Raw genomic sequence first — 55,138 nt, 5'->3', positions numbered from 1 at the left:
AGAACTGGGCGGGCCCGTTGTGATCAAGGCCCAGGTCAAGACCGGGGGCCGCGGTAAGGCCGGTGGCGTGAAGCTGGCCGAGAACCCGGATGAGGCCGAGACCAAGGCCGGGGCGATCCTCGGCCTGGACATCAAGGGCCACATCACCCGCAAGGTGCTGGTCACCACCGCCTCCGACATCGCCGACGAGTACTACTTCTCGTTCCTCCTCGACCGCGCCAACCGCAACTTCCTCGCGATGGCATCCGTCGAGGGTGGCATGGAGATCGAAGAGGTCGCGGCGACCAAGCCCGAGGCGCTGGCGAAGATCGCGATCGACCCGATCGAGGGCGTCGACCAGGACAAGGCGCGGGAGATCGTCACCGCCGCCAAGTTCCCGGCCGAGGTCGCCGACCAGGTCGCCGACGTGATCGTCCAGCTGTGGGAGACCTTCGTTTCCGAAGACGCCACGCTGGTTGAGGTCAACCCGCTGGTCAAGGACCCGCAGGGCAAGATCATCGCGCTGGACGGCAAGGTCACCCTCGACGAGAACGCCGCGTTCCGCCAGGCCCAGCAGGCCGAGTTGGTGGACAAGGAAGCGGAGAACCCGCTCGAGGCCAAGGCCAAGGAGAAGGGCCTCAACTACGTCAAGCTGGACGGCGAGGTCGGCATCATCGGTAACGGTGCCGGGCTGGTCATGTCCACCCTGGACGTGGTCGCCTACGCCGGCGAGAAGCACAGCGGTGTGAAGCCGGCGAACTTCCTGGACATCGGTGGCGGAGCCTCCGCCGAGGTCATGGCCGCCGGCCTGGACGTCATCCTCGGTGACCCGGCCGTGAAGTCGGTGTTCGTCAACGTCTTCGGCGGAATCACCGCCTGCGACGCGGTTGCCAACGGCATCGTGCAGGCGCTGAAGATCCTGGGCGACGAGGCCACCAAGCCGCTGGTCGTCCGGCTCGACGGCAACAACGTCGAAGAGGGTCGCCGCATCCTGGCCGAGGCCAACCACCCGGTCGTGACGATGGTGGACACCATGGACGGTGCGGCCGACAAGGCCGCCGAGCTGGCTGCGGGGGCATGAGGCCATGGCTATCTTCCTCAACGAGAACAGCAAGGTCATCGTTCAGGGCATCACCGGCTCTGAAGGCACCAAGCACACCGCTCGGATGCTGCGCTCCGGCACCAACATCGTCGGCGGTGTGAACGCCCGCAAGGCCGGGCAGACCGTCGAGATCGAGGGCAAGCAGCTCACGGTCTTCGGCACGGTCAAGGAGGCCATGAAGGAGACCGGCGCCGACGTGTCGGTCGTCTTCGTGCCGCCGAAGTTCGCCAAGGACGCCGTGATCGAGGCCATCGACGCCGAGATCGGCCTGGCCGTGGTCATCACCGAGGGCATCCCGGTGCACGACTCGGCCTACTTCTGGGCGCACGCCAACGCCACCGGCAACAAGACCCGGATCATCGGGCCGAACTGCCCGGGCATCATCTCGCCCGGCAAGTCCAACGCCGGCATCATCCCGGCCAACATCACCGGCCACGGCAAGATCGGTCTGGTGTCCAAGTCGGGCACGCTGACCTACCAGATGATGTACGAGCTGCGGGACATCGGTTTCTCCAGCTGCGTCGGCATCGGCGGTGACCCGATCATCGGCACCACCCACATCGACGCGCTGCAGGCCTTCGAGGACGACCCGGAGACCGAGGCGATCGTCATGATCGGCGAGATCGGTGGGGACGCCGAGGAGCGGGCGGCCGACTACATCAAGGCCAACATCACCAAGCCGGTGGTGGGCTACGTGGCCGGTTTCACCGCGCCGGAGGGCAAGACCATGGGCCACGCGGGCGCCATCGTCTCCGGTTCGTCCGGCACCGCCGCGGCGAAGAAGGAGGCCCTGGAGGCCGCTGGGGTCAAGGTCGGCAAGACGCCGAGCGAGACCGCCAAGCTGATGCGCGAGATCGTCAAGGGCTGAGCCCGATCTCGACACGTCCTTTTCGGGGCCGGACGCCTTCGGGCGTCCGGCCCCGGTGGCTGTCTGCATGCTTTCGTGCGGGGCCGACGGAATCGCGAGCGCTTCGCCGGAGCCCGCAGACAAGTCGCGGTTGCGCGGTCTTCCGGTACACCGAAGCCGGTTGATTCGATACCGTCAGCAAGCTCCGCCCCCGAGTGTTGAAGCGAGGAGTCCGTCCAGCCATGTCCGCGCCCTTCCCCCAATCGCCGCCGCCGGCCGCCCCTGGACGTTCCGGCGTTCCGCTCGGTCTCAACGAGATCCTGGCCCTGGTGGCGGCAGGCGCCGGTCTGATCGGCTACCTGATCGGTTTCTTCGACGGCGTCGCCGGCGTGGCGATCGGCAGCCTCGTAGGGTTCTCCCTGATCGTCTCCGCGGCGCTGGCGGGTCTGCGGTTCGTGCCGAAGACGCCGGACGCGCTGTTCGCGGCCGCGCCGCTGTCCGCCTACGCGACCCTCAGCTTGCTGCAGGACCTGGTCGGCGGTGGCTCCGGCGGCATCGTCGTGGTGCTCCTGCTGCTGTCCATCGTCCAGCTGGGAGCCGTGGCCGGCATCCTGCTGATGGAGGGCGGCATCATCAACGCGCCGTCGAAGCCCGCGCAGCCCCGGAAGCCGTCCTTCGGCCAGTCCGCCCCGTTCCAGTCGGGCAAGCCCGGCGGCCCGGCCGGTCCCGGTGGGCCGGGTGGCCCGGGCGGCCCCGGTGGTCAGGGCGGCCCTGGTGGTCAGGGTGGCCCTGGTGGTCAGGGTGGGCCTGGCGGTCCCAGCGGCCCCGGTGCGCCGGCTTGGAACCAGCCCGGCCAGTTCGGTCAGCCGAGTGGTGGCTGGAGCCCGGCGTCCGGCCCGCAGTCCCAGCAGCCTGGCAACTGGGAGCCAGCCTCCGGCGGCTTCCAGTCCCCGAACCAGCCTGGTCAGCCCGGCCCGTCGGGCCAGCCGCCGCAGTCGGCCCCGTCTGCGCCGCAGTCAAGCCCGTCCGGTCAGCCGAGCCAGCCGCCGCAGCCCGGCCAGTCCGCGCCGACGTCGAACCCTTCCGGCCAGCCGGCGCAGCCGAGCCAGAGTGCGGGTCCGCAGGGCACCCAGCAGATGCCGCACCCCGGCGCCAATCCGCCCAGTTTCTGATCTGTTCGATCCGCTCGTCGCGCGGGCGGCCTTGCCACCAGTTCGTGCTGGTCGGCGGGCCGCCCGCGCGATGTTCGTAGGGGCGACCGCGGAATCGAGAGGGTGCTTTCGACGCGGAGCTCGTGACGGCGACCCGCCGCCGCCATCTTTGTCTAATGTGGACAGACCATGTCGCACGATGGGCGGAAGCAACGGCGTGTTGTGACCCGTTCGGCGTAACTTCGGTGCGACATTCAGCTGCGTGTCAGTGCTCGACTCGATCCCCCACGCCATCGCCGACGGTCCCCGCGAACGCCGGCACGGGATCCGCTGGTGGTTGCTCGCCGCGGCCGTTGGTGCCGTCCTGCTCGCCGGTTACCTGATCGCCGCGGGACTGATAGCGCTGGTGATGGCGACCGCGGGCGGTGCGCAGTTCGACCCGGTCGTGGTTCTGGTGGCAGCCCTGCCCGGGTGGCTCGCGTTGCACCAGACCGCGCTCAAGATCACCGATGCGCCGCTGAGCGTCCTGCCGCTGCTGCCCACCGCGCTGATGATGTTGCTGATCGCCGCCGCGTCTGCCTGGGTCGCGCGGCGGTCCCGACTGCGCCGCCCGGATCAGGCGTGGCCGTTGATCACGGCGATGGGGCTGGTGCACGCCTTCGTCGGCACCGCTATCGCCGTGGTGCTGGACGGGCCGGTGAGCGCGGTTCCGGCCGATGCGTTCCTGAGCTGCGGGCTGTTGGCCACGATCGCCTCTGCGGCGGGCGTGGCGAACCGGTGCGGGTTGATCTACCTGGTTTGGGAACGGGTCGAGGCCGAGGTCTGGTCGGGCCTGCGCCTCGGTCTGCTGGCGCTGGCCGCGCTCGTCGCGGCCGGTGGCGTGGTGCTGCTGGCCGGGATCTGCCTGTCGGCTCCGGAGATGGTCGCCGCGCTCGCTCGGCTCGGTAGCACGGCCGGCGATGCGATCGGCGGCACGCTGTTGTCGCTGCTCTACCTCCCGAATGCGGTCGTGGCGGGCTGGTCCTTCGCCGCCGGAACGGGCCTGTCGGTCGGTCGGCTCGAGGTTCAGCCACTGCACGTTGCGCCCGGTCCGGTGCCGGACCTGCCGTTGCTCGCCGTCCTGCCGACGCACGATTCGGCGGCCTGGTGGGCGATCGTGCTGGGGCTACCTCTGGTCGTCGGCCTCGTAGTCGGGACCGCCGTGCGTCGGGTGCCCGGATCCCTGACGCGTAGGCTGCTCGCGGTCGGCGTGGCGGCAGCGGTCGCGGCGATGGGAACGCTGCTGCTCGCGCACGTCGCCGGGGGCGACCTGGGCAATGGTCCATTCGGCCAGGTGACGCTGCGCCCGGTCGCGCTGGCCGCGGCGACGTTGTGCTGGGTCGCCATCCCGGCCGCCGCCGTCACATGGCTGGCCGGGCCGGACCTCGACGACGAGCTCGGCGCCGATCAGGCGGAGGCCGGAGAGTCCGCCGGTTCGACCGCTGCCGACGCCGACCCCGCGGACGAGCACACGACCGGCAATCCGTCTGATGCCGCCGCCTCGGGCACCGCCGACGACACCGAAACCGGCGCTGGCGACACCGCCGATGTCGATGGCGATCGAGCCGATGCCCCGGCGAGCGACAACGCATCCGAGGCGGAGGCAACCGGCGCGGATGCCCTGGACTCGGACGACCTGGCGCCGGAGATTCCGCACGCCCGCGAGGCCGCGGAGTCCGAACCGCCCCGGAGCAAGCCCGCCGAGATCGACCCCACCGAATTCGACGGCGACCTCACCGGGGACGACCGGAGGTGAGGGCTGCGCCACTCGCCCGGGCCCTGGCGACGTCGGCGCCGCAATCAGCGCTTACGCTGCTTCGGGAGATCGTGCCGAGGCATGTCAGGAGCGAACGCTGAATCCGAGTACGCCCGACCAGCCGAGCGCCGCCGAGCACTCGAAGTCAACCCGGTTCGCCACCGCCGGCCCCGCACGGGTCGTCGTGCTGGTGTCCGGATCCGGAACCCTGCTGCAAGCACTGCTCGACTCGACCAGTTCGCCGGACTTCCCGGTGCAGGTCGTCGCGGTGGGCGCCGATCGCGACGGCATCGAGGGGCTGGCCCGCGCCGAGCGCGCCGGGGTGCCGACCTTCGTGCGCCGGGTCAAGGACCACGCCGACCGCGCCGAGTGGGACCGCGCACTGACCGAGGCCTGCGCCGAGCACGAGCCGGACCTGGTGGTCTCCGCCGGGTTCATGAAGCTCGTCGGCGCCGATTTCCTGGCCCGCTTCGCCGGCCGGTACCTCAACAGCCACCCCGCGCTGCTCCCGTCGTTCCCCGGCATGCACGGGGTGCGGGATGCGCTGGAGTATGGAGTCCGGGTCACCGGCTGCACCCTGTTCGTGGTCGATGCCGGCGTGGACACCGGGCCGATTCTCGCGCAGGAGGCCGTCGAGGTGCGGCCCGACGACGACGAGGCGAGTCTCCACGAGCGGATCAAGGCCGTCGAGCGGCGGCTGCTGGTCGACACCCTGGAACAGCTGGCACTGCACGGCTGGACCGTGCAGGGACGGAAGGTGAGTATCCCGTGACCGCGAACTTGCAGGAGCGGCGAGCGGTTCGCCGCGCGCTGATCGGCGTGTCCGACAAGTCGGGCCTGCTGGAGCTGGCCACCGGGCTGCACGCCGCCGGCGTGGAGATCGTGTCCACCGGCGGTACGGCCCGCACGATCGCCGCGGCGGGCGTGCCCGTCACCCCGGTCGAGGAGCTCACCGGGTTCCCGGAGGCGCTCGACGGCCGGGTCAAGACCCTGCACCCGCGGGTGCACGCGGGGCTGCTCGCCGACCTGCGCCGCCAGGAGCACGCGGACCAGCTGCGCGACCTGGACATCACGCCGTTCGACCTGCTGATCGTGAACCTGTACCCGTTCGTCCAGACGGTCGCCTCGGGTGCCGCGCCGGACGAGGTGATCGAGCAGATCGACATCGGCGGGCCGGCGATGGTCCGGGCGTCCGCCAAGAACCACGCGAACGTCGCCGTCGTGGTCGACCCCAGCCGCTACGAGTGGGTGCTGGAGCAGATCCGCGAGGGCGGCTTCACGATGGCCGACCGGGTCGAGCTGGCCGCGGCCGCGTTCCGGCACACCGCGTCGTACGACGTCGCCGTGGCGTCCTGGATGAGCAAGGTGCCGACCGGGGACGACTCGGTGTTCCCCGGCTGGATCGGGGAGACCTGGGAGCGGCGCTCCGCGCTGCGCTACGGCGAGAACCCGCACCAGCCCGCCGCGCTGTACGTCTCCGGCGGCGAAGCGACCGGGCTCGCGGCCGCTGCGCAGCTGCACGGCAAGGAGATGTCGTACAACAACTACGTCGACGCCGACTCCGCCTGGCGCGCTGCGCACGACCACAGCGAGCCGTGCGTGGCGATCATCAAGCACGCCAACCCGTGCGGCATCGCGGTGGCCGACGACATCGCCGCGGCGCACCGCAAGGCGCACGAGTGCGACTCGGTGAGCGCGTACGGCGGCGTCATCGCGACGAACCGCGAGGTGTCGGTGGCGATGGCCGAGCAGGTCGCCGAGATCTTCACCGAGGTGATCGTGGCGCCGGGCTACGCCGACGGCGCCGTGGACGTGCTGAGCAAGAAGAAGAACATCCGGATCCTGACCGCGCAGCCGCCCAAGAGCGGCCGGATCGAGATGCGGGCGATCTCCGGCGGCATGCTGGTGCAGGGCTCCGACGCGATCGACGCCGAGGGCGACGACCCGGCGAACTGGACGCTGGCGGCCGGCTCGCCGGTGGACGCGGCGACGCTGGCGGACCTGAAGTTCGCGTGGCGGGCCTGCCGCGCGGTGAAGTCCAACGCGATCCTGCTCGCCGACGACGGGGCGACCGTGGGTGTCGGCATGGGCCAGGTGAACCGGGTCGACTCGGCGCGCCTCGCGGTGTCGCGGGCGGGCGACCGGGCGAAGGGCTCGGTGGCCGCCTCGGACGCGTTCTTCCCGTTCGCGGACGGCCCGCAGGTGCTGCTGGACGCCGGGGTTCGCGCGATCGTGCAGCCCGGCGGCTCGGTCCGGGACGCGGAGACCATCGCGGCGGCCGAGGCCGCCGGCGTGCCGATGTACTTCACCGGGACGCGCCACTTCGCGCACTGAATCCGGTGCACTGTGGACGGTGCGGTCGACTTCGGTCGGCCGCACCGTTTTCGTTTCGCCGGTCGCTCCGGCCAGGCGGTGATCGGTGTGCGTTTCGTCCGTGCGCATGGTGTCTCGCCTCCTCGGGCTGCGTGCCGCAGCCGTCGGCGCAAGGCCGGTGGCTACGGGTGGTGTCGTTCGACGTTCGCGGGCTCGCCGTGGGCCGGCCCGGCTGCTCGGGCGGCCGCCGGAACTGCTCGGACGGCGGCTTCCCCGCGAGGTGGAAACGCGGTCATGAGTCAAGTTGTAGCGGACATTTCCGCCAAGATCAGATGATCGAACAAATGTTCACTCGATCTGGTCGGAGCCCTTGACGCGGGTCGCTGTGCAGGGTTTACTTGACTTGTTCGAACTGAGGTTCGAGATAACGGAAGTGGCCGATGTCGGGGTCGGCTACTCCGATGGAACCGGCGCTGTGTTCGGGTGCAGGCGCCGCGCCGGGTCCACCGCTGCCTTCCCCGCGGCGGCTGAATGGGTGCCCGCGCCGGGGTCGGGCACCCATGAGGTCACGATGTGGGGAGGCGGCGATGTCCGCGATGGCGTCCTTGACGGCGCTGGGCGCGTCCACGGCTGACGGGGTGTCCCTGGGCGTGCAGGCCGTCGAGGCCGGCGGCATTCCGGGAGCGGGCCGGGTGCTGCCCACGCGGACGGAGCTCGCCGCCGTGCTGCCATGGCCAGGTTTGCGCCGTGGCAGCACGGTGGCGGTGCACGGATCGGTCTCGCTGCTGTTCGCGCTGCTGTCGGAGGCGACGGCGAACGGATCTTGGGCGGCGGTGGTGGGGCTGCCCGGAATCAGCTTGGTGGCGGCGGCCGAAGCCGGCGTGGAGCTCGCCAGGCTCGCGGTGGTGCCGCGGCCGGGCGGAGACCCGGTGGGCGTGATCGCCGCGCTGCTCGACGGGGTCGACCTAGTGGCGGTGGGCGGTACCCGGCAGGTGGCCGATTCGGATGCCCGACGGCTGTCGGCGCGGGCGCGCAACCGCGGCTCGGTGCTGCTGCCGTTCGGCGCGTGGGTGGGTGCCGAGGTGCAGCTGCGCTGCGTCGGTGCCGACTGGCGAGGACTTGGACAGGGCCATGGCTACCTGCGGGAACGTGCCGTCACGGTGCGAGCGGGAGGGCGTGGAGCGGCGTCCAGGCCGCGCTCGTGCCGACTGCTGCTCCCGGCGTGCGACGGAGCGATCGGGGTGCCCGCGGACGAGCCGGGCGAGAACACCCGGCCGCAGCTACGTCCGGTGGCGGGGTGAGCGTGGTGCCGCCTCGTCGACTCGTCATCTGGTGCCCGGATTGGCCGGTGGTCGCCGCCTCCCGTGCGGCCGAACTCGGCTCGCTGGTGCCCGCCGCGGTGTTCGCGGCGAACAGGGTGGTGGCCTGCTCCGAAACGGCGCGCGGCAGCGGGGTGCGCCGCGGGATGCGCCGCCGTGAAGCGCAGGGCCGGTGCCCGGAACTCGTTGTGTGCGAGCACGATCCGGCCCGGGACGCGCGGTTGTTCGAGCCGGTGCTGGCGGCGGTCGAGGAGTTGATGCCGGGCGTGGAGGTCGTGCGTCCGGGCCTGGTGGCGGTCCCCGCGCGGGGTCCGGTCCGGTACTTCGGTTCGGAGGAGGCCGTCGCCGAACGCGTGCTGGACCAACTGGACGCGCAGGTCGGCGTCGAGTGCCGGATCGGCATCGCGGACGGGCTGTTCGCGGCGGTGCTGGCGGCCCGGCGCAACGAACTCGTGGCCCCGGGCCGAAGTCGGGAGTTCCTCGCTCCCCTGCTGATCGAGGAGATCGATCAGCTCACCGGCCGGCTGCCCGGGCAGCGCGCCGCCGATCAGGCGGAGCTGGTGGATCTGTTGCGGCGGCTGGGGATTCGCACGCTGGGCGAGTTCGCGGCGCTGTCCTCGTCGGACGTGTCCACACGGTTCGGCCAGGCCGCGCTGCTGGTGCACCGCGCGGCCGGCGGCCGGGAAGAGCGGCCGGTCCTGCGGCGCCAGCCGCCACCGGACCTGGTGGTGTCCGAGGAGCTCGACCCGCCGGTGGAGCGGGTGGACGAGGCCGCGTTCGCGGCCAAGGTCCTGGCGGACCAACTGCACGCCAGGCTGGGCGAACTCGGGCTGGCCTGCACTCGGCTGGGGATTTCGGCCCGCACCGAGCACGGCGAGGAGCTGCACCGGGTCTGGCGCTGCGCGGAGCCGCTGACGCCGGCGGCCACTGCGGATCGGGTGCGCTGGCAGCTCGACGGCTGGCTGCACGGCCGCAGCGGTCGGCAACGCCCGACGGCCGGGGTGAGCGTGCTGAGCCTGCGGCCGGAAGAAGTGGTCGGGGCGGGTGGTCTGCAGCTCGACTTGCTCAACGCCGCGACCGGGGAGGCGGATGCCCGCGCCGGGCGCGCGTTCGCGCGGGTGCAGGGCTTGCTCGGGCCGGAGGCGGTCCTGACCGGGGTGTTCGGCGGCGGACGGGACCTGCGCGATCAGGTGCGGTTCGTGCCGTGGGGCGACGAACGCCGTCCTGCGCTGCCCGCCGACCGGCCGTGGCCGGGGCGCATCCCGTCGCCGTCGCCCTCGGTGGTGCCGGATTCACCGTGGCCCGCGGCGGTGTTCGACGACGAGGGCCGCCCGGTGGGCGTCACCGACCGGCATCGGCTCACCGCGGCGCCGTCCCGCGTGGAGGTGTCGGGCGGGCGATCGCGGGCGGTGTCCGGCTGGGCCGGGCCGTGGCCGGTGGCCGAGCGCTGGTGGGCGGAGCTGCTGGCGGGCGGATCCGGCCGGACTGCGCCGGCGGCGCAGGTGCCGGCGCGGGAGCTGGTGCGGATCCAGGTCGTGCTCGAGCCGGAAGCGGATCCGGCCGGGGACGGCGATGCCGAGGTGGGCGAGGTGGCGCTGCTCCTGGTGCACGAAGGGGGCCGCTGGTGGGTGCAGGGTGCCTATCGATGATGGCGAACACTCGTTCGAGTGGAGTGCGGCTTATTCGGTGGCAGCGGTGAATCGAACAGGAGTTCACTGGATTTCATGAGTTGGTTCAACCCTCCCCAGACCTGGTCGGACCTGGAGAAAGTGCTCTCCGGCCGACTGCCTCCGGCCGACGGGTCCGGCCCGCGCGACGAGAGACATCCCGGCGACGGGAACGACAGCCCCGCGTGGACCCGGCGGCGCGCCAGGTACGAGGCCGACGCCGTTGCCGCGGTGGCGGAGGTGCCCTATGCGGAGCTGCACGCGCACTCCAACTTCAGCTTCCTCGACGGCGCGAGCCATCCGGAGGAGCTGGCGGCGGAGGCGGCTCGCCTCGGCCTGGATGCGATCGCGCTGACCGACCACGACGGGCTGTACGGGGTGGTCCGCTTCGCGGAGGCCGCGGCCGAGCACGGAGTGCGCACCGTGTTCGGTGCCGAGCTGAGCCTGGGGCTTTCGGTGCCGCAGAACGGGATCCCCGACCCCGAAGGACGCCACCTGCTGGTGCTGGCCCGCGATCCGGCCGGCTACGCGAGCTTGTGCCGGGCGATCAGCGAGGCGCACTTGGAGGGCAAGGAGAAGGGCCGTCCGGTGTACGACCTGGAGAAGCTCGCGGGTGCGGCGGCGGGGCACTGGCAGGTGCTCACCGGGTGCCGCAAAGGGGCGGTCCCGGCGGCGCTGGCCGAAAGCGGCCCGGCGGCGGCCGCCGCCGAGTTGGACCGGCTGATCGCGTTGTTCGGGCGGGACCACGTCACCGTGGAGCTGACCGACCACGGGCTGCCCGCGGACTCGGCGCGCAACGACGCCATGGCCGAGCTCGCCGATAGAGCGGGAGTGTCCACGGTGGCCGCAACCGGCGCACACCTCGCCCGGCCGGATCGCGCTCGGTTGGCCGCGGTGGTGGCGGCGATCCGGGCCCGCCGCAGCCTGGACGACATGGACGGCTGGCTGCCCGGCTGGGCGGGCAACTACCTGCGCTCCGGCGCGGAGATGGCCGAGATGTTCGCCCGCTACCCGGGGGCCGTGCAGCGGGCCGCCGAGCTGGGCCGGGAGTTCGCCTTCGACCTGAAGCTGGTGGCCCCGAAGCTGCCGCCGTTCGACGTGCCGATGGGGCGCACCGAGGCGAGCTGGCTGCGCGAACTCGTCCTCCGAGGCGCGCTCGACCGGTACGGACTGCCGCAGGAGAATCCCGCCGCCTACCGGCAGATCGAGCACGAGCTGGCGCTGATCGAGCAGCTGGAGTTCCCCGGCTACTTCCTGGTGGTGTCCGACATCGTCGAGTTCTGCCGGGAGCAGCGGATCCTGTGCCAGGGGAGGGGTTCGGCGGCGAACTCGGCGGTGTGCTTCGCGCTGCGGATCACCAACGCCGACCCGGTCCGCTACCAGCTGCTCTTCGAGCGCTTCCTGGCCCCGGAGCGGGACGGGCCGCCCGACATCGACCTGGACATCGAGTCCGATCGCCGAGAGGAGGTGATCCAGTACGTCTACCGCAAGTACGGCCGGATGCACGCCGCGCAGGTCGCGAACGTGATCAGCTACCGACCGCGCTCGGCGGTGCGGGACGTCGCGCGGGCCCTCGGCTACTCGCCCGGGCAGCAGGACGCCTGGAGCAAGGAGATCGAGCACTGGGGGCCGCTGCCGGAGGACTCCGAGATTCCCGAACCGGTGCGGGAGCTCGCCGGTGAGCTGCTGGGCTTCCCCCGGCACCTGGGCATCCACTCCGGCGGGATGGTGATCTGCCACCGGCCGGTCGGCGAGGTCTGCCCGGTGGAGTGGGCGAGGATGCCCGGCCGCACGGTTCTGCAGTGGGACAAGGACGACTGCGCGGAGGTCGGCCTCGTCAAGTTCGACCTGCTGGGGCTCGGCATGCTCTCGGCGCTGCACTACGCGATCGACATGACCCTCGAACACCACGGGATCGAGGTCGACCTCGGCGAGCTCGACCTGAACGACGACGCGGTGTACGAGATGCTGCGGCGGGCCGACGCGGTCGGGGTGTTCCAGGTGGAGAGCCGCGCGCAGCTGGCCACGCTGCCGAGGCTGAAACCGCGGGAGTTCTACGACCTCGTGGTGGAGGTGGCGCTGATCCGGCCGGGCCCGATCCAGGGCGGTTCGGTGCACCCGTACATCCGGCGCCGGAACGGCTTGGAGGACTGGGACTTCGAGCACCCGTCGATGGCCGGTGCCCTGAAGAAGACCCTCGGCGTCCCGCTGTTCCAGGAACAGCTGATGCAGTTGGCGGTCGACGTCGCGGGGTTCTCCGCGGCCGAGGCGGACCAGCTGCGGCGGGCGATGGGGGCCAAGCGTTCCGAGGAGCGGATGGAGCGGCTCCGGGGGCGGTTGTTCGAGGGGATGGCGGCCAAGGGCATTTCCGGGGAACTGGCGGAGCGGATCTACCAGCGGATGCTGGCTTTCGCGAACTACGGCTTCCCGGAGAGCCATGCCCTGAGCTTCGCGCTGCTGGTGTTCGCCAGCGCGTGGTTCAAGCACTACTACCCGGCGGTGTTCTGCGCCGCGCTGCTCAAGGCCCAGCCGATGGGCTTCTACTCGCCGCAGTCGCTGGTCGCCGACGCCCGCCGGCATGGGGTGCGGGTGCGCGGGCCGGATGTCAACGCGAGTCGAGCCCAGGCCGATCTGGAGCCGGACGCCGACAGCGAGGGCAAGCGAGCGGTGCGCCTGGGGTTGGCTTCCGTGCGCAAGCTCGGCGAGAGCGCCGGCGAGCGATTAGTCATGGAGCGCGCGGAGAACGGTCCGTACGTCGACATGGCCGATGTGGCGCGCCGAACGCAGCTGACTGCTGCGCAGATGGAGGCACTGGCGACGGCGGGCGCGTTCGGTTGCTTCGGCTTGTCCCGACGGGAGGCGTTGTGGAACGCCGCCGCCGCTGCCGGTGATCGGCCGGATCGGTTGCCGGGTACTACCGCATCGGCCGCCGCCCCGGCGCTGCCGGGGATGGACGGCGTCGAGGTGGCCGCCGCGGACGTGTGGGCCACCGGGGTGTCGCCGGACAGCTTCCCGCTGCAGTTCGTCCGAGCCAGATTGGACGAGCTGGGCGCGATCCCGGCGGATCGACTGTCCGAAGTGGAGCACGGCTCCCGGGTGCTGGTGGGTGGCGCGGTGACCCACCGGCAGCGACCGGCCACGGCGGGCGGCGTCACGTTCCTGAACCTGGAGGACGAGACCGGCATGGTCAACGTCATGTGCTCACCGGGTTTGTGGGCGCGCTACCGAAAAGTCGGGCGTACCAGCGCCGCGTTGCTGGTGCGCGGAATCGTCGAACGAGCGGAAGGAGTGATCAATTTGAGAGCTGACCGGCTGCAGAAACTGGAAGTGCGCATCCCCTCGACTTCGCGCGACTTCCACTAGCTGCGGCGAGCCTCGCATCTCGCTGATGACTGCGGCCACCGAACCGGGGCGTCGACCATGCTCGACCGGCAGCGGAAGGACACTTCTCCCTCCCAGAGTGTTGTTCCCTCGTCTGGCCGGCGGACACTGGAAACGCCAAGAGCCCGGGCACGACGTGCGTGCCGGCATACCGTGCCCGGGCCAGTTCGGCCCTCGCAGCGTCCCGCGAGAAGAAATCGGGCCTGTGCTGTGGAGGAATTAGGAGCCGTCGCCGCGCTATGCCGGAGACCGGGGTCGTCACCGGAACCTCAACACGTTGATGGAACGGGGAATCAGCCTCGCCGTCGGTGTGGCGATGCCCGGCAGCGGAATGAGCACACGCGGAGCGGATCTCGCGATACCGATAGCCGCCAATGGCATTCGGGGAGTGCTGCTCGGCTTTTGGGCCTTTGGCGGCCGAGTCGCAGTGTTCGCCGGCCCCGAATTCGCGAGCAATATCAGGAGAAGTCGAGCCTCGCGGCACCGATCGCGTCGCAGGCCTCCAGATCGTCGACACCTGCTGACACCTCGCGATCAAGTGGTTCATGCCCACGGTGGTGAACTCGGCCCTCGTCGGGCAGGCGTCCGATCTGGACGCGCGGAACTACCCCGGTGACCTGGGCACCATGGAGATGAGCCTGAACGCGCTCGAGCACATCGCCCGTACCTGCGTGGAGCAGGGCGTCCACACCGACCTGCCGCGGCAGATGGCGACGATCGCCGAGCGGGCGATCGCTGAGGGCTACGGCGACAAGAACTACCTGGCGGTGTTCGAGATCTTCAAGAAGGCTGCGACGCCGGCTTCGTGATCACAGTGAGCTGAGGGGGTGGATCAGGCGATGCCGCAGCGGCGGATCGCGAGCAAGGCGTAGGCGCGCGCAGCCCGTTCCAGCTCCGCGATCGCGACGTGCTCGTCGTGCGCGTGTGCGTAGCGGATGTCTCCGGGCCCGTACTGGAGCGTCGGAACTCCGGCGGCCGCGTAAAGCCGCAGGTCGGTTCCGTACGGGGCGCCTACCGCCGTTGGGCGGGGCGCTCCGGCTGTTGCCGCGGCGTCCTGGGTTTCGGCGAGCAGCCGGTGTCCTTCGGGCAGCCGTCCGCTGGCGAACATCCCGCCGGGCCAGCTCACCCGCACCGGGTGTTCTGAGAGCCACAGGTCGGCGGCGCAGGCCTGCGCGATGGCGGCTTCGAACTCGGCCTTGGCGGCGGGGATCGACTCGTCGAGCCGCACGCCGTAGCGGCCTTCAGCGATCGCGAGGTCCGGCACCGTGCTGGCCCAGTCGCCGGCCTTCGCCATGCCGATCGACAGCGGGTACGGCACTTCCAGGTGTGCCACCAGCGGGTCGGGGTCGGCGTTGCGGCGGGCCTCCAGCTCACGCAGTGCCGGGAGCAGGGCGGCGAGCTTGTCCAGCGCGCTCACGCCGCGGTAGCGGGTGGAACCGTGAGTGCTCTGACCGGCGACTTCGAGCCGGAACGTGAGCGAGCCGCCGTTCGCGGCCACGATCGTGCCCGAGCTCGGCTCGGCCAGGACGCACGCGGCACCGCGATGGCCTCGCTGGAGCGTCGCGAACGCCCCCAGGCCGCCGTCCTCCTCGCCGACGACGGTGTGCACGGCCACCGGCTGGGCGAGCTGGATCCCGGCGGAGCGCAGGGCCTGCAGCGCACCGAAGATCGCGGCCAGCCCGCCCTTCATGTCGCAGGTGCCCCGGCCGGCGGCAATGCCGTCCGCGACGCGCAATGCGTACGGGTCGCGGTTCGGCCACCGGTCGAGATCGCCGGGCGGGACGACGTCCGTGTGCCCGCAGAAGATCAGCGCGGGCTCCGGGCCGTCCCCGTGCACGCCGACGCAGCCGTAGGCGACGTCGCGATCGGCTTCCTGCCCGGGGAATCCGGGCTCCTCGGCGAGGACCGGGACGTCGATGCGCCAGTGGTCCACCCGGTGTCCCAGCGAGCCGAGCTTGTCGGCGCACCACTGCTGGGCGTCGTGTTCGCCGCCGGTGCCGCCGACGCTGGGGATCGCGACGAGTTCTCGCAGGTCGTCCAGAATCCCGTTCACGTCCACCGCGTCGAGAACGCGACGTTCGAGGTCGGAGGGTGTATGCGCGCCGTTCACGTTTCGAGTGTGTCGTATGCGTCCACCGGCTCGACGCGCGCCCACTACCATCTCCGCGTGGCCGAAGGCGACAAGACCGAGCGGGAATTCGAGATCGGCAAGGACGGACTGGGCGGCATCGTCGTGGGCATGGACGGCAGCCCGGCGAGCTTCCACGCCGCGGCGTGGGCGGCCGGCCTGGCCAGGCGGGAGCGTGCCCGCCTGGTGCTGGTCTACGTCGAGGCGGTGGGCGGCGTCGCCTACTGGTCGCCGATGGGCGTAGCCGTGGCCAGCGAGGCGGCCGAGAGCCTGGTCGAAGAGCTGAAGAAGGAAGTCGTGTCCCACCTGAAGTGGGTGGACATAGATTGGGACTTCGTGCACCACCGCGGCGACCCGGCCGTCGGCCTGGAGCAGGTCGCCGAGCAGTACCGGGCGGACCTGATCGTGGTCGGCCGGTCCCGCCGGCGCGGCGGACTGCTCGGCACCGTGCCGGCGACGCTGGTCGTCGAGGCGGTCCGGCCGGTCGTCGTCGTGCCTTGAGCTCTCACGAGCCCGGGGTAAGCACGAGGTAGGCGAAGCCGACCAGGCCGCGGTATCCGCGCAGCCGCCTGGTGCAGCGCTCGTCGGCCAGGGCGCGGACTTCGTCGCGTCCGGCCGCGGTGGGGTTGGTCAGCAGCCACTTCTCCAAGGCGCCGCACCAGCGGGATTCGAAGCCGTCCCACTCGTCGGTGCCGGCGGTGGCCAGCCGCAGCATGCGGAATCCGCATCCTTCGGTGAGCTCGACCAGTTCGGCGAGCGACAGGTCCACGTCGAGTCGTTCCGCATCGAAGCGGTGTCCCGGAAGGCCTCGCCCAGGAGCAGTCGGCCGCCGCGGCGCAGTCGTGGCCGGATCGCTTCGAGCGCCTGCCGGGTGCCGCCCCACGCGTGGCTGCTGCCGATCGAGATCGCCACGTCCGCGGTTCCGTCCCAGCTGCAGGCGTCGCCTTGCGCCAACCGCACCCGCTCGGCCACACCGCGAGCCTCGGCGTTGTGACGGCCCCGGGACAGTTCTTCGTCGGTAGTGTCGATGCCGGTCGCGCTCGGTTCCGCTTCGAGCAGTCGCAGCAGCAGCTCCGCCCGTCCGCAGCCGAGATCGACGATCTCGGCGGAGTCCAGCGGTGCCAGCGCGGCGATGAGTTCTTCGGCGCGGGCGTCCGACATCGGCGCGTTGAAGTCGAGGTCTGCATGCGCGAGCACTATCGGATTCACCCGGCGCAGGCTGGCAGAACCCACCGCAGGGCGCCACGGACTAATTCGCTCGCGACGATCGGCTGTTAATGCTCACCGGTGGGACAGGATGTTGACCACCGTTCCGCTGGGGTCGCGGCAGAAGAAGCGGCGGACGCCCCACGGCTCGTCGGTCAGCGGGTGCACGATCTCGTGGCCTCGCCGCAGGGCTTCCTCGTGCGCCGCGTCGACGTCGTCGACTTCGACGGACATGTCCGGGTGCGTCGGCGCCGTGGCGTCGTCGCTCATGATGCTGATCTGGCGCTGAGGATCGTCGGGTGCGCTCACGGTGACGATCCAGCCGAGGTCCATGACGACCTGGAAGCCCAGGGTGTCGACGTAGAAGTCGCGGGTGGCCGAGAGGTCGTCGGCGTGGATGTTGGGTACGACTCGGCGCACGCGCATGGTGCCTCCAGGAAGGTCGGCGTCCCGTGCCACTCTAGGAGCATGACGAGTTTGGTCGGCGAGGATTTCCAGGACGCGGTGCTGACGGACGAGCAGTGGGAGGGCCGGACCTTCGAGCGCTGCGACTTCACCGACGCCGATCTGACGGGCCTGAGCACCCGCAACTGCGTGTTCTCCGACTGCGTCTTCACCGGCACCGATCTCAACGGCTCGAAGCACGTCGCGACGGCGTTCCGGTCGTGCAAGTTCGAGCGCACCGTGTTCGGGAAGTCCACAATGGATGGATGCAGCCTGCTCGGTTCGAGCTTCGTGGACTGCCGCCTGCGCGCCTGGACGCTGCGCGAGACGGATCTGACGCTGGTCGGCATGGGCAAGGCGGATCTGCGCGGCTTGGACCTGCGCGGAATCCGGTTCCGGGAAGCCAATCTCGTCGAATGCGATCTGCGCCGCTGCGATCTCCGAGAGGCGGACTTCACCGGCGCCCGCATGCTCGGTGCCCGGCTGGACGATGCGGACCTGCGCGACGCTCGGGTCGATGCCGATGCCCTGGTGCAGGCGAAGCTCTGGGGTGCCCGGATCGACACGATCACGGCACTCGCGTTCGCAGCGGCCCACGGCCTCCGCGTCGACTGACCGGCCGCGCGTCGGGCAGCGCGCGCGGCGCGAAGCTCGCCGGAACTCGTTGACCTGAAAGGGACTTACGCCTCGCCCTCTGGTAGGTGCTCCAGCATCGGGTTTCCGCCGCCCTTGGCGATGGAACCCGAGGTGCAATCGAAAAGCCCGCCGTGGCAAGGAGAAGCCCGGAACGAGCGAAGGGCGCCCGTGACCGACGTTGCCGGTCGCAGGCGCCCTTCGCGCTGAGCTGGATCGGTTATTCCATGGGTGGGCGGTCGTTGGCCGGCATCTCGGCCAGGGAGCCGTCCGCGAGCAGGTCGCCGATCGTCGTCGGGAGCACGAACGCCGTGCCACCGCCGGGCTGCTCGAACCACGGCACCGCCGTGCCGCGCAACGCCTGGATCGGCCGCTGCACCCGGTACGCGAAGTACGAGCGGTTCGACCACTGCGGCGGCAGCGAACGGTGCGTGTACGGCGTGCGGATCGTGTAGGTGACGTTGCCGTTCGGCTCGCCGAACCGGTCCAGTTCGGTGCCCGGCTGCAGCATCACGATCCGGCGGTCCCGGTACAGCGTCAGCGGCGGCTCACCGCTGAGCGGCTGGATCTGCTGACCGCCCTGCGGCTGACCACCCTGCGGCTGACCGCCTGGCGGCTGAGCACCGGGCAGACCACCCGGCGGCTGAGCACCGGGCAGACCGCCTTGCGGCTGGCCCGGCTGACCGCCTTGCGGCGGACGCGGCGGCCCCTGCCGGGGCGGCCCCGCCATGCCCGGCCCACCGGGGCCCGGACGTCGCTCCGCGCCGCCGACCAGACCCTGCGCGGGTCCTCCGGCCGGGGGCACCGGCGCTCCGCTTTCCCGGCGCGGCTGACGCTTCGGCAGCGGCGGCGGTGCGCCCGGACCGCCGACCGGCGGCTGCACGGGCTGCCCGACCGGCGGCGGCGGAGCCGCCGGCGCCGACTGCGGCGGCGCAGGCCGGTCCAAGCGCGGTGCGGGCTGGAAGCGCGTCGCCTCTTCGCCCGCCTGCGCGGCGGTGTCCAGCGGCGGTTCCTGCGGTCCACCACTCGGTTCCTGGTTCGCGGTGAACAGCGGGTTCGCCGCACCATGATCCGGTTCCGGCACCGAACGCTGTGGCAGATCGGTCACCTCTGCGGCGCGCTGCGGGAGATCGGCGACCTCCGCCGCGGCACGCTGCGGGAGGTCGGCCACTTCTGCGGCGCGCTGCGGGAGGTCCGTGACCTCCGGTGCCGAACGTTGTGGCAGGTCAGGCACCTCCGGCGCCGGCTGCTGCGGCAGGTCGGCGATCTCCGGCGACCGCTGCGGCAAGTCCGGCGCGGAACGCTGCGGCAGATCGGCCGGCGGCGCAGCCGCGTCGACCTGCGTCGGCGCGGGCCGGTCCATCAGGAGGCTGCCCAGCAGGTACGCCGCGGCGTGGTCGACGCGGGCGAACCGGACGTCCTCCCCGTCGTCGGAGCCGGCGGTGACGACCCAGTCGGCCCCGTCCTCCAGCAGGCACCAGGCGTCCGGGCTGTGGCTGCCGATGCGGTAGCCGCTGCCGTCCACCTGGTGGTCGGTGAGCCGGTCGTGCAGCTTGGCCAGCACTTCCTGGGTGTCCGGCGCGTCGGTCTCGTCGAGCACGTGCCGGGATCCGCCCGACGGCTCGGGCTCGGCGAGCGCCTCGTCGTCGAAGTCGGGCTTCGGGGCGTCCACGAGCTCGGCGTAGTCCTGCGGCTCGCGGTCGAGCTCACCGTCGAGGTCGTCGGCGGGCTGGTCGAGCAGTTCGCTGACGGCCGCGTCGCGGGTGGCCTCGTCGACCTCGGGCACCTGGAAGGCGTGCCGGCGGATGTGCTCGACGAGCTCGGCCTCCGGCGGCACGCCGTACTGCGTCAGGTAGAAGGCGATGGCGCCCGGCCACAACCAGGTGCCGTCGGTGTGCCAGGTGCCCGGCACGGACGCGGTGCGCTCCGGGTCGAGCTGGTCCTCCTCGTCCTCGCGGGAGGCGAGCACGATCGGGGCGTTCTCCAGGTACTGGCGCAGCGCCCCGACTTCTTCGGTCGGGATCGGCTCGCGCTCGGCGACGACCGGGCGGCCCTGCTCGTCGTAGTCGTCGAAGACGTTGGCGACCTGGAATCCGCCGGCCGGCTCGTCGATCCCCGGCTCAGGGATCGGCGTTTCGGCGACGGCGGGTTCGGCGGCTGGTGGGGTCTCGGGCTCGATCGGGTCGACGACCGGTGCCTCGGCGATCGGCAGCTCGACGATCGGTGCCTCGGTCACCGGAGCTTCCGGGACCGGCGCCGCGGCGACCGGCTGCTCAGCGGTCGATGCCTCGGCGATCGGCGGCTCGGCGGGCTGGGACTGGGCGGTGCCGTCGAAGCGGTCCCGCATCCAGTCCGGGATGTTCTCCTCGGCGCGCGGGTAGCGACGCAGCTCGTCGACGTACGCAGCGCGCGGCAGCGGGCGGTGCCACTGCGGTTCGGAATCGAAGTTGATATCGATGCGGTAGCTCGACGGGCGCTCCACGACGTAGAGGGCGCTGAGCCAGGTGCCCACATCGGGCCGGTACATGCCTTCGCGCAGGCGCTCGAAGATCTCCTGCAGTTCGATCGGCGGCTCCCAGGGGTGGGAGCTGCCGTCCTGAGCGGCGACCTCACCCAGCAGGTCGTGGTACTCACCGGTGGCGCGGTACTCCACCGTGATCTCCTGCCAGTCCTCGGGAGCGCCCTGTAACAGCAGAACCCCGATCCTGCGGGCGATCTGCTCCTGCTCTTCCGGACTGATCGCTGTCGGACGCGACATGGGTGACATCCTCCCCCTCTCGACGAGGCAACCCGACTCCACCCCGCCAAGACGCTACTCGACGCGGGCGCGGTCATGTGCGCTGTGTGCGAGTTCGGTGCCGTTCATCCAGCACATGTGCTCGCGCACAAGATCCTTGTCACAGCGCGCGGTGATCTCGTCACGAAAGCCTGCCTGTTGGGCGGGCGGATGAACATCACACCACCAGGTGTATCGATCAGCGGCGCCCCACCGGCGGCGGGCGGTCGACGAAATTCGGTAGCGGCACGGGCGTGCCAGAAGCCAGAGTGAGGCACGTGCTGCGTCCCTACCGACTTCTCGCGGCGGTTCCGCATGCGTCGAGCCTGATGGCGTTCAGCTTGCTGGGACGCCTGCACATGCCGGCGTTGGCGATGGTGCTGACCTTCCTCGTCGTCGACTGGACCGGTTCGTACGCCATCGGCGGCGTCATCGGGATGATGGTGACGGTCGGCCAGGCCATCGCCGGACCGCTGCGCGGCCGGTCCGCCGATCGCAGCTCGGCGCCGAAGCTGCTGGTCGTGACGGGCCTGGGCTCCGGGCTGGGGATGGTGGCGCTGGTGCTGGTGACGCGCTGGGCGGATCCGGCGCAGTGGTGGCTGATCCTGCCCGTTGCGCTGTTCACCGGGCTGTCGCACCCGCCGATCACCCAGGTCGGCCGGGCGATCTGGCCGCGGCTGACCGACGGTCCGGCGCGGGAAGCGGCCTTCGCGGTGGAGGCGACGCTGCAGGAGCTGCTGTTCGTCGTCGCGCCGATGCTGGCGACCTTCGTGGTCGCGATCTGGGGCCCGGTCGTCGCGATGCTGGCCTGCGCGGCTTGGGCGGCGCTCGGATCGATCATCTTCGCGGCGTCCTTGCTGCGCGCCGGACTGCGCGAGGCGCCGAAGGAGGGCGCGAGCGGCGCCGGCAGGGCGGGTTCGCTGTTCCGGGTGCGCGGCTTCACGTCTCTGCTGCTGTTCTACGCCGCGCTGGTCGGCGGCCTGATCTCGATCGACCTGGTGCTCGTCGGCTGGGCCCGGGAGCGCGGTGCGCCGGAGCTCGCGGGGCTGCTGGCCATGGTGTGGGCGATCGGGTCGCTGACCGGTGGCCTGGTGTCGGGCGGCTTCGCGGCGCGGCCGCGGCTGTGGCTGCGGGTTCTGCTGAGCGCGCTGGGGATGGCCGCGCTGGTGCCGGTGCTGCCGCCGATCGCCGATCCGGGCTCGCCGTGGCTGGTCGGCGCGATCCTGTTGATCGGCGGCACGGCGATCGCGCCGACGCTGGCCGCGGGCAACGGGCGGATCGCGGACCTGGCGCCCGCTGAGCGGCGCAGCGAGGCGTTCGGCTGGTTGACCAGCGCCACCACGCTGGGCGGGGCGATCGCCTCGCCCCTGGCGGGCTGGATGCTCGACCTCTCCGGCCCGGCGCTGGCCGCCGCGGTGGCGGCCGGGCTGGCCTTCGTGGGCTTCGGGTTTGTCGCACATCACAGCGCCCGGGCGTCGCGTGCGCCGCAGGCGAAGGAGGAGAGTGCGACTACGTGACTGTTTCTGCGTTGCGACACCAGGAAGACCGGCCGAAGACCCGGGAACGGATGCTCGGCATGGCCGGCGCCGCCGGGATCGGGGTGTTGCTCGCGATCCAGGCGCGGATCAACGGTGCGCTCGGCGTGCGGATGGACGACGGCATCGCGGCCGGGCTGATCTCGTTCTTCGGCGGATTCGTCGTGCTCCTGGCCGCCACCTTCGCGTTCCCGCAGGCCAGGCGCGGCTGGCAGAACCTGCGAACTGAGCTGCGCAGGCCGGGCGGGCTGCGGCCGTGGCAGTGCCTCGGCGGCGTGTGCGGCGGATATCTGGTGTTCACCCAGGGCATGGCGGCGGCCGCGCTCGGCGTCGCGATGTTCACCGTCGCGGTGGTTGCCGGGCAGGTCAGCAGCGGGCTCGTCGTCGACCGGCTCGGGTTGGGCCCCGCCGGTCCGCAGCACGTGACGCCCACGCGGCTGTTCGGAGCGGGGCTCGCCGTGGTGGCGGTGGTGATCGCGGTGTCCGCGAATCTGGGCAGCGGCGAGGCCAGCTGGCTGGTGCTGCTGCCCGCGCTGGCCGGGATCGGGCTCGGCTGGCAGGCGGCGGTGAACGGCCGGATGAAGCAGGCGGTCGACTCGGCGGTGTTCGCGGCCATGTTCAACTTCGGCATCGGGATGACCGCCCTCGCGGTGGCCTTCGCGGTCGAGGTCGCGCTGCGCGGCCTCCCGCACTTCCCTGCGGAGCCGTGGCTCTACACCGGCGGCTTCCTGGGGATCTTCGTGATCGGCGGCACGGTGGCGCTGGTGCGCTTCACCGGCGTGCTGGTGCTCAGCCTCGGCATGATCGCCGGACAGCTGGTCGGCGCGCTGCTCGTAGACGTGTTCGCCCCGGCCGCCGAGACGGGCATCCCGGCGTCCACTGTGCTCGGCGTGCTGCTCACGCTGGTCGCCGTCGGCGTGGCGGCATTGCCGGACCGGCCGGGACGCGCCGGACGCCGTCTGCCACGATAAATAGCCGTGAGCGCGACGATTCTGGACGGCAAGGCCACCAAGGACGCGATTTTCGACGAGCTGCGGCCGCGGGTCGCCAAGCTCGTTGAGCAGGGGCACGCCCCCGGGCTGGCCACGGTGCTGGTCGGCGATGACCCGGGTTCGCAGTCTTACGTGCGCGCCAAGCACAACGACTGCGCCAAGGTCGGCATCAAGTCGATCCGCAAGGACCTGCCCGCCGACGTCAGCCAGGCCGACGTCGAGGCGGTGCTGGACGAACTCAACGCCGACCCGGCCTGCACCGGCTACATCGTGCAGCTGCCGCTGCCCAAGCACCTCGACGCGGGCCCGCTGCTGGAGCGCATCGCGCCGGAGAAGGACGCGGACGGGCTGCACCCGATCAGCCTGGGGCGCCTGGTGCTCGGCGAGGAGGCGCCGCTGCCGTGCACGCCGCGCGGCATCATCGAGCTGCTGCGCCGCTACGACGTGCCGTTGAACGGCGCGCAGGTCGCCGTCGTCGGCCGCGGCATCACGGTCGGCCGCCCGATCGGCCTGCTGCTCACCCGGCGCAGCGAGAACGCGACCGTCACGCTCTGCCACACCGGCACCAGGGACCTCGCCGAGGAGGTGCGCCGCGCGGACATCGTCATCGCGGCGGCCGGCAAGCCGCACCTGATCACGGCCGACATGGTCAAGCCGGGCGCGGCGGTGCTGGACGTCGGCGTGAGCCGCACCGATGCCGGGCTGGCCGGGGACGTGCACCCGGACGTCGTGGAGGTCGCCGGTTTCGTGTCGCCCAACCCGGGCGGGGTGGGGCCGATGACCCGCGCGATGCTGCTGAGCAACGTCGTCGAGGCCGCGGAGCGCAACGCCGGCTGATTCGTGCGGGGGTCCGCCGCAGACGGCACGACGATGGGAGGAACGGCGTGAGCGAACGGTTCGGCGGCAGGTCGCGCCTGTCGGTGCACGTGCCGTTCGGCCTGGTGCTGCTGATCGGGCTGATCGGGCTGCTCCTGGTCTCGCTGGGGCACTGGCGGAAGGGTTCGGTGCTGCTCGGTGGCGCGCTGCTGCTCGCGGCGGCGATGCGCGCCATGGTCCCGCCGGAGCGGACGGGGCTGCTGACGATCCGCAGCCGGGCCGTGGACGTACTCGTCTACAGCGGGTTCGGTTTGGTGATCATCGCGGTGGCGATGACCATCAAGGGCGGCGGCGGATTGCTGGGCTGAGCCCCCGTAGGGTTGCTCGTCGTGCGCATCGATCACCGGGCGGATGAGCCGGTTCGTTCCGGAATCCCGGAACACGGCCGGATTCCGCGCTACTACGCCGCGAAGATCGAGCTGCTCGAACTCGTCGAGGAACTGGGAGAGGGAGCCGCGCTGCCCTCGGAGCGGGAGCTCGCGGAGCGGTGCGGCGTCTCGCGGGTGACGCTGCGGCAGGCCGTCACCGAGCTGGTGCTCGAAGGCCGGCTGATCCGCCGGCAGGGCAGCCGGACCGTCGTGGCGCCGCCGAAGATCGTGCAGCCGCTGGCGTTGGCCAGCTACACCGAGGGCGTCCGGGCGCAGGGCAAGGAGCCCGGCCGGACGGTGATCACCGTCGAGTCGCGGTCGGCGGATCCGCGCCTGGCGGCGGATCTCGGGTTGGCGCCGGGGGCCGAGGTGGTGCACCTGGAGCGGGTGCTGATGGCCGATGGCGAGCGGGTCGGGCTGGAGTCGAGCTACCTGCCGAAGCAGCGCTTCCCGGAGTTGCTGGGGGAGTTCGACCCGACCGGTTCGTTGTACGCGTTCCTGCAGGAGAAGTTGGGCGTGCGGTTCGGCGAAGCCGAGGAGCGCATCGAGACGGTGCTCGCGACGCCGCGCGAGGCGCTGCTGATCGGCACCAACCCGGCGACGCCGATGATCCTGCTGCACCGGTGCTCGTGGACCCCGGACGGCGAGCCGATCGAGCGGGTCCGCTCCCTGTTCCGCGGCGACCGCTTCAGCCTCGTCACCCGCCTCCGCGACTGAAATCGCGCCGCGCACCACCTTTGATAACGAACAGATAACTGATCTAGTCCTTCTGGTGGTGTTCACCTGGGATTCGCCGCGTCTGCACTGGCCATTCGTCGTCGGTCGCGAATGTTTGCGCCGTGCGAGTTCTGATTGTTGGCGGCGGCGTGCTGGGCACCATGCACGCGCTGCGGGCCCTGGAGCGGGGCCATGAAGTGGTGCACCTGGAGCGGGAGGCCGAGGCCCGCGGTGCCTCGGTCCGGAACTTCGGGCTGATCTGGGTCAGCGGCCGGGAAGCCGGACCGGACCTGGAGGTCGCGATGCGCGCCCGTCAGGACTGGGAGCGCATCGCGGCGGACGTGCCCGAGCTCGGCTTCCGCGACAACGGCTCGCTGACCGTGCTCCGGACGCCGGCCGAGCTGGCGGTGGCGGAGGAGTTCGTCGCCCGCGCGGACGCCGCCGAGCGCGGCACGAAGCTGCTGGACCCGGCCGAGGCGAGGACGCTGAACCCGGCGCTGCGCGGCGAGATGCTGGCCGCCCTGTGGTGCGAGCAGGATGGCGCAGTCGAGTCGCGGATCGCGCAGCCCGCGCTGCGCGCACACCTCGCGAAGACCGGCCGCTACTCCTGGCTGCCCGGTCGCGAGGTTCGCGACGTCGGCGAGGGCTGGGCGCGGGACGACACCGGCGAGCGGCACGAAGCCGACGTCGTGGTCCTCTGCACCGGCGCGGCCCTCGGCGGCCTGGTCCGGGAACTGCGGCCGGAGCTGCCGGTTCGCCGGGTCCGGCTGCAGATGATGCAGACCGATCCGCTCGGCGAAACCCTGACGACCTCGATCGCCGACGGCGACAGCATGCGCTACTACCCCGGTTATCGAGGGGCGGCGCTGGACGCGCTCAACGCCGCCGAGCCGCAGCCGCAGGTGGCCGCGGACAACGGCATGCAGCTGCTGATGGTGCAGCGGGTCCACGGTGGACTGACCATCGGCGACACCCACGAGTACGACGCGCCGTTCGCCTTCGATGTTCAAGAAGATCCCTACGAACACCTCAAGCAGCGCGCCGAGGAACTGCTCGGCCGCCCGCTGCCGCGGATCGCGCGCCGCTGGGCCGGGGTCTACGCGCAGACCGCGGACAAGTCGCGCGTCGTGCACCGCGAGCAGGTGCTCCCCGGCGTCTGGCTGGTGACCGGCCCCGGCGGGCGCGGCATGACCTGTTCCCCGGCGATCGCAGCCGACACCTGGCAGGAGATCGACGCATGATCAAGCTGGTGGTGCTGGACATGGCCGGCACGACGGTGGCCGACGACGGCCTGGTGGAGCGGGCGTTCACGCAGGCGATCGGCGAGGTCGGCGTCGCGGAGGACGGCGCCGCGTTCCCCGGCATGCTCGACTACGTCCGCCGCACGATGGGCGAATCGAAGATCACCGTCTTCCGGCATCTGCTGGACGGCGACGAAGACCGTGCGCAGCAAGCGAACCAGGCCTTCGAGCGGGCGTACGCCGAACGCGTCGCGGACGGCGACTGCCGGGAGATCGACGGCGCCGCCGCGGCGATCCGGCGCCTGCGCGACAACGACATCAAGGTCGCCCTGACCACCGGTTTCTCCGAGACGACGCAGCGCCAGATCATCGACGCGCTGGGCTGGGGCGGGCTGACCGACCTGACCCTGACCCCGGCGCAGGCCGGCCGCGGCCGGCCGTACCCCGACATGGTGCTCACCGCCCTGCTTCGGCTGGGCATCGACGACGTGCGCGAGGTCGCTACCGTCGGCGACACCGCGTACGACGTGCGTTCCGGCCTGCGCGCCGGGGCGTCGATCGTCGCGGGTGTGCTCACCGGCGCGCACGACCGCGCCGCGTTCACCGAGGCCGGTGCCACCCACGTCCTCGAATCCGTCCGCGACCTCCTCGGACTCGTACTGCCAGCAAAGGAAGATCTGTCGTGAAACGCATCAGCCGACTGGTCGTCGGACTCGCCGTGCTGGGCCTGCTCTCGGCGTGCGGGCCGAGCGCGGCCGAGCAGGGCGGCGAGTCCGACGAGCTCGTGTTCGCCGCCATCCCGTCCGAGGAATCGGCCAGCCTGCAGCAGGACTTCCAGCCGGTGCTGGACCTGCTGGCCAAGGAGACCGGAAAGAAGATCACCTTCCAGAAGGCCACCGACTACGCCGCGATCATCGAGGGCCAGCGCGCCGGGAAGATCGACATCGCGAAGTACGGCCCGTTCTCCTACGTGCTGGCCAAGAAGCAGGGCGTGCCCGCGAACGCGGTCGCCGGCCAGGTGGAGGCGAAGGGCGAGCAGCCCGGCTACCGCTCCTACGCGATCACCCGCCCCGGCAGCGGAATCACGTCGCTGGCCGGCTTCCGCGGCAAGAAGGTCTGCTTCGTCGACCCGACCTCGACCTCCGGCTACCTGTACCCGAAGGCGGGCCTGCTGCAGACGGGCATCAACCCGGACACCGACGTGCAGCCGGTCTTCGCCGGCGGCCACGACGCCTCCGCGATCGCGGTCGCCAAGGGCGACTGCGACGCCGGGTTCGCCTACGACAGCATGGTCGACCGCCAGCTGGTCGAGAAGGGCCAGCTGCAGCCCGGCCAGCTGACCACGGTGTGGAAGTCGGTGGTGATCCCCGGCGACCCGGTCGCCATCTCCGACGACCTGGACCCGGCGGTGAAGGAGAAGATCACCGCCGCGCTGCGGGACAAGGCCAACAGCGATTACCTGCGCGCCAACGGGTTCTGCACCGGGGAGTGCAAGATCGGCGACGTCGACGGGTACGGGTTCGCCCCGGTCGACGACGCCTTCTACAACGGCATCCGCGAGGTCTGCGACGTGACCAAGGACAAGCAATGCCAGTGATCGCCTTCGACAGGGTCGGCAAGTCCTTCGGCAGCGTTCGGGCGCTGCACGAGGTGTCACTCGACGTGGAGCAGGGCGAGGTCGTCGTCCTGCTCGGGCTTTCCGGATCGGGCAAGTCCACCCTGCTGCGCCACGTGGACGGGCTGCAGCGCGCGACTTCCGGAGGCGTCCGCGTGCTCGGCGAGGACGTCGGTTCGCTGCGCGGATCCGGCCTGCGAGCGCTGCGCCGCCGGGTCGGGTTCGTGTTCCAGCAGTTCCACCTCGTCGGCTCGCTGACGGTGCTGGAGAACGTGTGCACGGGCGCGCTGGGCAGCCTGCGCGGCCCGCGGCTCGGGCTCTTCGCATACCCGAAGCGGATCCGCTACGCCGCGATGGAGCAGCTGGACCGGGTCGGCCTCACCGACCAGGCGTTGCAGCGCGCGGACACGCTCTCCGGCGGCCAGCAGCAGCGGGTCGCGGTGGCGCGGGCGCTGCTGCAGAAGCCGGAGATCTTGCTCGCGGACGAGCCGGTCGCGTCGCTCGACCCGGACTCGGCGGCGCAGGTGATGAACCTGATCGCGGAGATCGGCCGGGAGGACGGGCTCACCGTGCTCTGCAGCCTGCACCAGGTCGACCTGGCGCTGAGCTGGGGGCACCGGATCGTCGGGCTGCGCTCCGGGAGCGTCGTGCTGGACACCCCGGTCGACGGGCTGAGCCGGGACGCGGCGATGGGGATCTACGCCAAGGTCGGATCGGCCGAGCTCGCGACGGCGGGGTGAATTCCGTGACCACGACAGCAGAAGCGCCGGCCCGCCGGACCGGGTCGGCGCCGCGCCGCCGGACGCTGGCCCGGCCCCGCCCGGAGGGCGCGGCGGCGGCACTGGTGGTGCTCGCCCTGCTGGGCGCCGCGATCTGGGCGTTCGGCGACCTGCGGCTGAACCTGGCGACCATTGTGGACGGTTTTGGCAACGCGGCGGACTTCGCGGCCCGCACGTTGCCGCTGGACTTCCCGCCGATCGGCGAACTGCTCGGCCTGGCCGGGCAGACGCTGGCGATCGTGGTTTGCGCGACGCTGGTCGCGTCGCTGATCAGCGTGCCGGTGGCGGTGCTGGCGGCGCGCAACACCACGCTCGGCGGCGTCGGCCGGTTCGGCGCGCGCGTGGTGATCGTGGTGGCCCGCGCGGTCCCGGACGTGGTGCTGGCGATCGTGTTCTTCCGGATGTTCGGCTTCGGCGGGCTGACCGGCGTGCTCGCCATGGGCCTGCACTCGGTCGGCATGATCGGCAAGCTGTACGCGGACGCCATCGAGCAGATCGACGAGGGGCCGCGCACCGCGATCCGCGCGGCCGGCGGCACCCGGCTGCAGCAGCTGGTCAGCGGCGTCCTGCCGCAGGTGCTGCCGTCGTTCGTGGCGACCTCGCTGCACCGGCTGGACATCAACCTGCGGGTGTCGGTGGTGCTCGGCTTCGTCGGCGTCGGCGGGCTCGGGCAGGCGATCGCGGATTCGCTGCGCACCCTCGACTACCAGCGCGGGATGGCGTTGGCGTCGGTGGTGTTCCTGCTGTGCGTGCTGGTCGAGATCGTGTCCGGTTCGATCCGCCAGGCGTTGCTGGGCGCGCGTGAGGAGCGTCGCGGGAGGTCCGGCGGCGTGCTCGCGGCGCTGACCGGGCGCAAGGCGCCCGGCGTGCAGGTGCCGGCGCAGCGGCGACCGGCGAGCGGCTCCGACCGGGAGCGCGCCCGGATCAGTCCTCAGTGGACGGCGGCTCGGGTGCGGCGCGCCGGCTACTGGCTGCTGACCGCCTTGATCGTGGCCGCGTCGATCTGGGGCGCCGACATCTCGTTCGCCCAGTTCGAGCGCGCGATCACCAACTTCGGCCCGACGCTGGCGCTGTTCTGGCCGCCGGAAACCGGTGGCATCCTCGGTGAGCTGCTGGCCGAGCTGCTGGTGACCGTTCAGATCGCGCTGGCCGCGACGCTGATCGGCGCTGTGCTGGCGCTGCCGATCGGCGCGCTGGCGGCGGCGAACGTGGCGCCGAGCCCGGCGGTGGCGAAGTTCTTCCGCGGCGTGGTGCTCGCGGTTCGCGGGGTGCCGGAGCTGGTGCTGGCCATCGTGTTCGTGGTGATCACCGGCCTGGGCGCGGTCGCGGGCGCGTTCGCGCTGGGCGTCGGATCGGTGGGCCTGCTGGGGAAGCTCGTCGCGGATTCGCTGGAGGAGGTGGATCGCGGTCGCGAGCAGGCGCTGCGCGCGACCGGGGCGAACCGGCTGCAGGTGTTCTTCGCGGCGACGGTCCCGCAGGCGGCTCCGGCGTTCGTGGCGCACGTCCTGTACCAGCTGGACACGAACCTGCGCTCGGCGACGCTGCTGGGCCTGGTCGGCGCGGGCGGCATCGGCTACTACCTGCTGAACGCCTCGCGGGTCCTGGAATTCGGCGTGGTCACAACGGTTCTGCTGCTCACCTTCGCGGTGGTGATGCTCGTCGAACTGCTGGCCCTCTGGCTCCGCAAGGTCCTCCACGCCTGAGGGTGCCCCGGACGGGTGTCGGCGGTACACGGCGCCCGAGCGGGTTTTCGCAGGTCAACTCTCGTGAGTGTCTTTGGTCGCCATGGCAACCAAGAACACTCACGAGCTCGTTGCCGGCAGAACGGAGCCCCGCGCTCACTCCCACCAGAAGGACCAGGTGCGGCGGCCGCGGATCTCCTGGGCGTAGGCCTCGAGGGTGCCCGTCTCCTGCAGGATCCGGTCCGGGCAGAAGGTCCAGTGCTCTGCCGCGACGGCCGCGGCGTGGTCCGAGTCCTGCGGCGGTGCCGCCACGCTCAGGTCCAGCCGGTCCGGGCCGAGGCGCAGCAGGCGCGCCCCGAACCGCTCCTCCCAGCTGCGGGCCATCGCCGAGAGCCCGGCCGTGCGCGACACGTGGTTCGCCGCGCCGGACCAGCCCAGCGCCGTCAGCACGTCCGCGCCGCGCCGCACCGGGATGAGCGCGAGCCGGGTGTCGGCGTCGATGAAGCGCGGCAGCTGCTGGTTGGCCAGGACGTCCGGATCCGCCAGCAGGTTCCCGCCCCGCGCCGGCCCCGGGCAGTTGTAGTCGAACGGTGCCAGGACTTCCAGGTCGTACGCCGGGCCGAGCTCGTCGTCGGCCTGCACCAAGCCGTCCCAGATCCGGGCCATCACGTCGACCACCCGCCAGCGGTCGATGTGCTCCAGCGGTTCCGGTGGCACGACGCCGACCGTGCACCGCTCCCCGTAGACCTCGTCGCTGTCGCACAGCAGCAGCGGCCACAGCCCGGTGACGCGGTGCTCGGCGCGAAGCGCGGCGACGAGCTGCGGCGCCGGGGCGTCGTCGCTGATCCAGCACAGCGGGTCGGGGTTGTCGGTGAGGGTGGTCTGCTCGGTCAGGACCTCGCCGGGCGGTAGCGGGACGGAAACCCCTGCACCGGTGCCGAAAACCGCGGACAGGTCGGCAGGAGCCCCCGCTTGCCGGTCGTCTCGCAACACTTCACCGCCTCCTAGGCAGACGCCCCTCGTCGCGGACCACCTTAGAGCCTGGCCTCGACCGGTTTCGCGTGGCGTGCGCAGCCCGCGGCGGTCACGCCCCGGCGAGATCCGGGAAGTCCCGGGATCAGCAGGATTCGGCCGGTGCGGCTGCCCGAGATGTGCAGGTCGAGCGCGCGTGCCGCGGATTCCAGCGGCAGCCGCTCGGCGACCAGCGGCCGCAACTGTCCACTGGCGACCATTCGGAACAGCTCGGTCAGGTCCGTTCGGAACTGCGCGTTCGGCCTGATGTAGTACATCCGGGCGCGCCGGCCGCCGGTGCGCCCGAGCAGCCGCGCCAGCTCCCATCGGGCGAGCCGCCGGGTCAGGCCCAGGTAGGGCCGCCACCACGGCCCGGCGTCGTGCAGCGTCGCCGAACTGCCGTAGGCGTGCAGCGAGCCACCCGGTGCGAGGAGTCGCCAGGACCGGTCCAGGCTTTCCGGGCCGAGCGGGTCGAAGATGGCGTCCACGCCGCCGGGCGCGAGCTCGGCCACGCGGGCGTCGACGTCCTCGGTGCGGTGGTCGATGAGCTCGATGCCGATGTCCCGCAGCGCTTCGTGCCGGCTCGCGGACGCCGTCCCGATCACCCGGACGCCGGCCGCGACGCCGAGCTTCGCCAGCAGGACGCCGACACCGCCGCCGACGCCGTGCACCAGCACCGTCTGTCCACTTCGGATCTTCGCGGCGCGGTGCAGCAGCTGCCAGGCGGTGACGCCGTTGAGGATCATCGCCGCCGCGTCGCCGGCATCGACCCCGTCCGGCACGGAAACCAGTTCGGCATCCCGGACTTCGGCGTACTCGGCCCACGCGCCGGTGCGCGGCATGGCCGCGACCCGCTGGCCCGGCCGCCACCCGGTGACCGCCGAGCCGACCGCGACGATCTCGCCGACCAGGTCGTAGCCGGGCACGAACGGGAACTTCGGCTGCGCCGGGTAGCGCCCGCGCAGCATCTGCACCTCGGCGAAGGACACCCCGGTGGCTTCGACCCGGACCAGCACGCCGTGCGGTCCCGGCGCGGGCGGCGCGCTGCGCCGCGTGGTGACGACTTCGGTCCCGCCGAGGCCGGTGAGCGCGATCTCGGTTCCGGTGGTGGGGATGCCCATGCCGACTCCTCGTAACAAGTTCGTTTGATTGTTAGAATCTATAACATAACTATGAGCCTGTTACGGTGGGCGTGTCAAGAGGAGGGGACATGGACGCAGCGCCGCGCAGCCCGCGAGAGCGGTTCCGGGAGCGGACCCGCAACGAGGCCAAGCAGGTCGCGCTCGACCAGCTCGCCGAATCGGGACCGGCGGGGATCTCGGTGAACGCGATCGCGAAGCGGATGGGCGTCACCGGCCCCGCGCTGTACCGGTACTTCGAGAGCCGGGACGCGCTGCTGACCGATCTGGTCGTGGACGCCTACAACGACCTCGGCGACGCGATGGAGGCGGCGGCGCAAGCGCATCGCGGCGCGGAACCCGCGACGAGGTTCCGCGAACTCGGCGCCCGGTTCAGGTCCTGGGCGCTGGCGCAGCCGCACCGGTACCTGCTGCTGTTCGGCACGCCGGTGCCGGGCTTCCGGGCCCCGGAGCTCACCATCGACCTCGCCGACCGGGCCTTCCGGCCCGTCGTCGACGCCGTCGCCGACCTGGCTCCTGGAGGGCTGCCCGCGGAACGCACCGCGTTCGACCGGCAGCTCACCGCCTGGCGCGAGCGGCGCGGCGGATCACCGCTCCCGCCGGCCGTCCTGCAGCGAGCGCTGCTGGCCTGGTCGCGGATGCACGGCTTGATCAGCCTCGAAGTGGAGGGGCAGTTCGGCGGGATGCTCGTCGACCCGGAACCGCTGTTCCGGGCGGAGCTGGAATCGGTGCTCGACCAGCCCTGGCAATGAGGCGGCTCCTCGGGGTGCCTCGGCTTGGGGGAGAGGTCTGGAGCTGCGAGGCAACGCCCGGAGGAGCCGCGGCGGCGCGATTCGGGCGGCTCCGCCGTCCTGTGCGGCGGAGCGGCCGAGCGGGTCAGTCCCCTTCGCGGGGACGGGGAGTCTCGATCGAGCAATCGCCGCCCGGGTAGACCAGGCCCTCGTGGCCGTCCTTGAACCGGACCTTGTACGGCGGGGCGCCGTCCTCGCCGCGGACCTCCAGGATCTCGGCGACCTGGTCGGCCTCGTCGACGTGCCTGCTGTGCACGTGCAGTCGATCACCAACGGCTGCTTTCATCACCCATCACCTCCGCGGTCCCAGACTAGGTGACCGGGGCCACACCGCGCATCGGGTGCGCCGCGGAGGTGTGAGTGTTCGCCTCAGTTGCCGATCTGCGAGCAGGTGGTGGTCACCTGCTGGTACCGCTCGAGCTGGGCGGTGGTCCACTCCGCGCTCGCCTCCAGCGTGATCTCGCCGGAGGCGACGCGTTGCACGGACTGCTCGACCTCGAGGAGGTTCTGGCGCAGCGTCTGGTCGGCCGTCTGATCGGCCAGCTTGCGCAGCTCTTCGGCCTTCGCCTCCGCGTCGGCCTTCGCCTGTTGCGGGTTGGCGAAGTTGGGCATGAAGCTCGCGACGTTGATCGCCTGCGCGCAGGCGGAAATCGAATCCAGGTTCTGCTGCGCCTGCTGGATCTGCTCGTCGGCGTTCTGCAGGCCCTGCTGAACCTCCTGAACCTGGCCGCACGCGGCGAGGCCGGTCAGCAGCGGCAGCGCCAGGGCTGCCACCACGAACCTCTTTCGAGCTCGCATCTTCCCTCCGGGGCTTCGGGCGGCATCGAAGTGATGCCGCTCTTGTACCCTATCGACCCCGGAACGAGCGATGGGCGAAATGTCGCATCCAACGAGCTCGAGATCGGCGAAATCCCGTGGATCCGGGAGCGAGACGGGTCAGGACGGCGAGATCCAGGCCATGATCTCGGGCGGCAGGTCGAGCTGGGCGATCCACGGGGCCGCGCCGATCCGGTAGAGGACGACGGCGCTCAGCACGACCGCGGCGATCGTCAGGCCCGGGCCGACGAACACCATCTCCACCTTGCCGCCGGTGCGCATCCGCATCGGCTTCGGCGGCGCCACCGGATACCAGGTCTTGCCGCTCAGCGGCACCGGCCAGAGCATCGGGCAGCCCTGCTCGGTGATCGCGTCGCCGATGAAGTGCGCGATGCAGCCGATCATCACCGCCACCCCGAAGGCCGCGGCGTTGGTGGGCTGGTCGCCGGCCCAGGCCCAGCAGGCGAGGGTGAGCAGCACCGAGGCCACCGTGATCATCAGCGCGTCCTTGCTGGACGACCAGGTGTGCAGGAGCCCGCGGACCGCGAGCCCGGCGAAGAAGAACATCAGCACGCCGAGCGCGGCGCCCTGGCTGGTCTGCACGATGGCCGTGGTGATCAGCCCGGCGAGCGCGGCGAAGACGACGGTGTGGGTGAAGCCGCGGTGGGTGCCCTCCCGGTTGCTGTCGTGCTTGGTGCGGGTCAGCCGGTAGATGAAGCCGCTGAAGCCGCTGATCCCGGCCGACGCGCCGCGTGAGACGGCGCCGAAGGTGCTGGCCACCGTCGACTTGGGGTGGTCGATGTCGGGCAGCAGCGCCGCCCCGGCGGAAAGCGTGGCCCCGACCACCCAGGTCTTCGGGGATAATTGTCCCAGCGCGTGAGTGTCGGCCAGGGCGGTCACTGCCGCCCAAGCAGCCACCCCGCTCATCGCGTGCGTCGGTCCGGTCGCCACGGCCCCCTCCAAGATCGCCCAGCCAAAGATCGCTCAGTCGGATGTCGAGCGTAGAAGAAGATCACGACACCCGGTCGAGGCCGGGAACAGTGGCGCAACGCGCGTCCGCCGGGGTGGTGGCGGACGGCGGGGGCAAGGCACAATCGAAGCCGATAGCAGTACGCTTGTACCGCTTGCATTCTCGCGAGAGGAGCACCCCGCCACATGAGCAAGATCAAGGTCCAGGGCACCGTAGCCGAGCTCGACGGCGATGAGATGACCAGGATCATCTGGTCCTTCATCAAGGACAAGCTGATCCACCCGTACCTGGACATCAACCTCGACTACTACGACCTCGGCATCGAGCACCGGGACGCCACCGACGACCAGGTCACGGTCGACGCGGCCAACGCCATCGCCAAGCACGGCGTCGGCGTGAAGTGCGCCACCATCACGCCGGACGAGGCCCGCGTGGAGGAGTTCGACCTGAAGAAGATGTGGCGGAGCCCGAACGGGACGATCCGCAACATCCTCGGCGGCGTCATCTTCCGCGAGCCGATCGTGATCTCCAACATCCCGCGCTACGTGCCGACCTGGACCAAGCCGATCGTCATCGGCCGTCACGCGCACGGTGACCAGTACAAGGCCAGCGACTTCAAGGTCCCCGGCCCGGGCACGGTCACGATGACGTACACGCCGGAGGACGGCGGCGAGCCGATCGAGTTCGAGATCGCCAAGTTCGGCGAAGACGGCGGCGTCGCGATGGGCATGTACAACTACCGCAAGTCCATCGAGGAGTTCGCCCGCGCGTCGTTCCGCTACGGCCTGGAGCGCAACTACCCGGTCTACATGTCGACCAAGAACACGATCCTCAAGGCCTACGACGGCATGTTCAAGGACGTGTTCCAGGAGATCTTCGACAACGAGTACAAGGCCGAGTTCGACGCCAAGGGCATCACCTACGAGCACCGGCTGATCGACGACATGGTCGCCAGCGCCCTGAAGTGGGAGGGCGGCTACGTCTGGGCCTGCAAGAACTACGACGGTGACGTGCAGTCCGACACCGTGGCGCAGGGCTTCGGCTCGCTGGGTCTGATGACCTCGGTCCTGATGACCGCCGACGGCAAGGTGGAGGCCGAGGCCGCGCACGGCACGGTCACCCGCCACTACCGCCAGCACCAGCAGGGCAAGCCCACCTCGACCAACCCGATCGCGTCGATCTTCGCCTGGACCCGTGGCCTGCAGCACCGGGGCAAGCTGGACTCGACCCCGGAGGTCGTCGGCTTCGCCGACACGCTGGAGAAGGTCGTCATCGAGACCGTCGAGAGCGGCAAGATGACCAAGGACCTGGCGCTGCTCGTCGGCGGCGACCAGGCGTTCCAGACCACCGAGGAGTTCCTCGCGACGCTGGACGAGAACCTCCAGAAGAAGATGGCCGACCGCTGATCTTCCGCACCGCGAACGCCGCTCCCCACCAGGGGGGCGGCGTTTTCCGCTTCCAGGCAGGCGCGGCTCAGGGCCGGATGCCCTCGACCAGCAGCGTCAGGAAGCGGTCGATGCTGTTCGGGCTGTGCTCGCTGGCCCACGAGATCGACGCCACCAGCAGCAGGAGCTCGTTCGCCAGGAGATCGGGGCGGACCTCGCCGGCCTGCTGGGCGCGCACGAGCAGCTTTTCCCCCGCCTCTCGCATCGCATGGCAGGACGAGTAGAGCCGCGATTCCTCGTCGTTCAGCGTCGCCACCACCGAAGCGGGCAGCCCCTGGTACCTGTTCGACGACTTCGCGAACTCCCGCAGCCAGGTGATCAGCGCGGCCCGCGGCGACTTCGCGCCCAGCAGGTCGGCGCCCATCTCGCACAGCGTGGCGAAGCGGTCGTGCAGCAGTGCTTCGAGCAGCGCCTCCCGCGTCGGGAAGTGCCGGTAGAGGGTGCCGATGCCGACTCCGGCGCTGCGCGCGATCTCCTCCAGCGAAGCGTCGGTGCCGTGCTCGCGGAAGGCGGCCTCGGCCTCCGCGAGCAGTCGTTCGTAGTTCCGGCGCGCGTCGGCCCGCATCGGGCGTCGCTCGGTCGTCATGTCCTCACCTATCGGGAAAATCGTTGCCAAGCGGAGGCTTCCTCCGTATTATCCCGGATAACCGGAGGTCGCCTCAGCTTAATCGGAGACGCGAGAACATGTCCCACACGCAGCACGACCTCGGCAGGCTCGGAATCTGGACGTTCGCGTTCGATCCGCACCCCGCCGCGCGGGTCCGCGATGCCGCGGCGGAACTGGAGGAACTGGGCTACGGCACGGTGTGGTTCGGGGAAGCGTTCGGCCGGGATGCGGTGTCCCAGGCCGCGCTGCTGCTCGGTGCGACGGAGCGAATCGCGGTGGCGACCGGTATCGCGAACATCTACCTGCGAGATCCGATCGCCATGGCGGCCGCCGAACGCTCGCTCGGCGAGCAGCACCCGGGCCGGTTCGTGCTCGGCCTCGGCGGACACCGGGTTCCCGGCTCGCCGACCGCGTTCGTCGGCTACCGCATCCCCTTCAGCGGCAAGCCGGTGTCGAGCATGCGCGACTACCTCGACAACCTGGACGAGGTTCCGCTCAACGCCGTGGCGGCAGCGGTGCCGCCCCGACGACTCCTCGCCGCGCTGGGGCCGAAGATGCTCGACCTGGCCGTCGAACGCACCTGGGGAGCGCACACCTACTTCGTGCCCGTCGCGCACACCGCGATGGCGCGCGAACGCATGGGCCCGGAGGCGTACCTCGCGGTCGAGCAGGCCGTCGTGCTCGACCCGGACCGGGAGCGGGCGCGCCGGACGCAGCGCGAGCACGTCGGCGGCTACCTGCAGGCCCCGCACCAGCGGAACAACCTGCTGCGGCTCGGCTTCGGCGAAGCGGACCTCGCCGACGGCGGCAGCGACCGGCTGGTCGACGCGGTCGTCGCAGGCGGCGACATCGAGAGCATCGCCGAACGGGTGCGGGAGCACTTCCAGGCCGGCGCCGACCACGTCTGCCTGCAGGTCCTGACGGCGACGCCGGGCGAACTGCCGATGTCCCAGTGGCGCGAGCTGGCGGCGCTCGTCCAGAGGTAGCCGGCGCTCAGGGGGCGAAGGCGCAGAACTCGTTTCCCTCGGGGTCGGCGAGGATGTCCCAGCCGATCTCCTCGTCCCTGGCCCGGACCAGGGTCGCGCCCAGCGCGAGCAGTCCGTCGCGGTCGCCGACGACGTCGAGGTGCATCCGGTTCTTGCCGTTCTTCGGCTCGCGCACCGGGTTCAGCCAGATCAGCGGACCGACGCCGGCCGGGTCGACGATCGGCACCGGCCACTCGGCGGGGCGTTCGCCGGCGTCGGCGAGGCTGTCCCGGCGGACGTAGCCGATCGCTCGGCACCACCAGTCCGCCAACGCCTGGTGGTCGAGCGCGTCCAGTGCGAGGTCCTTGAAGCGTGCGGGCATGCCGGGATTCAACCGGACTACCGCCCGCGCACGGGGGTCGGGCGGGCGACACCCGAGTCGCTGAACCGGCCGTGCCGACGGGTGCCCGGGGTTCCGCGGTCGCCGCCCGGCCGGTTATAGCTGGGTTGACCGTGCCGGACCAGGAGGTATGCCGTGTTCCTGTTGCCTCGTCCGTTGTTGCTCATCGGTGCCGGTGTGCTCGGGGTGAGCTACCTGGCCGGCACCGGCCAGGCCGGGTTCGGCGTCGGGGAGCCCGAGCCGTGCGCATTCCACGTCACCGCCGACGTCCTCAACGTCCGCTCCGGGCCCGGTTCCGGGGAGGACCGGGTGGGCAGGCTGGGCCACGGCGAGGAGGTGACGGCGACGCCCAACGTGGTCGGCGGCTTCCGCGATCTGGGCGGCGCGCGCTGGGCGGCCGCCGAGTTCCTGGCGCCCGTGCCGGGCAGTTCCTGCGATCCCTGACGGAACCGGCGGGCGGCGCGCGCCGTTGGACTCCTGGGACGTGTTTCGAACGGACGGGAGTGCCGATGCCGTACCAGTACAAGGTCGTGGAACTCCGGGAGAAGTGGCTCGGCGGCAAGATGTCGGGCGACAAGCTGGAGCGGGTCCTCAACGACCACGCCGCCGATGGCTGGCAGCTGAAGGCGATCACCGGGGCCGACGTCAAGGGGCGGCTCGGCCCGGGCGGGGTGGAAGGACTCCTGGTCACCTTCGAGCGCCAGGTGTGAGGCGGGGCGGTGCACGGCCGTTTCCACGGGTCGGCTAAGCTGAACCCTGCAAGCGGCCGAGCCGCTCGGCGCGATTAGCTCAGCGGGAGAGCACTACCTTGACACGGTAGGGGTCACTGGTTCAATCCCAGTATCGCGCACCACCACTCGAAACCCCGTCGGCGACACCGGCGGGGTTTCGCCGTTCCTGCGGTGTCCGCGGGCCCGCGGCCGATTCGATGTCCACTGTGGATTCCGCGGGGTCGACGTGTCGACTTGTTGCCCGATGGGGAACCTGCCCGGTTCTGCCGGTGACAGTGCGCATCGGCCTGCCTACGTTGGTTTGGACCAACATCCCCGAGCCCCGAGGTGTGACATGCGCAGCAGGGCTATCGCGGCAATGGTGCTGGCGCTGGCGGCGGTGGTCCCCGGCGTCGCCAGCGCCGGGAATTCCGCGCCGATGGCGGATCCGCCGCCCGCCACCTGGCAGGAGCACTGGTTCGAGCACGACCAGAACCTGCGGCTGATGGACCACAACGACACCGTGGCGCTCTACTTCGACCAGGACGTCGACCCGGCCGCGCGGGAATGGCTGATGCCGTACCTGACCTCGATGTGGCAGTACTCGCAGCAGACCTACGGCAACTCCGGCAACCAGATGACGGCCGACCGGCTGTACTCGATCCACCACGAGGGCAAGTACTACGGTGGCCACCCGTCGACCATCTACGACGAGTCGCACGACTTCCGCAACGTCAGCGACGTCGGCGGCGACGACTGGGCCACGCCGCAGTACGAGATCGTGACGCACGAGGCGGGGCACGTCGTCGAGAGCATCGCCGCCGGGAAGCACGGCTCGCCCGCGTTCGGCCTGTGGGGCGACAGCAAGTGGATGGAGTTCTACATCTACGACGTCTACAAGTCGCTCGGGATGGAGGCCGAGGCCGAAGACTTCTACAACCGGAAGACCGCCGACGACCACGTGGACGACTTCCCGCGCGCCGGCACGCACTGGTTCCGCGACTGGTTCCACCCGCTGTGGCGCGACCACGGCGGCGCCCAGGTGATGGTGCGCTACTTCGACCTGCTGGGGCGGTACTTCCCTTCCTCCGGCGAGGAATTCGCCCGCGACATGAACTGGGGCGAGTTCGTGCACTTCATGAGCGGCGCGGCCGGGGTGAACCTGAAGGGCCTCGCCACCGAGGCGTTCGGCTGGCCCGCGGAGTGGGAGGCGCAGTTCGTCCAGGCGCAGCGCGATTTCCCAGAGATCCGGTACTCCTGACGGCGCACCGCGCGGCCGCCCGGTCCCGTCACCTCACGCGATCGGGTAGTCGTGGGCCTGGGTACCGGCTAACCTGAAACAAGAGTCACTTTTCGGGTTTCTGAGCGTTGCCAAAACGTGTCCATTGAGGACCGTTATCTGCTTTGATCTAGGCGTCGTTACCGATGTCGCGCAGTGGCCACACGTTGTAGTGACCCGGTGCGATATTTCCCTCCGCTGCTGGTAGAGATCTTATTCGGACGGTCGGAAAACCGATCGCCAATCCCGAAGAAGTTTCTGTCTGGAGGGGTTTGTAATGACGCGTGCTCGCTGGATGTTCGGTGCCATCGGTGCTCTGGCTGCGCTTTCTCTCGTGCCGGCGGGAGCCCAGGCCGCTTCGGCTCCTGCCCCGGCGTACCCCGGGGCGGAGATCAGCAGTGTCGTCGACGGGTCCCGGTGGGTCGACTTCGGCAGCGACTCGGTGGTCAAGACCGCTCCGTTCGGTGTCCTCGGCGACGCCGGCAAGTGGGTCGTCTCCGACCGGTTCGACGGCAGCTGGACCATTCGGAACCAGCAGACGAACCGTTGTGTGCAGGCCAACGCGGAGGGTGGGCCGCAGGTCCTCTCCCTGCCGTGCCAGTACGGAAACCCGAGCCAGGACTGGGTTTTCACGCGGGATGAAAACGGCTGGATCATCAGCCCGAAGCTGGACCAGGACGTTGCGGTGGCCGTCGAGCCGCACGCTCCGGCAGGGAGCTGGCTGAAGCTCGAACCGCGCTGGCAGTCGTTCGGCAACACGAACGTCTTCCGGTTCGACGCCTGAAGCTGATCCGGCCGGCCCAGCCGGGGCCGGGATAGCAACCCGCTGATCCGACGCGCGCAGCCGCCGGGTCAGCGGGTTTCTTCATGCGCTCGGCGCCGATGATCACTATTTGGAGTGATCAAGATGTTTCGGTCCGCCTCCGAATGCCATTTCGCCGGTAGGTTTCTGTTGCCCCATTTCGGGGCGCGGATTCCAAGGCGCCCAGGTGGTTCGCTATTCCGGTCACCGCCGGGCACCTGGACGGCGCGAAATCGATTGGTCTACGAAGGGAATCGGTAGATGAGTACCGCGAAGCAGGCGCTCGCCATGGCTGCTGTGGCGTTGCCGCTGCTGCTGGGGGCAAACGGCACGGCGTTGGCCGCCAAGGGGCACTCGGCGAGCCCGCCGAAGGCCTCCTGGATCGTGAAGCAGACCCAGGAGCAGGCCGAGCAGAACCACACGGTGCAGAACAACATCAACGTCTCGCCGATCACCCAGGTCAGCAACGGCGGCACCGGTGAGCAGGCGGCGCTGACCTGGACCCAGCAGAACAACATCAACAGCTCCGAGCAGTCCGAGGGCGAGCTGCAGGTCGAGGAGGACTAGTCCGGTCGATCCGGGCGAGCACCGCGGCGACGGGTGGGGATGAAAAGGGCTTGGCCCGGCGAGGAAATCGCCGGGCCAAGCCTTTTTCGGATGCGGGAGGAACTGCGATAGCAGGGGGGCCGCTATCGTCAGTCGTCTTCCTGCAGAGCGCCCTCGGTCTGGTCGGTGTCCGCGTCGTTGTCCTGGTTGCTCCAGCTCACCGAGTTCGCCTCGCCGCTGCCCACGTTGAACGTGTACTGAGTCGGCACGTTCACGTTGGCCTGGTCGGTGTCCGCGTCCTGCTTCTGAGTCTGGGTCTGGTTGTCCTTGATGTTCCACGGGTGGTGGCCACCATCGGCGAGCGCCATTCCCGGGGCACCCAGCATGATGGGGAGACCCAGAGCAGTAGCAGCGATGACGCGCTTGGCAGAAAGCATAACTAATAATCCCCTTCGTACTGACTTCAACAAGTGACGCCGCAGGAACCGCTGGCCGACTTTCTCGGGTTGAAAAGTCAGTGGATTCCCATCGGATTAAGAAACCCTGCCGTGGCGGGGTCATCTAGAACATAGCGTGGCAGCAAAGCCGTGCAACCCGAGACTTTGATCGCTCACCTCATCTGATGATCTCGATCGGTGCGCGCGCCCAGCGGGCCACCTGACGGAGATCTTCTTCAAGGGCAAGGCATTGCGCAGTGCAGCAGCGTGCCGTCCGGCTGCGTCGAGACGATCACGCGATCGGCAGGCCGTGCCCGGTTGGGGGCGCGTTGCGGCTACGTTCCGTCTGTGGTTCCGGGCGTGCGTTCAATTTGCGCGGCGCAGGTGTCGCCGCGGCCGATGCCTGCCCGGAATAAGAAAGAACGACGTGAAACGACGTCGCTTCTTTCGGGTTCGAGACACAGGCGGGTTAATGACGCCTACCCGGCGTCGCCGAGCGGCCCGGTGCTGTCGCCGAATCGGAGCGGGTAGATCGTCGTGGTGCGTCGGTTGGACGGGAGATCGCCGCCCGGCGGTGGCTGGCCGTAGCGACGACCGCTTCGAGGGAGCCCGATAGGTGATCGTTTGGACTTCGCGCGGAGAGATCGTTCGGCGTGCGGTAAGGAGTGACGAGGGTTTCCTTTTCTGTTCGGACGGAGGATGCAGGAAATGACCGATTCCCGGTTGCTTGGACGTGGTGCAGTCAGCATCGTCTTCGCTGCTGCGGTGCTGGTTCCAGGAGTTGCTTCGGCCACGTCCGACGCTGCGGAGCAGAGCACGTTGAAGCTGACGGTGACGGAATCCCAGAAGACTCGAACGGTCACGCTGACCTGCGATCCGGCGAGGGGAGAACACCCGCGCGCGTCCGATGCGTGCGCGGAGTTGCAGCGGGTGGACGGGAAGTTCGAGCGGCTGGACCAGGGTGAGCCGAAGAGCTGCACCAAGGAGAGCCGCCAGGTGAACGCGTCCGCGGAGGGCACCTGGCGCGGTCAGCCGGTCGGATACCAGGTGTTGCTGGCCAATCCTTGCACGCTGAAGGCCGCGACCGGCTCCGTGTTCGACTTCTGATCACCCGCACCCCAGGGATTGCCGAAAGGCAAGGAGTGCAGCGTGAAAGTCGCCGCCCGTGGTCGCGCACGCCACGTGGCGGAACCAAGGTGGGATCGCATTGCGGGGCACGACTCTGGCCCTTCGGCCCGCCTGCGCCGCACTCGCAGTGGCTTCACCGGCAGGCCCGGTGAAGCCACTGATTCCTTTTCCGGCGGCGTGATTCCCGGCTGATGCAGCAGAACGTCGGGGAGCGGAATTCCTCCCGCTCCCCGACGTTCTGCTGCTTGCTGATCCCGGTCAGCAGTGCCCCGCGATGGTCTGGTCGAAGACGACGGTCGGGCCCGTCGCCACGACCACCCGGGAGCTCTTGCCGTCGGCGATGCTGACGCTGTTGATGGACATGCCGCCGCCGCTGACGGAGCCGCTGGCCCGCTGTTCTCCGTCCACGGTGACGACGTACGCGTGCTCCTGGTTGTCCTTGGTGGCGCTGCGGACGGTCAACCGCACGGTGCCCGAAGCGGAATCCTCCAGCGCGGCAGCGATTTTCGGCACCGCGGCCACTGCCGGTAGGTCGGCCGCGCGCAGGCACCTGGCCTCGCCCACCTCGACGGTCAGCGGCGGCCCGGCCGCCCAGGCCGTCACGGCGGCCACCGAGGCGCCGGCGGCCAGCGTTCCCAGCGCGGCGAGCACGACTGCCGTCTCGCGGCGAATTCCCATGACATGCCTCCTGAAACGAGATTCGGTTCGTGAGCAGTTACGAACGCTAGGGGCGACCCGTGCGCCGTGCCCGGCGGACCGTGCCCCCGTGGCCCCAACGTGCGACGCCTGCCGGGGCGAACTCCGGATTCTCGGGTGGCACAAGTCGATTGCGGGGCAACGATTTTCGCACCCGCTTCTTGATCATTTTGTGATCGGGATTCTACTTCTTGATCCTTTTTTCGGTAGCCGATCTGCTTCATCTGATCAGTTGAGTTGTGCGGGCCTGAATCCAGTCGCGTCGGACGCACTGCGTGATCGTGCATCCACACGGGTGGCGAGTGATTCTCTTTGGTGTGGCCCGACATGCCGGACCGACCAAATCAATGGCAACGTCTGTCGTGCCGGACGGCGCACCCCAAATTCCCGGAATTCCGGGAACTCAGTTGCCGGCCCGGCAAATGTCCGACATGGATGGGAGCTATAGGAATGCGTACTTCGATTCGCCTTCTCGGTGTCACCGCTGCTGCTGCTGCGATGCTGGCCATGGGCTCGCCCGCCTTCGCCGACGGCGGCAAGCACAAGGGTGGGAAGGACGACCACTCGGTGACCGCCTCCGAGGCGCAGGGTGGCAACGGCAAGGGTGGCAACGGTGGCATCGGCGTGAACGTCCTGTGTGGCATCGGCGTCGGCGTCCTCGGCGAGGGCAAGGGCTCCTGCTCCGCCGCCGACGGTGGTGCCGGGGTCGGTGGCGACGCCGACTCGAGCGCCTACCGCGAGGACTGATCAGGACGCGGGCGACCCCCAGCCCGCACGTCCCGATGAGAGCGTGTCGACCGGTCTGCGAGCCGGTCGGCACGCTCTTTTTGTTGGAGCAACGAATTTCGGTCGCACCTACGGGTGACTGGTGCGTCGATCTGCATGTCGCTGGAGGTGTTCCGCGGGCTCTGGTGAAAGGGTCCACGCGTTGATTTCGGCACCGCCGAATCCTTCCGGGCAGTAGTGGCGGAGTCGTTCAACTGAAGTGGTATCCATCCAGATGGGAGTTCGCAGTGCGCAGGTCTGTTCGTGTTCTGTTCGCAGGTGCCGCCGCAGTCGGGTTGCTCGCGATGGGCGGGTCGCCGGCGCTTGCCGCCAAGGGCAAGGAGAAGACGTCCGACGACGACTCCACCGTGACCGCCGCGGCCGAAGGCGGTGCCGGCGGCAACGGCGGCAACGGTGGATTCGGGGTGAACATTTGCCCGTCCATCGCGGTGCTGTCTCCGGCGAAGGCCGACTGCGGCGCCGGCAACGGCGGCAGCGCCAACGGCGGCGACGCCGAGGCGACCGCGGAAGACGACAGCAAGGACCGGAAGTACTCCAAGGACGACGAGTGATCCTGGGATTCTCCTAGGGGCGCGGAAGCGTCGGTCGCTGCGCGGCCGACGTGTCGCGCCTGAGGTTCTCGCTGGTAGCGGGCAGGCCACGTCCGAAGAAGTCCCACGGCCTGCCCGCTTTTCGAGCGTAAGGCCGCCGGTTCGCCCGTGATCGGTCGAACCGGCGAAGCCGCCCGGATCGGGCGATCCGGGCGCGCAGATCGGGCCACAGTGGACGATACGAGTATTCGGTGATCATGAAAGTGTGTCGGCCTCCTCGTGGAGACCGACACACGTTCATTTCTGGCCCTGCGAACGACTTTCGGGCGTCAGTCCTCGTCTTCCTCGTCGCCGTGGTCCTCGGCATCGGCATCCGCGGATCCGTTGGAGCTCGTGCCGTTCGGCGCTACCGAGCACTCGGCCGCGATCTTGCCGCCGGTGAGGGAGAGCGGTCGGCAGATGCTGAGTCCCTGGCCGGATTCGCCGTCGCTGCCGGATTTTTCGGTGGTGCTCTTCTCGGCGTGCGCGGCCGGCTGGCTCGTCAGGCAGGCCGCCAGCACGCCGACGCCGAGCGCGACGACGGTGCCGAGGAAGCGTGCAGAAGTGATCACTAGTACTCCATTCCACGTCGTCGCCCCGAACTCGTCATCGGCCGACGGCCGGGTGCTTCGGTTCGGGGCGAGGACTTCGTGCCGGGCGCGTCGGCCGGGTCGCTCCCGTTCGGGCGGGAGCGACGGACCGCGAATCCGGTATCAGTCGTCGGATTCGGTGTCCCGGCTGTCGTCCTCCGCCTCGGCCCACGCGTCGCCGCCGTTTGCGCTGCCGCCGTTGCCGGCGCCGCAGCGAGCTTCGGCCTTCGCGAGGATGCCGATCGCCGGGCAGATGTTCAGGCCGAAGCCGCCGTTCCCGCCGTTCCCGCCGTTGCCGCCCTGGGCCGCTGCGGTCACGGTGGAGTCGTCGTCGGACTCCTTCGCCTTGCCCTTGGCGGCCAGCGCCGGGGAGGCCCCCATTGCGAGCAGGCCGACGGCCGCGACCCCGGCGAACAGGGCACGGGTTGAACTGCGCATGTCAGACTCCGATCTGGATTTTTCCGGTGGTGTCAGGCCGGCCGCGAATCGTCGGGGCCAGGCGAATGACGCGGCAAACCTTCCACCGGTGTCGTAGATCGACACGCCAACACGCCGGAGAATCCGGGCGACCACCCATTAGTTGAACGGCGCGCCGGAATATTCCATTCCATTGTGGATAGATACTCGACCGGTTGCCTCAGCCGCCCGCCATCGCGCCGACGATCAGGTACGGCTGCTCGCCCGCTACCACCGCGGGCGGCAGCGGCGCGTCCGGCGACTCGTTGGAGAGGTCTTCCTCGCAGGCGAAGAACCGGATGAACGCCCTGCGCAGCTGGGTTTCCTGGCTCCGGATCGTGCCGCGCAGCATCGGGTACCGGGCCTCCAAGGCGTCGAGCACCGCGCGTTGCGTCGGCCGTCCGTCGACGTCCAGCTCGATCTCGCGGTCCGCGATCTTGGCGAGCGTCCGCAGGTGGGCGGGGAGCTCGACGCGGATCATGGCAGCGTCTGCACCTCGACGGACAGGACCGCCGGGAGGTCCCGGACGATCGGCCGCCAGTTGTCCCCGGCGTCGGGCGACACGTACACCTGGCCGCCGGTGGTTCCGAAGTAGATGCCGCACTCGTCCAGCGAGTCCACGGCCATCGCGTCGCGCAGCACGTTGACGTAGCAGTGGCTCTGCGGCAGGCCGTTGGTCAGCGGTTCCCACTCGTTGCCGCCGGTCCGGCTGCGGTAGACGCGCAGCCTGCCCTCCGGCGGGTAGTGCTGCTCGTCGCTCTGGATCGGGACGACGTAGACCGTGTCCGGCTCGTGGGCGTGCACGTCGATCGGAAAGCCGAAGTCCGACGGCAGGTCACCGCTGATCTCGTACCAGGAATCCCCGGCGTCGTCGCTGCGCATCACGTCCCAGTGCTTCTGCATGAACAGCACGTCCGGGCGCTCTCGGTGCAGCGCGATGCGGTGCACGCAGTGGCCCACCTCGGAGTCCGGATCGGCTATTCCTTCCGAGTGCAGGCCGCGGTTGATCGGCTGCCAGCTCTTGCCGCCGTCGTCGGTGCGGAAGACGCCCGCCGCCGAGATCGCGGTGAACATCCGGTTCGCGTCGTCCGGCGCGTGGACGATCGTGTGCAGGCACATCCCGCCGGCGCCCGGTTGCCAGCCGGCGGAGGAGCGGTGCTCGCGCAGCGCGGGCAGCTCGTGCCAGGTGTTGCCGCCGTCGGTGGTGCGGAACAGCGCGGCATCCTCGACCCCGGCGTGCACGGTGTCCGGGTCGGTCGGCGACGGTTCGAGGTGCCAGACCCGCTCGAACTCCCAGGGGTGCGGGGTGCCGTCGTACCAGAGGTGCGTGCCGGGCGTGCCGTCGTAGGAGAACCGGTTCCCCACCGGCTCCCAGGTCCGGCCGCCGTCGTCGGAGCGCTGGATCAGCTGGCCGAACCAGCCGAGCGACTGCGAGGCGTACAGCCGGTTCGGGTCCGCCGGTGAGCCCTTGAGGTGGTACAGCTGCCAACCGCCGAAGTGCGGGCCGCTGATGTCCCACCGCTCGCGGGTGCCGTCCGCGGTCAGGATGAACGCGCCCTTGCGGGTTCCGACGAGGACTCGAACACGGCTCATGAGGACACTCCCTGGTCGACGGCGGCCCATCGCCGGTCAATGTAGGGCCGCGGACCGGCGATGTCCTGTCGAAAGCTCGCGAGCGCTTCGGGTCGCCGTGCCGACCCGAAGCGCTCCCGCGCGTCAGGCCAGCGCCGGTGCGTGGTCGGCGACCGGGCCGAACAGGGCCTCGGAGCGCAGCGCCGCGTAGCCGGGCTTGATCACCTCGTTGATCAGCGCCAGGCGCTGGTCGAACGGGATGAACGCCGACTTCATCGCGTTCACCGTGAACCACTGCAGGTCGTCGAGTGAGTAGTGGAAGTTCTCGGCCAGCTCGGTGAACTCGCCGGTCATCGACGTCTGGCTCATCAGCCGGTTGTCGGTGTTCACCGTGACCCGGAAGCCCAGCTGTCGCAGCAGGGCGATCGGGTGTTCCGCGACCGACGCGACGGTGCCGGTGTGGACGTTCGAGCGCGGGCACATCTCCAGCGGGATGCGCCGGTCCCGCACGAACGACGCCAGCCTGCCGAGCCGGGCCGTGCCGTCCTCGGCGATGTCGATGTCGTCCACGATGCGCACGCCGTGGCCCAGCCGGGCGGCGCCGCACCACTGGATGGCCTCCCAGATCGAGGGTAGTCCGAAGCCCTCGCCGGCGTGGATGGTGAAGTGGCAGTTCTCCCGCCGCAGGTATTCAAAGGCCTCCAGCGAGCGGGTGGGCGGGAAGCCGGCCTCCGGGCCCGCGATGTCGAAGCCCACGACGCCCGCGTCGCGGTAGCGCACGACGAGTTCCGCGATCTCCCGGGCGCGCGGTGCCTGGCGCATCGCGCACAGCAGCACGCCGATGCGGATGCGGTTGCCCGCCTCCCGCGCCCGCGCCGCTCCGCGCCGGAACCCGTCGAGCATCGCCTCGACGACCTCGTCCAGCGACAGACCCTGCTGGGTGCTCAGCTCCGGTGCGTGGCGCACCTCGGCGTACACGACGCCGTCCGCGGCGAGGTCTTCGGCGCATTCGGCGGCGACCCTGCTGATCGCGTCCGCGGTCTGCATGACGCCGACGGTGTGCACGAATCGCTCCAGGTACTCCTCCAGCGAGCCGGCCCCGGCCGCGGCGGCGAACCATTCGGTGACCCCGGCGACGTCGGACGTCGGCAGGGCGCCGTAGCCCTGCTGCTCCGCCAGTTCCACGACCGTCTCGGGGCGCAGCCCGCCGTCGAGGTGGTCGTGCAGCAGCACCCTCGGGGCGCGGCGGAGCTGGTCCGCGGTCGGAGACTCGGGCACGTGTTCCCTCCTGGGGTCGGTGTTCCCGGCGACCTCGGCCGGGATTTCCTGTCTGACATGTTAGGCGTGTTGGCGGAAGGATCTACCCTCCGGTGGTGACGTACGTCAAGGTGTGGTCTCCAGTTCTTCTCCGGCTTGCCGGAGTTGACGTGCGGGACCATCTCTCTTAACTTGTCTGACATCAATCCGGCAGGGGGTGCGGCGTGACTTCCAGACGACCTCAGCGTCGACCGGTCGTGGACCTCTACGAGCGGATCGCCGAGGCCATCAGGCAGGGCACCTATCCGCCGGGTTCGACGCTGCCGTCCGAGCCGGACCTCGCGACCGAGCTCGGCGTGAGCCGGCCGGCGCTGCGGGAAGCGCTGATCCTCCTCCAGGAGGACGGCGTGATCACCGTGCGGCGGGGCGTGGGACGGACGGTCAGCGAGCGCCCGGCCCGGCGTGGCTTCGAACGGCTGCAGCCGTTCGAGGGCCTGCTGGGCGCGGACAGCACCACGGTGCGGCCGCTGGTGCGCGACATCGAGCAGCCGACCGACCTGGTGATGCAGCACCTGCCGGTGCCGGCCAGCTGCGAGATCCGGTTCTGGGAGAGCGTCGTCGACGTCGACGGCGTGCCGTCCTGCCTGGTGGAGGAGTGGAGCGTGCACGACGAGGCGTTGGCCGCCGTCGATCCCGCGCTGCCCGACGTCCTGGCGGCGGCCGAAGCCCGGCCGAGCACGATGCTGCACGTCATCGGCTCGATCGATCCGCACCTGCCGCTCAGCGGCGCCAGCACGATCAACGCGACCGTGCTCGGTCGGCGCCGCGGCGAGGTCTTCGACCGGTCGCCGGACACGCCGGTCGTGCTGGTCACGCAGGTCGTCTCGATGGAGCGGACCCCGCTGATCGCCGCCAAGTACGTGCTGCCCAGCGGCGCGCCGGGCCTTCCGGTGCGCCAATCCCGATGAGTACAGAACAACCACAGCCGGAGCTCAGCGGGCCAGCCCCCGACTGACGCGATCACCGAAGCCCTGCTTCTCCCGTGCCCGTGTTGGGCCGCCGTGGCGATCCAACACGGGCACGGGTCCGCGAGACTCCGCTCCCAGCAGAAAGGCGCGCTACCGATGGCGTCCAAGGAAACCCTGATCGTCGACTGCGACACCGGAATCGACGACGCGTTGGCATTGCTCTACCTGCTGCGGGACCCGGACGTCGACATCCGGGCTGTGACCACGGTCTTCGGCAACATCGACGCGGTCACCGCGGCCGACAACACGCTGCGGGTGCTCGAACTGGCCGGGCGGCCGGACATCCCGGTGGCCATCGGTGCCCGCGACAACTGGCTCGGGAACGCGCACTTCGCGCCGTACGTGCACGGCGCGGACGGCCTCGGCAACACGGACCTGCCCGCGCCGACGGCCACGCCGGTCGCCGAGCCCGCCGCGGAACTCATCGTGCGCCTCGCCAGGGAGAACCCCGGAACGCTGCACCTGCTCGCCGTCGGGCCGCTGACGAACCTGGCCACCGCCGTGCTGCTCGACCCCGAGCTGCCCAGGCTGGTCAAGCACGTCACGATCATGGGCGGCGCGATCCGGCATCCGGGCAACGCCACCCCGGCGGCCGAGGCGAACATCAGCAACGACCCGGAGGCGGCGCGAACGGTGCTGACCGCCGGGTGGCCGATCACCCTGGTGCCGCTGGACGCGACCATGAGCGAGCGGATCACCGAGGGGCACCAGCGCCGGCTCCGCGCGACCGGCACGCCGGTCACCGCCTTCGCGGCGCAGATGCTGGACCAGTACTTCGACTTCTACGAGCGGAACGTGTTCGGCGACCGCAGCGCGGCCTGCCACGACCCGCTGGCCGCGGCCATCGCGGTCGGCGACGTGTCCCCAGTGCTGGCGCCGGTCGTCGCGGTCGACGTGGAGACGGGCCAGGGGCCGGGGCGCGGCGCGACCGTCGCCGACGTTCGCGGGCAGTACCGGAACTTCCCGGCCCAGGACGATGCGCACGTGCGCGTGGTGCTGGAGACCGGCGGCGACTTCGCCGAGCTGCTGGCAGATCGGCTGTGCAGCGATCCGGCCCCGACGCGACGCGTCGCGTGAGGGGGATTTGCGATGACGCGCACCGAAGACGTCGTCGTGGTCGGTTCGCTGAACGTCGACCTGACCGCGCGCGTGCAACGCCATCCGCTGCCGGGGGAAACGGTGCACGCCACAGCGCTGGCCACCAGTGCAGGCGGCAAGGGCGCCAACCAGGCGGTCGCCGCGGCGCGGCTCGGCGCTAGAACGGCGCTCGTGGGCCGGGTCGGCGCGGATGCGCACGGCGAGATGCTGCTGGCTGCCTTGCGCGCCGATGGCGTCGGCACCGAGCAGACCCACCGCGACGCCGAAGCGGTCACCGGAACCGCACTGATCACCGTCGCGGACACCGGCGAGAACAGCATCATCGTGTCCGCCGGCGCGAACGCGAGCCTGTCGCCGGCCGACATCGCGGCCGCGCAGCCGCTGATCGCGGCGGCGCGGGTGGTGTCGGTCGTGCTGGAGGTGCCGGTCGAAACCGTCGTCGCCGCAGCCCGCGCCGCGCGGGCCGCCGGGGCGCGGTTCGTGCTGAACCTGTCCCCGGTGGTCGACCTGCCCGCCGAGGTGCTGGAGCTCGCCGACCCGCTGATCGTCAACGAGCACGAAGCCCGGGAAATCCTGCGACGCAACGGTTTTCCGGTGCCCGCCGAGAACATCGGCCACGCGACCGGTCTCCGCCGGATCGGTGCGCGTTCGGTGGTGGTCACCTTCGGCGCGGACGGCGCGGTGGTCGCGGATGCCGAGCACGCCGAGGAAATCCCCGGTGTGCCGGCTGACGCTGTCGACACCACCGGGGCTGGTGACGCCTTCGCCGCCACCGCGGCATGGCGGCTGAGCCAGGGTGATCCGCTTCCCACTGCCGTGTGGTGGGCGACCCGCGTGGGGGCCTGCAGCGTGCAACACTCCGGTGCGCAGGCGTCCTATCCCACGCTCGATCGCGTGCTGAGCGGGGCCGGGCTGCCGAAGTAGCCGCCGCATGGAGGTTCCGCATCGTGTCCGATCGAAAGTCCGCCGCGTTCCCCGGGATCGTCTCGTCCTTCGCCCTGCTCGGCGTGCTCGCCACCGGGTGCGCCGCCGCGCAGGGCGCCGAAGGCGTGAAGGCCGAACCCGCCCCGAACCTGACCGACGTGAAGCGGTCCATCGTGGACTACCACGATTCGGGGCGGTGGGAGGCCGACATCGTCGCGGCCGATCGCCGCGGCCAGGACTACCTGGCCCGGCGGCTTTCGGAGGGCGTGCCGAAACCGGCGATCGTGCTGGACATCGACGACACCAGCGTGTCGACCTACGAGTACGAGCTGGGCATCGGCTTCGGCTTCGAGCAGGAGTCGTCGGATGAGTTCGTGCTGGCCCGCGGGCCCGTCGGGATCCCCGCGACGCGAGAGCTCGCGCGTTTCGCGGATTTCCAGGGCGTCGCGGTCTTCTTCGTCACCGGCCGCCGGGAGAACCCGGAGATGCGCGAAGCCAGCCTGCTGGACCTGCGGGAAGAGGGCTTCCCGGAGCCGGCGGCCCTGTACCTGCGGCCGACGGACGACCACGAACCGTTGATGGTGCCGTACAAGAGCGGTGCCCGCGCCGACATCGAGCGGCAGGGCTACCGGATCGTCCTGAGCGTCGGGGACCAGGAATCCGACCTGGCCGGCGGCCATGCCGAACGCGGCGTGAAGCTGCCCAACCCGATGTACGAGCTGAACTGACCGTCCACTGTGGTCTGATCGGGTGATCGGCCCGGCGGGTCGTAGGTTGGGGCGATGAGCGACTCGGCGGCGCCGCTGCGCCCGATCGACCTGGCCCGGGCCGCCGGGATCTCGACCCAGCTCGTCCGCAACTACGCGGACGAGGGCGTCCTCCCGCCGGCGATCTGGACCGACTCCGGCCATCGCCGGTTCCACGCCAGGCATCGCGAGGCCCTGCTGACCTATCGGGCGCTTGCGCGGGGGTACGGGATGGACGCCGCGCGCGGGATCATGCGCGCCGTGCACGCGGGCGACGTCCCGGAAGCGCTGACGCTCGTGGACGCCGGGCACGCCGCGTTGCACGCGCAGCGGCAGAACCTCCGGGCGATCGGCGAAGCGCTCGAAGCGGTGGCGGGGCAGGATCCGGACGCCTCGAACCTGCCCCGCTCCGGCATGCGAATCGGAGAGGTGGCCGCGTACCTCGGCGTGCGCACCTCCGCGCTGCGGGTGTGGGAGTCCGCCGGCCTGCTGGCGCCCACCCGCGATCCGGGCACCGGGTACCGGCTGTTCGGTCCGGCCGACGTCCGCGACGCCCGGATGATCAAGATGCTCCGGGAGGGCCGGTACCTGCTGCCCCAGATCCTGGAAGTGCTCGACGGCCTCCGGCGAACGGGCAGCGGCGACGCGCTGCGCGCGGCCATCGCGCAGCGCCAGGCGGCGCTGGCGCAGCGGGCGAGGGCGATGCTCGAAGGCTCCAGCCTCCTGCACCACTACCTGGCCGACGAATCTTTACATTGACAAGATTCGACCCGAGCAGGCATCTTGTCGCTGACAAGTTTGCTTTCTCCTGGGAGGCCGAAATGGCTCCGTTGATCATCCTGCTGGTCGTCACGCTGGCGCTGCTGGTGGCGGGCGCCGGCGGCGTCCGCGGCCTGAAGCCCTGGCCGGTCGCCGTGCGCGGCGGGCTCGCGGCGATGTTCGTGGCGACCGGCATCGCGCATTTCGTCGGCATGCGGGAGCAACTCATCAGCATGGTGCCGCCGGCGCTGCCCGCGCCCGGCCTGCTCGTCACCGTCACTGGAATCCTGGAACTGGTGGGCGCGGCGGGGCTGCTCTGGCACCGCACCGCGCCGTGGGCTGCGGGCGGGCTCGGCCTCATGCTGATAGCGATGTTCCCCGCGAACGTCTACGCGGCGCTGGAAGGAATCCTCACCGCCGCGGACGACCAACTCGTCCCGCGAACCGCGATGCAGGTCGTCTTCCTGGCCGCCACCGTCGTGGTCGTCGTCCACCACGTGCGCGCTCGTCGTTCCCGGGGCGTGGCGGGCTGAGCATCGCGAAGCGCGGCGGCGAAGTCGCGCTGAAAACCCCGATCGAGTTCCCGCGGCGGGGCGCCGTCGCGCGGGAACTCGATCGTTTCGGGGGTCCCGGTGCCAGGGCGTGCTCCATTGAGGACGCCGGCGCCGGGGTCGGGGCGGGGTCTTGGTGGCGGGCCGGTGTCAGGCGGAGGCGGCCAGCCAGGTGGAGCGGCCCGCGTGGGTCGGCAGCCAGCAGCCCGTGGGCTGGGCGCCGAGGTCCGGGGCCGGCTCGGACAGCGCGAGCAGCTCGGCGATCACCTCGTGCGCGGGGCCGGTGGTTCGCCACAGGACCTTGCTCGGGAAGAGCACGTCCGGCTCGTCACCGGGGATCCGCGCGGCATCGGCTTCGTGCTCGCTGAACAGCTGCACGATGTCGAAAACCCCGCGGTGGACCCGGATTCCCACCACGGCGACCAGGCCGCCGTCGGCATCGCGCGGGTGCGCGAACTGGAAATCGCGGGCTACCAGGGCTTGCAGGCCGTTGGTAATCTCGTTCATGGCGCCA

At 70.6% G+C, this 55,138-nt stretch carries 59 protein-coding genes and 1 tRNA gene (1 of these 60 cut by a window edge); 40 read left to right on the top strand and 20 right to left on the bottom strand.

What is annotated here, in order from left to right:
• From sucC to BLW84_RS33455, 10 genes are all read left to right on the top strand, one after another.
• Positions 1-1,060, top strand: the 3' portion of a protein-coding gene (sucC, locus tag BLW84_RS33505) for an ADP-forming succinate--CoA ligase subunit beta (protein WP_093273787.1). 107 nt of this gene lie to the left of the window's left edge; only the last 1,060 of its 1,167 coding nucleotides appear in the window; its start codon lies off the left edge, out of view; the stop codon is at positions 1,058-1,060.
• A gap of 4 nt (positions 1,061-1,064) precedes the next feature.
• Positions 1,065-1,949, top strand: coding sequence for a succinate--CoA ligase subunit alpha (gene sucD / locus BLW84_RS33500; protein ID WP_093273785.1), 885 nt, complete (start codon positions 1,065-1,067; stop codon positions 1,947-1,949).
• A 221-nt stretch (positions 1,950-2,170) separates the two neighbouring features.
• The gene (locus BLW84_RS47880) at positions 2,171-3,100 is read left to right on the top strand and encodes a DUF5336 domain-containing protein (RefSeq protein ID WP_093273783.1); all 930 of its coding nucleotides are present in this window, start codon (positions 2,171-2,173) and stop codon (positions 3,098-3,100) included.
• A 241-nt stretch (positions 3,101-3,341) separates the two neighbouring features.
• The gene (locus BLW84_RS33490; RefSeq protein WP_143061182.1) at positions 3,342-4,874 is read left to right on the top strand and encodes a cell division protein PerM; all 1,533 of its coding nucleotides are present in this window, start codon (positions 3,342-3,344) and stop codon (positions 4,872-4,874) included.
• 190 nt (positions 4,875-5,064) lie between these two features.
• Positions 5,065-5,646, top strand: a complete 582-nt coding sequence (gene purN / locus BLW84_RS33485) for a phosphoribosylglycinamide formyltransferase (protein ID WP_342743198.1) — start codon at positions 5,065-5,067, stop codon at positions 5,644-5,646.
• Positions 5,643-7,208, top strand: coding sequence for a bifunctional phosphoribosylaminoimidazolecarboxamide formyltransferase/IMP cyclohydrolase (gene purH, locus BLW84_RS33480; RefSeq protein WP_093273714.1), 1,566 nt, complete (start codon positions 5,643-5,645; stop codon positions 7,206-7,208). The genes purN and purH overlap by 4 nt, the downstream gene beginning before the upstream one ends.
• Positions 7,209-7,774: 566 nt before the next feature.
• Positions 7,775-8,488 carry a hypothetical protein gene (locus tag BLW84_RS33470; protein WP_093273709.1) on the top strand — a complete coding sequence of 238 codons (714 nt, stop codon included), beginning with the start codon at positions 7,775-7,777 and terminating at the stop codon, positions 8,486-8,488.
• Entirely contained in the window at positions 8,485-10,155 is a 1,671-nt protein-coding gene (locus BLW84_RS33465; protein ID WP_093273707.1) for a DNA polymerase Y family protein, read from the top strand. Before BLW84_RS33470 ends, BLW84_RS33465 begins: the two co-directional genes overlap by 4 nt.
• A 75-nt stretch (positions 10,156-10,230) precedes the next feature.
• Complete coding sequence (locus BLW84_RS33460; protein WP_093273704.1) at positions 10,231-13,536, top strand: error-prone DNA polymerase; 3,306 nt, start codon at positions 10,231-10,233, stop codon at positions 13,534-13,536.
• A gap of 563 nt (positions 13,537-14,099) precedes the next feature.
• Entirely contained in the window at positions 14,100-14,363 is a 264-nt protein-coding gene (locus BLW84_RS33455) for an imine reductase family protein (protein ID WP_093273702.1), read from the top strand.
• A 23-nt stretch (positions 14,364-14,386) separates the two neighbouring features.
• On the opposite strand, the gene BLW84_RS33450 is transcribed toward BLW84_RS33455, so the two are convergent.
• Complete coding sequence (locus BLW84_RS33450) at positions 14,387-15,664, bottom strand: ArgE/DapE family deacylase (RefSeq protein WP_245761558.1); 1,278 nt, start codon at positions 15,662-15,664, stop codon at positions 14,387-14,389.
• A 57-nt stretch (positions 15,665-15,721) separates the two neighbouring features.
• Here BLW84_RS33450 and BLW84_RS33445 point away from each other — a divergent pair, with 57 nt between their 5' ends.
• Positions 15,722-16,183, top strand: a complete 462-nt coding sequence (locus BLW84_RS33445; protein WP_029536194.1) for a universal stress protein — start codon at positions 15,722-15,724, stop codon at positions 16,181-16,183.
• A 4-nt stretch (positions 16,184-16,187) separates the two neighbouring features.
• On the opposite strand, the gene BLW84_RS48550 is transcribed toward BLW84_RS33445, so the two are convergent.
• The 3 genes from BLW84_RS48550 to BLW84_RS33435 all read right to left on the bottom strand — a co-directional run bounded on the left by BLW84_RS48550 (position 16,188) and on the right by BLW84_RS33435 (position 17,314).
• Positions 16,188-16,331: a hypothetical protein gene (locus BLW84_RS48550; protein WP_218157570.1), complete on the bottom strand. Its 144-nt coding sequence runs from the start codon at positions 16,329-16,331 to the stop codon at positions 16,188-16,190.
• Entirely contained in the window at positions 16,313-16,891 is a 579-nt protein-coding gene (locus BLW84_RS33440; protein WP_218157569.1) for a class I SAM-dependent methyltransferase, read from the bottom strand. The genes BLW84_RS48550 and BLW84_RS33440 overlap by 19 nt, the downstream gene beginning before the upstream one ends.
• Before the next feature lie 72 nt (positions 16,892-16,963).
• The gene (locus BLW84_RS33435; RefSeq protein WP_093273695.1) at positions 16,964-17,314 is read right to left on the bottom strand and encodes a VOC family protein; all 351 of its coding nucleotides are present in this window, start codon (positions 17,312-17,314) and stop codon (positions 16,964-16,966) included.
• 42 nt (positions 17,315-17,356) lie between these two features.
• Between BLW84_RS33435 and BLW84_RS33430 the strand changes: the two genes are divergently transcribed.
• On the top strand, positions 17,357-17,947 hold the full coding sequence (locus BLW84_RS33430) for a pentapeptide repeat-containing protein (protein ID WP_093273693.1): 591 nt from the start codon (positions 17,357-17,359) through the stop codon (positions 17,945-17,947).
• Positions 17,948-18,185: 238 nt separating this feature from the next.
• On the opposite strand, the gene BLW84_RS33425 is transcribed toward BLW84_RS33430, so the two are convergent.
• Entirely contained in the window at positions 18,186-20,723 is a 2,538-nt protein-coding gene (locus BLW84_RS33425) for a glycohydrolase toxin TNT-related protein (protein ID WP_093273690.1), read from the bottom strand.
• A 296-nt stretch (positions 20,724-21,019) separates the two neighbouring features.
• Between BLW84_RS33425 and BLW84_RS33420 the strand changes: the two genes are divergently transcribed.
• The 10 genes from BLW84_RS33420 (at position 21,020) to phnE (ending at position 30,567) form a co-directional block, all read left to right on the top strand.
• Positions 21,020-22,258 (top strand): MFS transporter, encoded by a 1,239-nt coding sequence (locus tag BLW84_RS33420; protein WP_093273843.1) that lies wholly within the window; start codon positions 21,020-21,022, stop codon positions 22,256-22,258.
• A complete protein-coding gene (locus BLW84_RS33415) occupies positions 22,255-23,247 on the top strand; it encodes a DMT family transporter (protein ID WP_245761557.1) in 993 nt (330 codons plus the stop codon). The genes BLW84_RS33420 and BLW84_RS33415 overlap by 4 nt, the downstream gene beginning before the upstream one ends.
• A 6-nt stretch (positions 23,248-23,253) precedes the next feature.
• Entirely contained in the window at positions 23,254-24,105 is an 852-nt protein-coding gene (locus tag BLW84_RS33410) for a bifunctional methylenetetrahydrofolate dehydrogenase/methenyltetrahydrofolate cyclohydrolase (protein ID WP_093273688.1), read from the top strand.
• A 47-nt stretch (positions 24,106-24,152) separates the two neighbouring features.
• On the top strand, positions 24,153-24,452 hold the full coding sequence (locus tag BLW84_RS33405; protein ID WP_093273685.1) for a DUF3017 domain-containing protein: 300 nt from the start codon (positions 24,153-24,155) through the stop codon (positions 24,450-24,452).
• A gap of 21 nt (positions 24,453-24,473) precedes the next feature.
• Positions 24,474-25,229 carry a GntR family transcriptional regulator gene (locus BLW84_RS33400; protein ID WP_245761556.1) on the top strand — a complete coding sequence of 252 codons (756 nt, stop codon included), beginning with the start codon at positions 24,474-24,476 and terminating at the stop codon, positions 25,227-25,229.
• A 122-nt stretch (positions 25,230-25,351) separates the two neighbouring features.
• Positions 25,352-26,470, top strand: a complete 1,119-nt coding sequence (locus BLW84_RS33395) for a TIGR03364 family FAD-dependent oxidoreductase (RefSeq protein WP_093273680.1) — start codon at positions 25,352-25,354, stop codon at positions 26,468-26,470.
• Positions 26,467-27,156, top strand: a complete 690-nt coding sequence (locus BLW84_RS33390; RefSeq protein ID WP_093273677.1) for a phosphonatase-like hydrolase — start codon at positions 26,467-26,469, stop codon at positions 27,154-27,156. Before BLW84_RS33395 ends, BLW84_RS33390 begins: the two co-directional genes overlap by 4 nt.
• Positions 27,153-28,067 carry a phosphate/phosphite/phosphonate ABC transporter substrate-binding protein gene (locus BLW84_RS33385; RefSeq protein WP_093273675.1) on the top strand — a complete coding sequence of 305 codons (915 nt, stop codon included), beginning with the start codon at positions 27,153-27,155 and terminating at the stop codon, positions 28,065-28,067. The genes BLW84_RS33390 and BLW84_RS33385 overlap by 4 nt, the downstream gene beginning before the upstream one ends.
• Positions 28,058-28,825 (top strand): phosphonate ABC transporter ATP-binding protein, encoded by a 768-nt coding sequence (gene phnC / locus BLW84_RS33380; RefSeq protein WP_093273673.1) that lies wholly within the window; start codon positions 28,058-28,060, stop codon positions 28,823-28,825. Before BLW84_RS33385 ends, phnC begins: the two co-directional genes overlap by 10 nt.
• Positions 28,826-28,830: 5 nt before the next feature.
• Positions 28,831-30,567, top strand: a complete 1,737-nt coding sequence (phnE, locus tag BLW84_RS33375; RefSeq protein WP_093273839.1) for a phosphonate ABC transporter, permease protein PhnE — start codon at positions 28,831-28,833, stop codon at positions 30,565-30,567.
• A 135-nt stretch (positions 30,568-30,702) separates the two neighbouring features.
• On the opposite strand, the gene BLW84_RS33370 is transcribed toward phnE, so the two are convergent.
• Positions 30,703-31,539 (bottom strand): DUF4253 domain-containing protein, encoded by an 837-nt coding sequence (locus BLW84_RS33370; protein ID WP_093273670.1) that lies wholly within the window; start codon positions 31,537-31,539, stop codon positions 30,703-30,705.
• Between the two features lie 41 nt (positions 31,540-31,580).
• Positions 31,581-32,678: a medium chain dehydrogenase/reductase family protein gene (locus tag BLW84_RS33365; RefSeq protein WP_093273668.1), complete on the bottom strand. Its 1,098-nt coding sequence runs from the start codon at positions 32,676-32,678 to the stop codon at positions 31,581-31,583.
• 89 nt (positions 32,679-32,767) lie between these two features.
• Here BLW84_RS33365 and BLW84_RS33360 point away from each other — a divergent pair, with 89 nt between their 5' ends.
• A complete protein-coding gene (locus BLW84_RS33360; protein WP_093273665.1) occupies positions 32,768-33,448 on the top strand; it encodes a TetR/AcrR family transcriptional regulator in 681 nt (226 codons plus the stop codon).
• Between the two features lie 124 nt (positions 33,449-33,572).
• On the opposite strand, the gene BLW84_RS33355 is transcribed toward BLW84_RS33360, so the two are convergent.
• From BLW84_RS33355 to BLW84_RS33345, 3 genes are all read right to left on the bottom strand, one after another.
• Positions 33,573-33,773, bottom strand: coding sequence for a DUF1918 domain-containing protein (locus tag BLW84_RS33355; RefSeq protein ID WP_093273662.1), 201 nt, complete (start codon positions 33,771-33,773; stop codon positions 33,573-33,575).
• Positions 33,774-33,856: 83 nt separating this feature from the next.
• Positions 33,857-34,285 (bottom strand): hypothetical protein, encoded by a 429-nt coding sequence (locus tag BLW84_RS33350; protein ID WP_093273660.1) that lies wholly within the window; start codon positions 34,283-34,285, stop codon positions 33,857-33,859.
• 138 nt (positions 34,286-34,423) lie between these two features.
• Positions 34,424-35,254, bottom strand: coding sequence for a metal-dependent hydrolase (locus BLW84_RS33345; RefSeq protein ID WP_093273657.1), 831 nt, complete (start codon positions 35,252-35,254; stop codon positions 34,424-34,426).
• 204 nt (positions 35,255-35,458) lie between these two features.
• Here BLW84_RS33345 and BLW84_RS33340 point away from each other — a divergent pair, with 204 nt between their 5' ends.
• Positions 35,459-36,679, top strand: coding sequence for an NADP-dependent isocitrate dehydrogenase (locus BLW84_RS33340; RefSeq protein ID WP_093273655.1), 1,221 nt, complete (start codon positions 35,459-35,461; stop codon positions 36,677-36,679).
• A gap of 67 nt (positions 36,680-36,746) precedes the next feature.
• Here the strand turns inward: BLW84_RS33340 and BLW84_RS33335 are convergent, their stop codons facing one another.
• Positions 36,747-37,304, bottom strand: coding sequence for a TetR/AcrR family transcriptional regulator (locus tag BLW84_RS33335; RefSeq protein ID WP_093273652.1), 558 nt, complete (start codon positions 37,302-37,304; stop codon positions 36,747-36,749).
• 98 nt (positions 37,305-37,402) lie between these two features.
• Here BLW84_RS33335 and BLW84_RS33330 point away from each other — a divergent pair, with 98 nt between their 5' ends.
• Complete coding sequence (locus tag BLW84_RS33330) at positions 37,403-38,311, top strand: TIGR03620 family F420-dependent LLM class oxidoreductase (RefSeq protein ID WP_093273650.1); 909 nt, start codon at positions 37,403-37,405, stop codon at positions 38,309-38,311.
• 7 nt (positions 38,312-38,318) lie between these two features.
• Here the strand turns inward: BLW84_RS33330 and BLW84_RS33325 are convergent, their stop codons facing one another.
• Positions 38,319-38,672 (bottom strand): VOC family protein, encoded by a 354-nt coding sequence (locus BLW84_RS33325; protein ID WP_093273647.1) that lies wholly within the window; start codon positions 38,670-38,672, stop codon positions 38,319-38,321.
• Between the two features lie 153 nt (positions 38,673-38,825).
• Here BLW84_RS33325 and BLW84_RS33320 point away from each other — a divergent pair, with 153 nt between their 5' ends.
• From BLW84_RS33320 to BLW84_RS33295, 6 genes are all read left to right on the top strand, one after another.
• Positions 38,826-39,134: an SH3 domain-containing protein gene (locus BLW84_RS33320; RefSeq protein ID WP_093273644.1), complete on the top strand. Its 309-nt coding sequence runs from the start codon at positions 38,826-38,828 to the stop codon at positions 39,132-39,134.
• A gap of 65 nt (positions 39,135-39,199) precedes the next feature.
• Positions 39,200-39,400 (top strand): DUF4177 domain-containing protein, encoded by a 201-nt coding sequence (locus BLW84_RS33315; protein ID WP_093273837.1) that lies wholly within the window; start codon positions 39,200-39,202, stop codon positions 39,398-39,400.
• Positions 39,401-39,468: 68 nt separating this feature from the next.
• Positions 39,469-39,543 (top strand) — tRNA-Val (locus BLW84_RS33310).
• Between the two features lie 212 nt (positions 39,544-39,755).
• Positions 39,756-40,661: a hypothetical protein gene (locus tag BLW84_RS33305; protein ID WP_143061181.1), complete on the top strand. Its 906-nt coding sequence runs from the start codon at positions 39,756-39,758 to the stop codon at positions 40,659-40,661.
• Positions 40,662-40,956: 295 nt separating this feature from the next.
• Positions 40,957-41,463, top strand: a complete 507-nt coding sequence (locus BLW84_RS33300) for an RICIN domain-containing protein (RefSeq protein WP_143061180.1) — start codon at positions 40,957-40,959, stop codon at positions 41,461-41,463.
• A 279-nt stretch (positions 41,464-41,742) separates the two neighbouring features.
• The gene (locus tag BLW84_RS33295) at positions 41,743-42,048 is read left to right on the top strand and encodes a hypothetical protein (RefSeq protein ID WP_093273638.1); all 306 of its coding nucleotides are present in this window, start codon (positions 41,743-41,745) and stop codon (positions 42,046-42,048) included.
• Between the two features lie 128 nt (positions 42,049-42,176).
• On the opposite strand, the gene BLW84_RS33290 is transcribed toward BLW84_RS33295, so the two are convergent.
• Entirely contained in the window at positions 42,177-42,464 is a 288-nt protein-coding gene (locus BLW84_RS33290; RefSeq protein ID WP_143061179.1) for a hypothetical protein, read from the bottom strand.
• Between the two features lie 708 nt (positions 42,465-43,172).
• Here BLW84_RS33290 and BLW84_RS33285 point away from each other — a divergent pair.
• Entirely contained in the window at positions 43,173-43,571 is a 399-nt protein-coding gene (locus BLW84_RS33285; RefSeq protein WP_093273634.1) for an SSI family serine proteinase inhibitor, read from the top strand.
• A gap of 279 nt (positions 43,572-43,850) precedes the next feature.
• On the opposite strand, the gene BLW84_RS33280 is transcribed toward BLW84_RS33285, so the two are convergent.
• Positions 43,851-44,270: a hypothetical protein gene (locus tag BLW84_RS33280; RefSeq protein WP_093273631.1), complete on the bottom strand. Its 420-nt coding sequence runs from the start codon at positions 44,268-44,270 to the stop codon at positions 43,851-43,853.
• 468 nt (positions 44,271-44,738) lie between these two features.
• Here BLW84_RS33280 and BLW84_RS33275 point away from each other — a divergent pair, with 468 nt between their 5' ends.
• Together BLW84_RS33275 and BLW84_RS33270 are read left to right on the top strand one after the other, a co-directional pair.
• On the top strand, positions 44,739-45,035 hold the full coding sequence (locus BLW84_RS33275) for a hypothetical protein (RefSeq protein WP_093273630.1): 297 nt from the start codon (positions 44,739-44,741) through the stop codon (positions 45,033-45,035).
• A gap of 266 nt (positions 45,036-45,301) precedes the next feature.
• On the top strand, positions 45,302-45,625 hold the full coding sequence (locus tag BLW84_RS33270; protein ID WP_093273627.1) for a hypothetical protein: 324 nt from the start codon (positions 45,302-45,304) through the stop codon (positions 45,623-45,625).
• Positions 45,626-45,933: 308 nt separating this feature from the next.
• On the opposite strand, the gene BLW84_RS33265 is transcribed toward BLW84_RS33270, so the two are convergent.
• The 5 genes from BLW84_RS33265 to BLW84_RS33245 all read right to left on the bottom strand — a co-directional run bounded on the left by BLW84_RS33265 (position 45,934) and on the right by BLW84_RS33245 (position 49,539).
• Positions 45,934-46,215 (bottom strand): hypothetical protein, encoded by a 282-nt coding sequence (locus BLW84_RS33265; RefSeq protein WP_093273626.1) that lies wholly within the window; start codon positions 46,213-46,215, stop codon positions 45,934-45,936.
• Positions 46,216-46,356: 141 nt separating this feature from the next.
• Entirely contained in the window at positions 46,357-46,671 is a 315-nt protein-coding gene (locus BLW84_RS33260) for a hypothetical protein (protein WP_093273623.1), read from the bottom strand.
• A gap of 199 nt (positions 46,672-46,870) precedes the next feature.
• The gene (locus BLW84_RS33255) at positions 46,871-47,170 is read right to left on the bottom strand and encodes a MoaD/ThiS family protein (RefSeq protein ID WP_093273621.1); all 300 of its coding nucleotides are present in this window, start codon (positions 47,168-47,170) and stop codon (positions 46,871-46,873) included.
• Positions 47,167-48,282, bottom strand: a complete 1,116-nt coding sequence (locus BLW84_RS33250; RefSeq protein ID WP_093273618.1) for a WD40/YVTN/BNR-like repeat-containing protein — start codon at positions 48,280-48,282, stop codon at positions 47,167-47,169. The genes BLW84_RS33255 and BLW84_RS33250 overlap by 4 nt, the downstream gene beginning before the upstream one ends.
• 123 nt (positions 48,283-48,405) lie before the next feature.
• Complete coding sequence (locus BLW84_RS33245; RefSeq protein ID WP_093273616.1) at positions 48,406-49,539, bottom strand: adenosine deaminase; 1,134 nt, start codon at positions 49,537-49,539, stop codon at positions 48,406-48,408.
• Positions 49,540-49,742: 203 nt separating this feature from the next.
• On the opposite strand from BLW84_RS33245, the gene BLW84_RS33240 reads away from it, so the two are divergent.
• From BLW84_RS33240 to BLW84_RS33215, 6 genes are all read left to right on the top strand, one after another.
• On the top strand, positions 49,743-50,486 hold the full coding sequence (locus BLW84_RS33240; protein ID WP_177226830.1) for a GntR family transcriptional regulator: 744 nt from the start codon (positions 49,743-49,745) through the stop codon (positions 50,484-50,486).
• Positions 50,487-50,642: 156 nt separating this feature from the next.
• A complete protein-coding gene (locus BLW84_RS33235) occupies positions 50,643-51,623 on the top strand; it encodes a nucleoside hydrolase (protein ID WP_093273610.1) in 981 nt (326 codons plus the stop codon).
• Positions 51,624-51,635: 12 nt separating this feature from the next.
• On the top strand, positions 51,636-52,568 hold the full coding sequence (locus tag BLW84_RS33230) for a ribokinase (RefSeq protein ID WP_093273607.1): 933 nt from the start codon (positions 51,636-51,638) through the stop codon (positions 52,566-52,568).
• Between the two features lie 23 nt (positions 52,569-52,591).
• A complete protein-coding gene (locus tag BLW84_RS33225) occupies positions 52,592-53,296 on the top strand; it encodes an HAD family acid phosphatase (RefSeq protein WP_093273604.1) in 705 nt (234 codons plus the stop codon).
• A 54-nt stretch (positions 53,297-53,350) separates the two neighbouring features.
• Complete coding sequence (locus BLW84_RS33220; RefSeq protein WP_093273601.1) at positions 53,351-54,073, top strand: MerR family transcriptional regulator; 723 nt, start codon at positions 53,351-53,353, stop codon at positions 54,071-54,073.
• Positions 54,074-54,135: 62 nt separating this feature from the next.
• Complete coding sequence (locus BLW84_RS33215) at positions 54,136-54,606, top strand: DoxX family protein (protein ID WP_093273599.1); 471 nt, start codon at positions 54,136-54,138, stop codon at positions 54,604-54,606.
• Positions 54,607-54,774: 168 nt separating this feature from the next.
• On the opposite strand, the gene BLW84_RS33210 is transcribed toward BLW84_RS33215, so the two are convergent.
• A partial coding sequence (locus BLW84_RS33210; RefSeq protein WP_425441794.1) for a hypothetical protein occupies positions 54,775-55,138 on the bottom strand: 364 nt, incomplete at its 5' end.

The sequence above is a fragment of the Saccharopolyspora shandongensis genome (genome assembly GCF_900106995.1).
In the GTDB taxonomy this organism is placed as follows: domain Bacteria; phylum Actinomycetota; class Actinomycetes; order Mycobacteriales; family Pseudonocardiaceae; genus Saccharopolyspora; species Saccharopolyspora shandongensis.
This window is presented reverse-complemented; position numbering and strand designations above follow the sequence as displayed.

What these genes read in the sequence shown, in the direction of transcription:
- BLW84_RS33455 (WP_093273702.1), top strand. Translation starts at nt 14,100, where the DNA reads ATGCCCACGGTGGTGAACTCGGCCCTCGTCGGGCAGGCGTCCGATCTG.
- BLW84_RS33295 (WP_093273638.1), top strand. Translation starts at nt 41,743, where the DNA reads ATGAGTACCGCGAAGCAGGCGCTCGCCATGGCTGCTGTGGCGTTGCCG.
- BLW84_RS33430 (WP_093273693.1), top strand. Translation starts at nt 17,357, where the DNA reads ATGACGAGTTTGGTCGGCGAGGATTTCCAGGACGCGGTGCTGACGGAC.
- BLW84_RS33280 (WP_093273631.1), bottom strand. Translation starts at nt 44,270, where the DNA reads ATGGGAATTCGCCGCGAGACGGCAGTCGTGCTCGCCGCGCTGGGAACG.
- BLW84_RS33315 (WP_093273837.1), top strand. Translation starts at nt 39,200, where the DNA reads ATGCCGTACCAGTACAAGGTCGTGGAACTCCGGGAGAAGTGGCTCGGC.
- BLW84_RS33250 (WP_093273618.1), bottom strand. Translation starts at nt 48,282, where the DNA reads ATGAGCCGTGTTCGAGTCCTCGTCGGAACCCGCAAGGGCGCGTTCATC.
- BLW84_RS33355 (WP_093273662.1), bottom strand. Translation starts at nt 33,773, where the DNA reads ATGAAAGCAGCCGTTGGTGATCGACTGCACGTGCACAGCAGGCACGTC.
- BLW84_RS33255 (WP_093273621.1), bottom strand. Translation starts at nt 47,170, where the DNA reads ATGATCCGCGTCGAGCTCCCCGCCCACCTGCGGACGCTCGCCAAGATC.
- BLW84_RS33300 (WP_143061180.1), top strand. Translation starts at nt 40,957, where the DNA reads ATGACGCGTGCTCGCTGGATGTTCGGTGCCATCGGTGCTCTGGCTGCG.
- BLW84_RS33470 (WP_093273709.1), top strand. Translation starts at nt 7,775, where the DNA reads ATGTCCGCGATGGCGTCCTTGACGGCGCTGGGCGCGTCCACGGCTGAC.
- BLW84_RS33235 (WP_093273610.1), top strand. Translation starts at nt 50,643, where the DNA reads ATGGCGTCCAAGGAAACCCTGATCGTCGACTGCGACACCGGAATCGAC.
- sucD (WP_093273785.1), top strand. Translation starts at nt 1,065, where the DNA reads ATGGCTATCTTCCTCAACGAGAACAGCAAGGTCATCGTTCAGGGCATC.
- BLW84_RS33290 (WP_143061179.1), bottom strand. Translation starts at nt 42,464, where the DNA reads ATGCTTTCTGCCAAGCGCGTCATCGCTGCTACTGCTCTGGGTCTCCCC.
- BLW84_RS33365 (WP_093273668.1), bottom strand. Translation starts at nt 32,678, where the DNA reads ATGGGCATCCCCACCACCGGAACCGAGATCGCGCTCACCGGCCTCGGC.
- BLW84_RS33230 (WP_093273607.1), top strand. Translation starts at nt 51,636, where the DNA reads ATGACGCGCACCGAAGACGTCGTCGTGGTCGGTTCGCTGAACGTCGAC.
- BLW84_RS33425 (WP_093273690.1), bottom strand. Translation starts at nt 20,723, where the DNA reads ATGTCGCGTCCGACAGCGATCAGTCCGGAAGAGCAGGAGCAGATCGCC.
- BLW84_RS33360 (WP_093273665.1), top strand. Translation starts at nt 32,768, where the DNA reads ATGGACGCAGCGCCGCGCAGCCCGCGAGAGCGGTTCCGGGAGCGGACC.
- BLW84_RS33285 (WP_093273634.1), top strand. Translation starts at nt 43,173, where the DNA reads ATGACCGATTCCCGGTTGCTTGGACGTGGTGCAGTCAGCATCGTCTTC.
- BLW84_RS33305 (WP_143061181.1), top strand. Translation starts at nt 39,756, where the DNA reads ATGCGCAGCAGGGCTATCGCGGCAATGGTGCTGGCGCTGGCGGCGGTG.
- BLW84_RS33390 (WP_093273677.1), top strand. Translation starts at nt 26,467, where the DNA reads ATGATCAAGCTGGTGGTGCTGGACATGGCCGGCACGACGGTGGCCGAC.
- BLW84_RS33350 (WP_093273660.1), bottom strand. Translation starts at nt 34,285, where the DNA reads ATGCGAGCTCGAAAGAGGTTCGTGGTGGCAGCCCTGGCGCTGCCGCTG.
- BLW84_RS33215 (WP_093273599.1), top strand. Translation starts at nt 54,136, where the DNA reads ATGGCTCCGTTGATCATCCTGCTGGTCGTCACGCTGGCGCTGCTGGTG.
- BLW84_RS33435 (WP_093273695.1), bottom strand. Translation starts at nt 17,314, where the DNA reads ATGCGCGTGCGCCGAGTCGTACCCAACATCCACGCCGACGACCTCTCG.
- BLW84_RS47880 (WP_093273783.1), top strand. Translation starts at nt 2,171, where the DNA reads ATGTCCGCGCCCTTCCCCCAATCGCCGCCGCCGGCCGCCCCTGGACGT.
- phnC (WP_093273673.1), top strand. Translation starts at nt 28,058, where the DNA reads ATGCCAGTGATCGCCTTCGACAGGGTCGGCAAGTCCTTCGGCAGCGTT.
- BLW84_RS33330 (WP_093273650.1), top strand. Translation starts at nt 37,403, where the DNA reads ATGTCCCACACGCAGCACGACCTCGGCAGGCTCGGAATCTGGACGTTC.
- BLW84_RS33340 (WP_093273655.1), top strand. Translation starts at nt 35,459, where the DNA reads ATGAGCAAGATCAAGGTCCAGGGCACCGTAGCCGAGCTCGACGGCGAT.
- BLW84_RS33220 (WP_093273601.1), top strand. Translation starts at nt 53,351, where the DNA reads ATGAGCGACTCGGCGGCGCCGCTGCGCCCGATCGACCTGGCCCGGGCC.
- BLW84_RS33275 (WP_093273630.1), top strand. Translation starts at nt 44,739, where the DNA reads ATGCGTACTTCGATTCGCCTTCTCGGTGTCACCGCTGCTGCTGCTGCG.
- BLW84_RS33460 (WP_093273704.1), top strand. Translation starts at nt 10,231, where the DNA reads ATGAGTTGGTTCAACCCTCCCCAGACCTGGTCGGACCTGGAGAAAGTG.
- BLW84_RS33260 (WP_093273623.1), bottom strand. Translation starts at nt 46,671, where the DNA reads ATGCGCAGTTCAACCCGTGCCCTGTTCGCCGGGGTCGCGGCCGTCGGC.
- BLW84_RS33325 (WP_093273647.1), bottom strand. Translation starts at nt 38,672, where the DNA reads ATGCCCGCACGCTTCAAGGACCTCGCACTGGACGCGCTCGACCACCAG.
- BLW84_RS33335 (WP_093273652.1), bottom strand. Translation starts at nt 37,304, where the DNA reads ATGACGACCGAGCGACGCCCGATGCGGGCCGACGCGCGCCGGAACTAC.